Annotated in this window: 47 protein-coding genes and 1 pseudogene (2 of these 48 running past the window's edge); 28 read left to right on the top strand and 20 right to left on the bottom strand. The window is 57.1% G+C overall.

Annotated elements, in window-relative coordinates; translation table 11 throughout:
* Both H7849_RS25715 and H7849_RS25710 read left to right on the top strand, forming a co-directional pair.
* Window positions 1–188: the 3' portion of a hypothetical protein gene (locus tag H7849_RS25715; RefSeq protein ID WP_186743290.1), read on the top strand. 70 nt of this gene lie to the left of the window's left edge; only the last 188 of its 258 coding nucleotides appear in the window; its start codon lies off the left edge, out of view; its stop codon occupies window positions 186–188.
* A 652-nt stretch (window positions 189–840) separates the two neighbouring features.
* Window positions 841–1,392 carry a DUF1697 domain-containing protein gene (locus H7849_RS25710; protein WP_186743289.1) on the top strand — a complete coding sequence of 184 codons (552 nt, stop codon included), beginning with the start codon at window positions 841–843 and terminating at the stop codon, window positions 1,390–1,392.
* A 228-nt stretch (window positions 1,393–1,620) separates the two neighbouring features.
* Here H7849_RS25710 and H7849_RS25705 read toward each other — a convergent pair whose 3' ends face one another.
* The 5 genes from H7849_RS25705 to H7849_RS25685 form a co-directional block, all read right to left on the bottom strand.
* The gene (locus H7849_RS25705) at window positions 1,621–2,061 is read right to left on the bottom strand and encodes an SRPBCC family protein (RefSeq protein ID WP_186743288.1); all 441 of its coding nucleotides are present in this window, start codon (window positions 2,059–2,061) and stop codon (window positions 1,621–1,623) included.
* Window positions 2,058–2,387, bottom strand: coding sequence for an ArsR/SmtB family transcription factor (locus H7849_RS25700; protein ID WP_186743287.1), 330 nt, complete (start codon window positions 2,385–2,387; stop codon window positions 2,058–2,060). The genes H7849_RS25705 and H7849_RS25700 overlap by 4 nt, the downstream gene beginning before the upstream one ends.
* Window positions 2,388–2,655: 268 nt before the next feature.
* Window positions 2,656–3,933, bottom strand: a complete 1,278-nt coding sequence (locus H7849_RS25695; protein ID WP_186743286.1) for a Gfo/Idh/MocA family protein — start codon at window positions 3,931–3,933, stop codon at window positions 2,656–2,658.
* A gap of 180 nt (window positions 3,934–4,113) precedes the next feature.
* Window positions 4,114–5,037 (bottom strand): sugar phosphate isomerase/epimerase family protein, encoded by a 924-nt coding sequence (locus H7849_RS25690; protein WP_186743285.1) that lies wholly within the window; start codon window positions 5,035–5,037, stop codon window positions 4,114–4,116.
* 333 nt (window positions 5,038–5,370) lie between these two features.
* Window positions 5,371–6,672 (bottom strand): sugar MFS transporter, encoded by a 1,302-nt coding sequence (locus H7849_RS25685; protein WP_186743284.1) that lies wholly within the window; start codon window positions 6,670–6,672, stop codon window positions 5,371–5,373.
* 199 nt (window positions 6,673–6,871) lie between these two features.
* Between H7849_RS25685 and H7849_RS25680 the strand changes: the two genes are divergently transcribed.
* The 4 genes from H7849_RS25680 to H7849_RS25665 all read left to right on the top strand — a co-directional run bounded on the left by H7849_RS25680 (window position 6,872) and on the right by H7849_RS25665 (window position 13,618).
* A complete protein-coding gene (locus H7849_RS25680) occupies window positions 6,872–8,113 on the top strand; it encodes a hypothetical protein (protein WP_186743283.1) in 1,242 nt (413 codons plus the stop codon).
* A 41-nt stretch (window positions 8,114–8,154) separates the two neighbouring features.
* Window positions 8,155–11,067 carry a TonB-dependent receptor gene (locus H7849_RS25675; RefSeq protein ID WP_186743282.1) on the top strand — a complete coding sequence of 971 codons (2,913 nt, stop codon included), beginning with the start codon at window positions 8,155–8,157 and terminating at the stop codon, window positions 11,065–11,067.
* 227 nt (window positions 11,068–11,294) lie between these two features.
* A complete protein-coding gene (locus H7849_RS25670) occupies window positions 11,295–12,992 on the top strand; it encodes a nitrite/sulfite reductase (protein ID WP_186743281.1) in 1,698 nt (565 codons plus the stop codon).
* Complete coding sequence (locus tag H7849_RS25665) at window positions 12,989–13,618, top strand: precorrin-2 dehydrogenase/sirohydrochlorin ferrochelatase family protein (protein WP_186743280.1); 630 nt, start codon at window positions 12,989–12,991, stop codon at window positions 13,616–13,618. Before H7849_RS25670 ends, H7849_RS25665 begins: the two co-directional genes overlap by 4 nt.
* Here the strand turns inward: H7849_RS25665 and H7849_RS25660 are convergent.
* The 5 genes from H7849_RS25660 to H7849_RS25640 form a co-directional block, all read right to left on the bottom strand.
* On the bottom strand, window positions 13,612–13,980 hold the full coding sequence (locus H7849_RS25660; RefSeq protein WP_251106493.1) for a DUF1634 domain-containing protein: 369 nt from the start codon (window positions 13,978–13,980) through the stop codon (window positions 13,612–13,614). The two genes, H7849_RS25665 and H7849_RS25660, sit on opposite strands and share 7 nt — an antisense overlap.
* On the bottom strand, window positions 13,980–14,813 hold the full coding sequence (locus H7849_RS25655) for a sulfite exporter TauE/SafE family protein (RefSeq protein WP_186743279.1): 834 nt from the start codon (window positions 14,811–14,813) through the stop codon (window positions 13,980–13,982). Before H7849_RS25655 ends, H7849_RS25660 begins: the two co-directional genes overlap by 1 nt.
* Before the next feature lie 36 nt (window positions 14,814–14,849).
* Entirely contained in the window at window positions 14,850–16,580 is a 1,731-nt protein-coding gene (gene treZ, locus H7849_RS25650; protein ID WP_186743278.1) for a malto-oligosyltrehalose trehalohydrolase, read from the bottom strand.
* Window positions 16,581–16,600: 20 nt separating this feature from the next.
* Window positions 16,601–17,368 (bottom strand): SDR family NAD(P)-dependent oxidoreductase, encoded by a 768-nt coding sequence (locus H7849_RS25645; RefSeq protein ID WP_186743277.1) that lies wholly within the window; start codon window positions 17,366–17,368, stop codon window positions 16,601–16,603.
* 112 nt (window positions 17,369–17,480) lie between these two features.
* Window positions 17,481–18,047, bottom strand: coding sequence for a BON domain-containing protein (locus H7849_RS25640; RefSeq protein ID WP_186743276.1), 567 nt, complete (start codon window positions 18,045–18,047; stop codon window positions 17,481–17,483).
* Window positions 18,048–18,115: 68 nt separating this feature from the next.
* On the opposite strand from H7849_RS25640, the pseudogene H7849_RS25635 reads away from it, so the two are divergent.
* The 5 genes and pseudogenes from H7849_RS25635 to H7849_RS25615 all read left to right on the top strand — a co-directional run bounded on the left by H7849_RS25635 (window position 18,116) and on the right by H7849_RS25615 (window position 22,567).
* Window positions 18,116–19,065 (top strand): annotated as a pseudogene (locus H7849_RS25635) (DUF72 domain-containing protein).
* A gap of 54 nt (window positions 19,066–19,119) precedes the next feature.
* The gene (locus H7849_RS25630; protein ID WP_251106491.1) at window positions 19,120–19,698 is read left to right on the top strand and encodes a helix-turn-helix domain-containing protein; all 579 of its coding nucleotides are present in this window, start codon (window positions 19,120–19,122) and stop codon (window positions 19,696–19,698) included.
* Window positions 19,695–20,288 (top strand): NfeD family protein, encoded by a 594-nt coding sequence (locus H7849_RS25625; protein WP_186743275.1) that lies wholly within the window; start codon window positions 19,695–19,697, stop codon window positions 20,286–20,288. The genes H7849_RS25630 and H7849_RS25625 overlap by 4 nt, the downstream gene beginning before the upstream one ends.
* A 66-nt stretch (window positions 20,289–20,354) precedes the next feature.
* The gene (locus H7849_RS25620) at window positions 20,355–21,779 is read left to right on the top strand and encodes a flotillin family protein (protein ID WP_186743274.1); all 1,425 of its coding nucleotides are present in this window, start codon (window positions 20,355–20,357) and stop codon (window positions 21,777–21,779) included.
* 107 nt (window positions 21,780–21,886) lie between these two features.
* Window positions 21,887–22,567 (top strand): PspA/IM30 family protein, encoded by a 681-nt coding sequence (locus H7849_RS25615; RefSeq protein WP_186743273.1) that lies wholly within the window; start codon window positions 21,887–21,889, stop codon window positions 22,565–22,567.
* 4 nt (window positions 22,568–22,571) lie between these two features.
* On the opposite strand, the gene H7849_RS25610 is transcribed toward H7849_RS25615, so the two are convergent.
* Window positions 22,572–23,393 (bottom strand): formate/nitrite transporter family protein, encoded by an 822-nt coding sequence (locus H7849_RS25610; protein WP_186743272.1) that lies wholly within the window; start codon window positions 23,391–23,393, stop codon window positions 22,572–22,574.
* Window positions 23,394–23,490: 97 nt separating this feature from the next.
* Here H7849_RS25610 and H7849_RS25605 point away from each other — a divergent pair, with 97 nt between their 5' ends.
* From H7849_RS25605 to H7849_RS25585, 5 genes are all read left to right on the top strand, one after another.
* Window positions 23,491–24,954 carry an RNB domain-containing ribonuclease gene (locus H7849_RS25605; protein WP_186743271.1) on the top strand — a complete coding sequence of 488 codons (1,464 nt, stop codon included), beginning with the start codon at window positions 23,491–23,493 and terminating at the stop codon, window positions 24,952–24,954.
* 1 nt (window position 24,955) lies between these two features.
* Window positions 24,956–27,523: an AMP-binding protein gene (locus tag H7849_RS25600; RefSeq protein ID WP_186743270.1), complete on the top strand. Its 2,568-nt coding sequence runs from the start codon at window positions 24,956–24,958 to the stop codon at window positions 27,521–27,523.
* Between the two features lie 52 nt (window positions 27,524–27,575).
* Window positions 27,576–29,186, top strand: coding sequence for a Na+/H+ antiporter (locus tag H7849_RS25595; RefSeq protein ID WP_186743269.1), 1,611 nt, complete (start codon window positions 27,576–27,578; stop codon window positions 29,184–29,186).
* A 64-nt stretch (window positions 29,187–29,250) separates the two neighbouring features.
* Window positions 29,251–29,409 (top strand): hypothetical protein, encoded by a 159-nt coding sequence (locus tag H7849_RS25590; protein ID WP_186743268.1) that lies wholly within the window; start codon window positions 29,251–29,253, stop codon window positions 29,407–29,409.
* A 54-nt stretch (window positions 29,410–29,463) separates the two neighbouring features.
* A complete protein-coding gene (locus H7849_RS25585) occupies window positions 29,464–30,627 on the top strand; it encodes an acyltransferase family protein (RefSeq protein ID WP_186743267.1) in 1,164 nt (387 codons plus the stop codon).
* Here the strand turns inward: H7849_RS25585 and H7849_RS25580 are convergent.
* The gene (locus tag H7849_RS25580; RefSeq protein ID WP_186743266.1) at window positions 30,624–31,793 is read right to left on the bottom strand and encodes an acetate/propionate family kinase; all 1,170 of its coding nucleotides are present in this window, start codon (window positions 31,791–31,793) and stop codon (window positions 30,624–30,626) included. The two genes, H7849_RS25585 and H7849_RS25580, sit on opposite strands and share 4 nt — an antisense overlap.
* On the bottom strand, window positions 31,790–34,192 hold the full coding sequence (locus H7849_RS25575) for a phosphoketolase family protein (RefSeq protein ID WP_186743265.1): 2,403 nt from the start codon (window positions 34,190–34,192) through the stop codon (window positions 31,790–31,792). Before H7849_RS25575 ends, H7849_RS25580 begins: the two co-directional genes overlap by 4 nt.
* Window positions 34,193–34,665: 473 nt before the next feature.
* On the opposite strand from H7849_RS25575, the gene H7849_RS25570 reads away from it, so the two are divergent.
* Window positions 34,666–38,574 (top strand): TonB-dependent receptor, encoded by a 3,909-nt coding sequence (locus H7849_RS25570; RefSeq protein WP_186743264.1) that lies wholly within the window; start codon window positions 34,666–34,668, stop codon window positions 38,572–38,574.
* A 67-nt stretch (window positions 38,575–38,641) separates the two neighbouring features.
* Here the strand turns inward: H7849_RS25570 and H7849_RS25565 are convergent, their stop codons facing one another.
* The 4 genes from H7849_RS25565 to H7849_RS25550 form a co-directional block, all read right to left on the bottom strand.
* Window positions 38,642–39,046, bottom strand: coding sequence for a MerR family transcriptional regulator (locus H7849_RS25565; protein ID WP_186743263.1), 405 nt, complete (start codon window positions 39,044–39,046; stop codon window positions 38,642–38,644).
* 10 nt (window positions 39,047–39,056) lie between these two features.
* Complete coding sequence (locus H7849_RS25560) at window positions 39,057–39,515, bottom strand: hypothetical protein (RefSeq protein WP_186743262.1); 459 nt, start codon at window positions 39,513–39,515, stop codon at window positions 39,057–39,059.
* Window positions 39,512–40,726, bottom strand: a complete 1,215-nt coding sequence (locus H7849_RS25555) for a DnaJ C-terminal domain-containing protein (protein ID WP_186743261.1) — start codon at window positions 40,724–40,726, stop codon at window positions 39,512–39,514. Before H7849_RS25555 ends, H7849_RS25560 begins: the two co-directional genes overlap by 4 nt.
* Before the next feature lie 108 nt (window positions 40,727–40,834).
* The gene (locus H7849_RS25550) at window positions 40,835–42,259 is read right to left on the bottom strand and encodes a serine hydrolase domain-containing protein (protein WP_186743260.1); all 1,425 of its coding nucleotides are present in this window, start codon (window positions 42,257–42,259) and stop codon (window positions 40,835–40,837) included.
* 135 nt (window positions 42,260–42,394) lie between these two features.
* On the opposite strand from H7849_RS25550, the gene H7849_RS25545 reads away from it, so the two are divergent.
* The 5 genes from H7849_RS25545 to H7849_RS27010 all read left to right on the top strand — a co-directional run bounded on the left by H7849_RS25545 (window position 42,395) and on the right by H7849_RS27010 (window position 46,775).
* On the top strand, window positions 42,395–43,369 hold the full coding sequence (locus H7849_RS25545; RefSeq protein WP_186743259.1) for an NADPH:quinone reductase: 975 nt from the start codon (window positions 42,395–42,397) through the stop codon (window positions 43,367–43,369).
* 77 nt (window positions 43,370–43,446) lie between these two features.
* On the top strand, window positions 43,447–44,670 hold the full coding sequence (locus H7849_RS25540; protein WP_186743258.1) for a glycosylasparaginase: 1,224 nt from the start codon (window positions 43,447–43,449) through the stop codon (window positions 44,668–44,670).
* Between the two features lie 138 nt (window positions 44,671–44,808).
* The gene (locus H7849_RS25535) at window positions 44,809–45,432 is read left to right on the top strand and encodes a carbonic anhydrase (RefSeq protein ID WP_186743257.1); all 624 of its coding nucleotides are present in this window, start codon (window positions 44,809–44,811) and stop codon (window positions 45,430–45,432) included.
* A 370-nt stretch (window positions 45,433–45,802) separates the two neighbouring features.
* Window positions 45,803–46,462, top strand: a complete 660-nt coding sequence (locus tag H7849_RS27015; RefSeq protein WP_251106490.1) for an alpha/beta fold hydrolase — start codon at window positions 45,803–45,805, stop codon at window positions 46,460–46,462.
* Between the two features lie 37 nt (window positions 46,463–46,499).
* A complete protein-coding gene (locus tag H7849_RS27010; protein WP_251106489.1) occupies window positions 46,500–46,775 on the top strand; it encodes a hypothetical protein in 276 nt (91 codons plus the stop codon).
* 28 nt (window positions 46,776–46,803) lie between these two features.
* Here H7849_RS27010 and H7849_RS25525 read toward each other — a convergent pair whose 3' ends face one another.
* Window positions 46,804–48,285 carry a methyltransferase regulatory domain-containing protein gene (locus H7849_RS25525; protein WP_186743256.1) on the bottom strand — a complete coding sequence of 494 codons (1,482 nt, stop codon included), beginning with the start codon at window positions 48,283–48,285 and terminating at the stop codon, window positions 46,804–46,806.
* 193 nt (window positions 48,286–48,478) lie between these two features.
* Window positions 48,479–50,065: a DHA2 family efflux MFS transporter permease subunit gene (locus H7849_RS25520; protein ID WP_186743255.1), complete on the bottom strand. Its 1,587-nt coding sequence runs from the start codon at window positions 50,063–50,065 to the stop codon at window positions 48,479–48,481.
* A 207-nt stretch (window positions 50,066–50,272) separates the two neighbouring features.
* On the opposite strand from H7849_RS25520, the gene dnaK reads away from it, so the two are divergent.
* From dnaK to H7849_RS25490, 6 genes are all read left to right on the top strand, one after another.
* Window positions 50,273–52,198, top strand: a complete 1,926-nt coding sequence (gene dnaK / locus H7849_RS25515) for a molecular chaperone DnaK (RefSeq protein ID WP_186743254.1) — start codon at window positions 50,273–50,275, stop codon at window positions 52,196–52,198.
* 104 nt (window positions 52,199–52,302) lie between these two features.
* Window positions 52,303–52,473, top strand: coding sequence for a hypothetical protein (locus H7849_RS25510; protein WP_186743253.1), 171 nt, complete (start codon window positions 52,303–52,305; stop codon window positions 52,471–52,473).
* 283 nt (window positions 52,474–52,756) lie between these two features.
* A complete protein-coding gene (locus H7849_RS25505; RefSeq protein ID WP_186743252.1) occupies window positions 52,757–53,551 on the top strand; it encodes an Fpg/Nei family DNA glycosylase in 795 nt (264 codons plus the stop codon).
* A gap of 49 nt (window positions 53,552–53,600) precedes the next feature.
* Complete coding sequence (locus H7849_RS25500) at window positions 53,601–54,302, top strand: carbohydrate-binding protein (RefSeq protein ID WP_251106488.1); 702 nt, start codon at window positions 53,601–53,603, stop codon at window positions 54,300–54,302.
* On the top strand, window positions 54,299–55,474 hold the full coding sequence (locus tag H7849_RS25495) for a glycoside hydrolase family 5 protein (protein ID WP_186743251.1): 1,176 nt from the start codon (window positions 54,299–54,301) through the stop codon (window positions 55,472–55,474). The genes H7849_RS25500 and H7849_RS25495 overlap by 4 nt, the downstream gene beginning before the upstream one ends.
* A gap of 89 nt (window positions 55,475–55,563) precedes the next feature.
* On the top strand, window positions 55,564–57,504 hold the full coding sequence (locus H7849_RS25490) for a sodium:solute symporter family protein (RefSeq protein WP_186743250.1): 1,941 nt from the start codon (window positions 55,564–55,566) through the stop codon (window positions 57,502–57,504).
* Window positions 57,505–57,536: 32 nt separating this feature from the next.
* Here the strand turns inward: H7849_RS25490 and H7849_RS25485 are convergent, their stop codons facing one another.
* Window positions 57,537–57,671: the 3' end of a VWA domain-containing protein gene (locus H7849_RS25485; RefSeq protein ID WP_186743249.1), read on the bottom strand. Its footprint extends 990 nt past the window's final position; 135 of the gene's 1,125 nt are visible here — the last part of the coding sequence; its start codon lies off the right edge, out of view; its stop codon occupies window positions 57,537–57,539.

Genomic DNA, 57,671 nt, shown 5'->3' with positions numbered 1-57,671 from the left:
GCCAGGACCACGTCGGACAATGCGAGTTGGATGGCGTCGGCGTCTTCGAGCGGGGTAAGGTCGTGGGCGGTTTCTTTGGGTTCGGTGTAGGGGTCGTAGGGTTGATCCTTCGGAGTCGGGCGCTTGCGGGTATTGGAGTGGAAGTAGCAGAAGTTCTGGTCTTTGTTTTGATCTTTGAGCGCGGGTGACTGGCATTTCTTTCCGCTGGTGAAGATGTGGCGACATTCGTTGTACATGGGCGACTCCCCCGGTATGTTTTTTCGTAAATTCGTCTTTTTGTTAGTGGTTACGGAACTTTATAGGGTGCGCTTTGCGCGTTCTGGTTCGACCCACCCTACCTTCGCGAACAACGCGCGAAGGCAGGATGGGGCACCCGTTTTCCTGGCCCTGTCCCAGTTTGGGGGGTCCCCCTATGTTTTTGCTAAATTCGTCTGACAATTTGGGTTAGGGGTCAAGCGATGGGAAAGCCCCCTCGGCTCTGGGTCCTGATTCACCGGGCTAAAGCCCGGTGCTTCTACCCTGCGCTTTTGCGCCCTTAAATCGGCTCTTCCCAAAAAACACGAAAGCCCGCCGGGTCTCGGCGGGCTTTTTTCTCTCTATTTCCAGTTTAGCAGTTTCGGCGAAATAGTACGCCAAGCCCGCCTTGCTTTCTTCGCTTTGGAATGTGTGACTTAGAGGAATTATTTGGTTTGAGGGGCTTGACACAGCGCCGAAGGCGTTGGTGCGGCGGTAGCTGATGAAGACGGTTTTCTCGATGGGGCGGCCGCGCTCATGCCCCATTCTCGACGAAATTGAAGAGGCGTAGGAAGTTTTCTGTGCGCGGATTACACTCGATGCGTTATGACGGTCGTGATTTCGATGCTGCGGGGCGTGAACCTGGGCGGGCAGAAGATTATCAAGATGGAGGCGCTACGGGCGCTCTATGAGTCGCTGAAGTTTGAGGACGTGGCGACTTTTATTCAGAGCGGGAATGTTGTGTTTCGAACGAAGGAGCGGGATCTGCGGAAAATTGCCAAGCGGATTGGCGATGGGATTGAGAAAGGCTTCGGCTTCCGGCCGGAGGTCGTTTTGCGGACGGCTGAGGAAATGCGCGGGGTGGTGGTGCGGAATCCGTTTGCGGGACGGCAAGAGATTGAACCTAGCAAACTGCTGGTTTGGTTTTTGGGCAGCGCTCCTGATGACGTGGCGCGGAAGAAAGTTTTTACTGTGAAGATCGAGCAAGAGGAGCTGCGGCTGGAGGCGCGCGAGCTGTATATCTACTTTCCGGATGGACAGGGGAAATCGAAGCTGTCGTTGCCAGCGGTCGACCGGGCGCTGAAGGTTCTGGGGACGGGACGGAACTGGAATACGGTGCGAAAGCTAATGGAGATGGCGGAGAAGTTGGAGGGGTAACAGTTGAGTTTCGTTTCTTCCTTCCGGTTCGTGTAGCCTGCGACAAGCTCAGGAGATGCGCGTTTGAAAGAGTTGTGCTCTCCCACCCTTTCGCAAACTGTGCGAAAGGATGGGGCACCCGTTTTCGTGCTGACCGATACAAAAGCAGGTCCTTCGACTCCCCCTTCACTTCGTTCAAGGTTCGCTCAGGATGACAACTTTGTTTCCGACAGAACGTCTTGCTTGTTCTCACGCCGTAACTGTTTCGGTGATTTTCGCCAGGTTGTCGAGGCAGCCGTTCCAGCCGTATTCATGTCTGCTTCTTGTTTCGGTTTCTTTGAAGCCTTCGTGGGTGATGATGACTTCGGTGCCGCTATTTGCCGGCTTGAATTCGACGGTGACGAGGGTTTCGTAGCCGGGGCCGCCGGTGCATGGGGTCCAGGTGTAGGAGAGCAGTTGATTGGGGATGATCTGTTTGTAGACGCCTTCTACGTGGATCGGGTCCGATCCGGTCAGGACATCGATGCGGTAGGCTCCGCCGACTCGCAAGTCGGAGGTCGCGGCAGTTACTTTCGCGGGTAAGGGCGCGTACCACTTCTGCATGAGCGCGGGCTGGGTCCAGGCCTCGAAGAGATCTGCGGGCGAGGCTTTGATGACGCGTTTGACTTGCAGGCTGAGAGGGTCGCTCATTTCTTTTCTCCTTCAAAGTAGGTTTGGAGAGCATCGAGTCTCCGGTTCCAGAACTGTTCGTAGTAAGACAGCCACTCTTCGGCGGTCTTGAGGGCCTGGGCGTTGAGGCGCACGACCTGAAAGCTGCCTCGCTTTTCGCGATGGATGAGGTTTGCGGATTCGAGCACCTTGAGGTGTTTGGAAACTGCGGCGAGCGAGACGCGATAAGGCCTGGCGATTTCTCCCACGGTTCTTTCGCGGGTTGACACGGCGCGGAGGATGGAGCGGCGCGTCGGGTCGGAGAGGGCGTGGAAGATGGAGTCCAGCTTTGCCGCAGAGTTAACCATTTGGTTGAATGCTATGCTCGATTTATCTATCTGTCAACCGTTTGGTTAAATGGTTTTTTGGTTTGGCTGAAGGTTGATTGTGTGGTGTCTGGCTCCTCGCTGGATTCTTTCGCGCGCTCAGAATGACGCTGGGTTGGGGGCTTGCTTTCCCACCCTTTCGCAAATGCGCGAAAGGATGGGGCACCCGGGTTACGTGCTGATCGAGGCGAGAAGCAGATCCTTCGGCTTCGCCCTCAGGATGACAGCGCGTTGTGGGAGCTGGCGCGCGTTAGGTGAACTGGGTCATGTTGATGTCTAGTTTGTATTCTTCGTGGTTGGCGAGGAGTTCGTCCCAGGTGACTTCGCGCTTGGTATAGCCGGCCATCCGGCCGAGCATGCAGCTGCGGGCGCTTTCTACGCCGGCGGCGATCTGGTTGTGGAATTTGCCGGAGGTAATGCTTTCGATGAAGCCCTTGTCTTTTTCGGAGTCGGCCTGGGCGAGGTTGTCGCTGAAGGCTCCGTTGGCGGCGAAGGAGCCGGTAGGTTGTTGGTCTACTTCTTTGCCGCCGGCGCTACTGTCGGTCCATGTCCATGAGTTGTCGCCGATGATGCGCAGGGGGCCGGAGTAGGGCAGTTCGGCGATGCCTTTCGCCCCGAAGATGCGCTCGGAGACGTCGAACCATTTGCCCGGGCAGAATTGCGTGGATGAGAAGCTCACATGGACTTCTTCCGGGTAGGTGAGGATGACCTGGTAGTTGTCCCATGTATCGCCCGCGTGCTGGATGACGCTGCGGCCTCCGGTGGCTTGCGCTTTGACGGGGTGGCCTTGCAGCGCCCAGTTGCAGATGTCGATGACGTGGATGTTTTGTTCGAGGAGGATGTCTCCGGAGAGATTGCGATACCAGAGCCAGTTGCGGAGGCGCTGCTCGTCGGCGGAGGCGCTGGGGTAGTCGTGCTCGACTGCGGGCGGCGCGTTGTAGTGCGCGGCGACGCTGGCGATTTTGCCGAGGTCGCCGTTGTGGATGCGGCGGACGATTTCGACGAAGGGCGGCGCGCTGCGGATCTGGAAGCCTACGTCGACGCTGACTTTGCCGTCGGCGAGCTTGGCGATTTCGAGGGCGCGCATGGTCTGCGGGATGTCGACGCCAACGGGTTTTTCGCAGTAGGCGTGTTTGCCGCCTTTGACCATGGCTTCGAGGTGCTCGACGTGGAAGTACGGAGGCGTTGAGATCTGGACAGCGTCAACATCTTTCGAGGCGGCGAGTTCTTCGTAGGCTTTGTAGCCGCGGAACTGGTGTTCGGGGCCGGCGTAGCCGAGAGACTTGTTGAGATCGTCGAAGTAGGCTTTGCCTTTTTCGAGTTGGTCGGGGAAGATGTCGGCGATGGCTACGATGCGGGCGCTGGTGTTCTTCGCGAAGGAGGTGGCGACGGAGGTGCCGCGGTTGCCGCATCCGAGCAGCGCGTAGCGGACGGCGGAGTTGGCTTGGTAGCCGAAGGCCGTTTTGGGCTTTAAGAACATGAGGCCTGAGGCTGCGGCGGTTCCGGTTAGGAATTTTCTTCTGTCCATCTTCGTCGTGCTCCTGTTTGGAAAGCCCGGGGCTGAAGCCCCTTGATTTTCGATTTCTTATTTCACCGCCCTCAAGGGGCGGCCCTTCTACCCTGAGTGCCACTGTTAACTGTTGTGGTATCCCACCCTTTCGCAAACTGCGCGAAAGGATGGGGCACCCGAGATTTCTCGCTGAGCTCATCAGCTGTTCTGGATTTTGGCGATGATCTTTTCGAGGTAGATTTTTTCGTTCTTTACGTCTTCGATTTGCTGCGGACCTTCGGTTTCGCGCTCGATGGTGACCGCTCCGGTGTAGCCGAGATTGTGGAGCTTGGTGAGGACGGCTTCGAAGTTGACGAGACCCTGGCCGATGAGAACTTCTTCGCCTAGCTTCATGGGGTCGGTGGGCCACTTGCCGTCTTTTGCGTGGATGGCGTGGACGTGCGGGCCGATGATGTCGACGGCGTCGACCGGATTCGCTTTACCGTAGAGGATGAGGTTGGCTGTGTCGAGGCCGACGCCCAGGTTCGGCTGGTTCACGTCCTGGATGGCGCGCGCCATGGTAGTGGGCGTTTCCTGTCCAGTTTCCATGAGGAAGCGCTGGCCGTTTCTAGCGCAGTGCTTTGCTAGTTCCTGAATGGCGAGAACGGCTTCGTCGTAAAGCGGGTCGCGCGGGTTTTCGGGGATGAAGCCGCAGTGCGTCTGGATTTGGCCGATGCCGAGGAGCTTGGCGAAGTCTGATGTTTGCTTGAGGGCGTCGATGCGGGCGGAGCGGCTTTGGCGGGGGACGAGGCCGATTGTTGACGGGCCGTCTTCAAAGTCCCAGACGAGGCGGCCGGGGCCTACGACTTCGGCTGTCGTCGCGACGACATCGTACTTCTTGAGCAGGCCGCCTAGCTCGTCGGCTAATGCCGGTGTGTATTTATCGATGTAGGCGTCGAGTGAGAAGAAGCAGTTGGTGAAACCCATGTTCTTGACGCGGGAGATGGTGGCTTCCGGGCCGTCGGCCGGCTTGATGAGCAGGCCGAGGGCCATGGGCTTGAGTTCGCTCTGGGTTTCGGCGAATCCGAGGCTACTTGTTGCCACGGTGGCTGCTGCGGCACTTAGAAATTCTCTTCGGTTCATTGCGTGTCGTTCTCCGGTGGCAACGATTCCATTGCGCAAGGGTATCAAGGGTGGTGGTCTTGTGGGTAGTCACTTCGCGGATGGCTGAGTGTTCTTCGCTGTTGTGGCGTGTTCGCACCGTGGGGATTCTTCCTTCGACTCCGCTCAGGACAGGCTGCGCGGATTGCGCGCTCAGAATGATGGCTGGTTGGAGGTGTTGCTTTCCCACCCTATGCTTCGCATAGGATGGGGCACCCTTTTCCGTGCTACAGCAAAGAAGAAGCAGGTCCTTCGGCTCCGCGTGCTCTCCCACCCTTTCGCAAACTGCGCGAAAGGATGGGGCACCCGGCTAGCTTAATACGTTGACTCAGAGGAGAGTACTTTTGAGCCCTTCAGTCCGTAGTAGGCGATGAAGAGGTAGCAAAGGATGGGCAGGACGAAGGCGTGGTGAATGCCGATGTGGTCGGCGAGGATGCCTTGAATTTCGGGAATGATGGCTCCGCCGACGATGGCGGTGACTAGAAGACCGGAGGCCTCGCCGGTGAGCGGGCCCATTTCGGCGATGCCCAGGGTGAAGATGCTGGGGAACATGATGGAGTTGAAGAGGCCGACGAGCAGGATGCTCCAGATGGCGACGTGGCCGAAGGTGAGCATGGAGGTAATGACCAGTAGGGCGGCGACAACGGCGCAAAGCGCCAGCAGCTTTCCCGTCTGCACCTTTTGCAGAATGGCTGAGCCGATGAAGCGGCCGATCATCGCGCCTCCCCAATAGAAAGGCACGAGGGCTGAGGCTGCGAGCGGGGTGAGGCCGCCGATTTCCTTTTGACCGAAGTAGTTGATGAGGAAGCTGCCGATCGCGACTTCTGCACCGACGTAGACGAAGATTCCTACAGCGCCGAGAACGACGTGGCGATGACGCCACATGCTGTCTTTCTTGTCGCCCATTGGACGGTAGTCTTTGGTCGCGTCGAGACGTGGGAACTTGAAGAGAGCGATGGCCAAACCGAGGATGACGAGCGCGAGAGCGATGGCCACATAGGGGAACTTGACGGTTGCTGCTTCCTGCAGACGGTAAAGGTGGAGTTCCTGCGGAGAGAGCGTGCTTACGTCCTCTGTGTGCTTTGCTGCCTTGCCGAGAATCAGCAGACCGCCGAGAAGCGGACCGATGACAGTGCCCAGCGAATTGAACGCCTGCGTCAGATTCAGGCGGCTGGATGCGGTCTCAGCCGGCCCGAGAACGGACACATACGGGTTCGCTGCCACTTGCAGCGCTGTTATGCCCGCAGCGAGCACGATCAGTGCTGCGAGGAAAAGCGCGAACGAAGGGACGCTGGCGGCGGGGATGAAGAGCAGCGCTCCGACGCACATGGTGAAGAGGCCAGCGACCATGGTCCGCTGATAGCCGATCCATTCGACGACTTTGCCTGAGGGGATCCCGAAAGCGGCGTAGGCGCAAAAGAAGACGAACTGCACGAGCATGGCTTCTGCGTAGTTGAGAGAAAAGATGGACTTGAGATGCGGGATGAGGATGTCATTGAGCGAAGTAAGAAAGCCCCACATGAAGAAGAGCGTGGTGACCATCGCCATGGCACTTCTGTTGGTTCCACCGGGAGCGTGGGTTGTGACCGAAGAGCTGCTTACGTTTGTGATCGCCATGCCGTTTCCAAACCCCTCAAAATGACGCAATCTGTGCTGGCCCTGTCTGCCTGAGATGCAGGCTGCACTAAGGCCAACGCTGATCATAAACTCACCGGGCAACGGCTGGCGCGTGGCAAACACTGGAAACAATGCCGGGACACAGATTTTGGGCCATGTAACCGGTTGCTCACGCTAGAATCAGGCTTGAAACTTTCAAATGTGGGCTCACGTCTGTCGTTTAGGCCCCGAAGAAGATCTCTTCCTGAAAGATATTGACATCTATCTACTTATGCCCTTTGTGAAGACATCGCTCGCGCTCAGCTTACTGGCATCGGCCGGGTTAACCGCCGTTAGTTTTCCGGCACTTGCGGAAGCGAGCCAGACAGCCCCGGCATCGACGGCGCGGCTGCTGGGAACGGTGACGGCTGTGAGCGGCGATGCGATCACAATCAAGTCCGATGCAGGTGTCGTCTCCACAATTACGGTCAGCGATGCAACGCGCATTGTGCGCACGGAGCCGGGGCAGAAGGATTTGAGCAGCGCGACGCCGATCAAGGCTCAGGATCTGACGATTGGCGACCGGGTGCTGGTGCGGGCGACTCCCGGGTCCGCGGAGAATACGTATTCCGCGCAGGCTGTGATCGCGATGAAGAAGAGTGACATCGCGCAGAAGCAGCAGCAGGACCGCGAGGACTGGCAGAAGCGCGGCTTGGGCGGGATTGTGAAGTCTGTTGATGCAGCAGCCGGAACGGTTGTGGTCACGGCCGGGTCGCGGACTTATACGATTCACACGACGCCGAAGACGATTGTGCGACGGTATGCGCCGGATTCGGTGAAATTCGATGATGCCAAAGTTTCTTCGCTCGACCAGATCAAACCGGGCGACCAATTGCGGGCACGCGGTGATCGTAATACTGACGGGACTGAAGTCAATGCGGATGAGATTGTCGCTGGCTCGTTCCGGAATATTGCTGCGATGGTAGCGAGCGTGAATACTGCCGGACAAACGTTGACGGTCACCGATCTCATTACCAAGAAGCCGGTTGTGGTTCGCTTCACGCCGGATTCGCAATTGCACAAACTCGCGCCCGAGATGGCACAAGGAATTGCAGCACGGTTTAAGGGTGCATCGGGCGGCAGCGAACAGCCGGTTTCCGCCAGCGCGCAGCCTGTTGCGGGCAATGGCGGCGGAATGGGCAGCGGCAGAGCAGGCGGCCAGCGTGGAGATCTTTCGCAGATGCTGCAACGCGCGCCGAGTGTGCAGCTTACCGATCTGCATCCTGGCGACGCGGTGATGATTGTCGCAACCGAAGGCGCAAGCGACACGGCTACGGCGATCACGCTGCTTGCCGGTGTTGAACCCATGCTCCAGGCTTCGACCAAAGCAAGCCAGAGCCTATTTTCTTCTTCCTGGAGTCTCGGCGGCGGCGGGGATTCCGCGGCGGCCGCGCAACAGTAAGCACAACTTTACGTCTAATCGTTGAAACTCTTGGAGAATTTGTGAAGCAAAGAGTTCTAATACGCTATTTTTCTATCTTGCTGGTTCTGCTGTTGAGTCTTGCTTCCGCGAGCCGGTTATTGGCGCAGGCGGCGAAAGGTTCTGTGCGCGGACAGGTGACTGACCCATCGGGCGCAGTGATTCCAAATGCGAATGTAAGCCTGACGACGCCGGATGGTCACACCGTTGCCACGGTGACGTCGAATGCGGGCGGCACGTATCAGGTCAACAATCTGACACCGGGCACGTATATCGTCATCGCGAATGCGCAGGGCTTTGCTTCGTCGAATTCGAAAGCTATCTCGGTTGGCGCAGGACAGACGAAGCAGTTCGACGTGCCGCTGGCGATCGCAGTTGAGCAGCAGCAGGTGCAGGTGCAGGCCGAGAGCACGACGGTCGATACAAGCCCGGACAGCAACGCCAATGCGGTTGTGCTGAAAGGCAAGGATTTGGATGCGCTGTCAGACGATCCCGATGAACTGCAGAATGAGTTGCAGGCGCTGGCCGGGCCTTCGGCGGGACCAAATGGCGGTCAGATTTATATCGATGGATTTACCGGCGGGCAGCTTCCACCAAAGTCGTCGATCCGCGAAATTCGCGTGAACCAGAATCCGTTTTCTGCGCAGTATGACCGGCTCGGCTATGGGCGCATTGAAATTCTGACCAAGCCTGGTACGGACAAACTGCATGGAAGCATCAATGTGCGCGGGACGACTTCGGCCTTTAACGCGGCGAACCCAATTCTGAATTCGAACCTGCAGCCGGGACAGCCGAAGATTCCGTTTCCGGATTACTACACTTATTTTCTGAACGGGAATATCGGCGCATCGCTCACAAAGAACACCTCGTTTTTCCTGAATGCCTTTGGGCGCAATATTCAGAACGTGAGCGTGGTGGATGCAGTGAATCCAGCGACGACGACTGATCCGAATAATCCTCAGTATTTGAATACCACCGTTAGTAATCCGAGCACCCGCATTGATATTGCACCGCGCTTTGACATCCAGTTGGGCCAGGCGGACACCTTGACGGTTCGCTACGACTTTACGCGCAACACACAGTCAAACGCGGGTATCGGGACGACCAGCCTGCCGACGGTTGGATACAACACGCACAATATCGAAAATGAAATTCAGATCAGCAACAGCTGGGTGATGAGTCCTAGGGTCGTGAACGATATGCGCTTTGAGTACACGCGCACGCGGGCACAGCAGACCCCGCTTTCGACTGATCCGACGATTTCTGTGCAGGGAGCCTTTACTTCGGGCGGTAGTAATAACGGGACGCTGCGCGATAACCAGGACTATTTCGAATTGCAGGATTACTTCACGGCGGCTGAAGGAGCGCACTCGCTGAACTTTGGCGCGAGATTGCGGGCTACGCGCGACGCCAACTATACCAACGCGGGAACGAACGGACTGTACACCTACCAGTCGCTTACGGACTACTTGAACAACCAGCCACAGAGGTTTCAATACACGGTGGTGAACAACAACGCGTACACGGCGCGCGCCACGCTGTTTGATTCCGGCCTGTTTTATCAGGATGACTGGAAGATCAATCCGCGCTTTACGCTGAGCTACGGGCTACGTTGGGAGGCGCAGAACTATATCCACGACATCAATAGCTGGGCTCCACGGCTCTCGTTTGCATACGCGCTCGACGGCGGTGGTAAGAAGCCAGCCAAGACGGTGCTGCGCGCGGGTTACGGATGGTTCTATCAGCGCTGGGGTGTCGCGAATAGCTTTGGTGGCGGCGGCAGCACGCCTTTTGTGATCTATACGATTCATCACAATGTGCCGGTCAATGGCGGGGTCTCGAACCAGCAGATTGTGATTCAGTCGTTTGATTCGAACCAGCCTAATACGAATCCTGCGCCGACGTACTACCAGATCGACTCGCATTTCCGCGCTGCTGTGGATATGCAAGGCGCCATCGGCCTCGATCGGCAGATTACGAAAAATGCGACTGCCAACGTGACCTATCTTTACAGCCAAGGGGTACACCAATATTGGACAAACAACATTAGCGCTCCGTTCTGGGACGCGTCCAGCGGGACGTATGCGGACGCTGTGAATCTGGCACCGCCGAGCGAGAACCTGTACACGTATCAATCGGGCGGTTTTTACCGGCAGAGCCAGTTGATTGCCAGCGGCAGGGCGCGCTTCCGGCGGCTCAGCTTTTTCGGGTTCTATGTGTACAACAATGCGCGCAGCAACACGGGCGGGGTAAACTCATTTCTTTCGAACGCGCACGATCCGAAGCTCGATTATGGGCGCTCGGCCTTTGACATACACAACCGGTTCATCATTCTAGGAAATTTCCAGGCTCCGTGGGCGCTGTCGTTCTCACCGTTCCTCGGGTATAACTCTGGAACGCCGTATAACCTGACGATCGGCAATGATCTGACGGCGAACAACCAGTTCAATGCGCGTCCCACATTTGCGGCGAGTTGCAGCGAGGCGGGAGTTGTGGAGACGCGGTTCGGCTGCCTGAATACAAATCCGCTTGGGACGAATGAGCGGATTGTTCCTTATGGATATGGCACAGGACCGTCGAATATCAATCTGAATATGCGTGTTGCCAAGGTGATTGGCCTTGGGCCGAAGATTGAGGGGCCCGGGCCAGGTGGCGGCGGCCCGGGTGGCGGCGGCGGTGGACGTGGACGTGGCTTTTCGGGCTTGAGCGGCAATACGGGTGGTCCGGGAAGGCTGGACGCTTCGGTGTCGCGCAAGTACAACCTGACGCTGACGGCTTTCGGAGCTAACATCCTGAACCATCAGAATCTTGGCACACCGAACGGCACGCTGTTGTCGCCCTTCTTTGATAAATCACAATCGCTGGCGGGAGGCTTCTTTGGGCCGCCGACGGCAGGCAACCGCAGCATCTTTCTGGAAGCTGCCTTCAACTTCTAAATATGGCGGCAGAGGCAGTCTCTTCTTGACTCGGCTCTGCCAAACCGCTACCCTTTATCTATGTCTCACTCGACTATTCCGGTGCTCTGTTGCGGATGTTGTATCTGCGTGCGCCGGACTTTGAGTGAATGACCTCAGCTAACAGCTAAGTTTCAGGTTTCACATAAAGCCCGCGTATCAGCTCAGACTGACGCGGGTTTTTTATTTCTCCAGAACAGGGAAACGCGATGACCGACACTGCTGCACCAAAAGAAACCAAAGCACAGAAGATAGAACGCCTGAAGCGCGAGAAGAATCCGTGGGAGGCGTTCAACGAAGTGCGCGAGTTTGCCCGCCAGGGACGGGCGAGCGTGGTGCCGGAGTGGGCTTCAGCCTACTTCAAGTGGTGGGGCGTGTACACGCAGGGCGATGGCGTGGGCGCCGTGGGCGGCAAAGGCGGCGAAGGTCTGGCCACCGAGTACTTCATGATGCGCGTCGGCATTCCGAACGGGATTCTGCGTTCCGATCAACTGCGCGTAATTGCCGACATTACGAAAAAGCATGCGCGGAACCTGGCCGATATCACTGTCCGGCAGAATATTCAACTGCATTGGCTGACGATTGAATCGCTGCCGGAAATTGTGGACCAGCTGACTGTGGTCGGGCTTTCACCAAAGGGCGCTTGCGGTGACGTGGTGCGTAATGTTACCGGCTGCCCGCTGGCGGGAATTGCGCACGATGAGATTCTGGATGCTTCCCCACTCGCGGTAGAAGTTGCGCATCAACTCACGGCAAATCCTGAGTTTTATAATCTGCCGCGCAAGTTCAAGATGTCCGTTTCCGGCTGCTCGGTGTGGTGCAACTATCCTGAAATTAATGACGTTGCGCTGACAGGAGTTCGTCGCGGCAACGAGGTTGGGTATTCGCTGCGCGTGGGTGGTGGCCTTTCCAATGAACCGCATCTGGCGATAAGGCTCGACGCGTTTATCAAGCCGGAACAAGCGCTGGATGTGGCACGAAGAGTGACGGAGATTTTCCGCGATCAGCAAGGATTGCGCGAGAGCCGGGATCGGGCGCGGCTGAAGTATCTCTTCATGCGTGAGGGATGGACGGCGGAGAGTTTTCTGCGCGAGTTGGAATCACGTCTTGGGTACAGGCTTGATCGGGGCGTTGACGAGCATGCACCGGAAGACATTCTGCGCGATCACGTGGGCATTCATCGGCAAAGGCAGCGTGGATTCAGCTATGTGGGCGCATCGGTGCTGCGCGGACGGCTCACGGGCGATCAGTTGGCGGCAGCCGCGGAGCTTGCGGAACGCTACGGTACAGGCGAGTTGCGCACAACGGTCATGCAGAATCTGATCTTCGTTAACGTGCCGACTGAAGAAGCGGGAGAGCTGGCGCGTGAGATTCACAAGATTGGCTTGCGGGTTGAAGGCTCGACCTTCTGGCGCGGCGCAATTGCCTGCACCGGCACGGAGTTCTGCAAGCTTGCGATTACGGAGACCAAAGGTTTTGCGCGCTGGCTCGTGGACGAACTCGAAGAACGCGTCCCGCAATTCAATGAACAGCTGAAACTGCATGTAACGGGCTGTCCGAACGGGTGCGGACAGCACTGGATCGCCGATATCGGGCTTGAAGGCAAGAAGATCAAGCACAACGGCAAACTGGTAGATGCCTACTATTTCTGCGTGGGCGGCGCGGTTGGCAGGCATGCGGCGGTAGCGCGTCCTGTTGGTTATCGCGTACCTGCTACGGAGGTTCCGGCTGCATTGGAGCGATTGTTGCGGACTTATCTAGCAGAACGGGAGCCGGGTGATAATCTGCGGACCTACTTCGGACGACACACGGAAGAGGAACTGCGCAATCGCTTATCTGGCGACTATATCGAGGCAGTCGAGAGAGATTTGCCGCTGGCGCCAGTTCCACATGGAGTTGCAGAATGAGTCTCTTTCCTATTTTTCTGAAGCTGCAGGATCGCCGCTGCCTGGTGGTTGGCGCGGGTGAAATTGCTGAATCGAAGATCCATAGTCTGCTGGCGGCGGGGGCTGACGTCACCGTCGTTTCTCCCGAAGCCAAGCCCGATCTGATCGCTTCGGCCAACGTTGGCCTGTTCACCTGGCATCGGCGCGAATACGCAGCGGCGGACTTAGACGGAATGTTTCTCGTCGTGGCAGCGACTGATTCACTGGAAGTGAATGCGGCTGTCTACAGGGATGCTGTGGATCGCAATATTCTCTGCAACGCGGTGGATGATCCGCCGAACTGCGATTTCTATTTCCCGTCAGTTGTGAGACGCGGGCGGTTGCAGATTGCGATTTCTACCGAAGGCGAGAGCCCGGCCCTGGCGCAGCGATTGCGCAAGGAAATTGACGAGCAGCTGCCGGAGGATCTGGGGCCCTGGCTGGACGATCTTGGTGAACTGCGCCGGGAAGTGCTTGCTGTCTTGCCGCCGGGTGAATCACGAAAGCTGCTGCTGCATGAGCTGGCCCACCGGCCGGTATGCAGCGCGGACCATTGCCCATCAAGAAGATTGGCGTTGCAGGCGAAAGACGCGCTCGCACATCAGTGATCGAAGACGAGGCTATACATCAGCACCGCAAAAACGAGGAGACTGACGACAACGTAGAGCCGGTCTTTCTCGAGCAAAAAGCCGAAAGCTGCAAATAAGACGCGGGCGACGGGCGTTGCGATCAGCACGAGAAGACCAAGCTGAATGATGGCGTAGCTGTTTCCGCTGAATGCCTGCTTCACGACTCCCACCGGGCTGCGCAATGCGATCGCCTCTCCCTGAAATGTAGCGTAGTCATGACGAGGACCGCGCGTCTGATTTAGATACAGGACTCCTCCGATGAAGACAATGGCGGCGGCAAGGAATACTCCTGCGCGAAGGATCTGGCCGATGGCGATTTCCATTTTCTGATCGTTCATCATCAGAGCCTGCCTGTCATGCTGTTGTAGATCATTTCGATGCCTAACACGACGATGACACTGGCGAAGAGCAGCCGCAGCGTCTTTACCTTTGCTTTTACAAGAAGGCGTGAACCCACAAGCGATCCGATCAGGACGCCCAGCATCACCGGCATGGCGAGTCCGGGCGATATGTAACCGCGACTGAGATAAATTCCAGCGCTCGCCGCGGCTGTGACTCCGATCATGAAATTGCTGGTGGTTGTCGACACTTTGAAGGGCAGGCGCATGGCGCGATCCATGGCCAGAACCTTGACTGCTCCGGAGCCGATGCCGAGGAGGCCGGACAAGGCTCCGGCGACAAACATCAAGCTGAAGCCTCCGGGGACATTCTGTGCTACGTAGTTTTCTGGTCCATGCGAGGTGGGATAGCTGCCTTGCAGATTTAGCTTCAGGGCAAGGGCATTCGGTTCGCGATGCGTTTCGTCGGGGTGAGTACGCAATGATTCGTATGCAGAGTAGAAGAGCACTGCTCCGAAGATAATTCCGATCGCGTGAGTGGAAACGATCCCTGTGAGGTAGGCTCCAACCAACGCGCCGAGCGTGGTTGCGATCTCAAGGAACATGCCGATGCGGACGTTGGAAAAGCCTTCGCGGACATAGGCCGCGGCCGCTCCGGACGACGTGGCGATGACGGACACCAGGGAAGCGCCGATGGCATAGCGAATATCGACGTGAAAGAGAACCGTGAGCACCGGAACGACGACGACGCCACCGCCGAGGCCCGTCAGCGCACCGAGGAGGCCAGCCAGAATGGAACTGCAGAAGATCCAACCTGAAAATTCGAGCGTGTTCATGGGCAGAACCAGCCTACAACATCCCTTGCGCTGTGTTTATGAGAGCGCGATGATGGCGACGGAATCCGGTGTCAGGATCAGCGATCCGTTTTGCAGGGTTACCTGGTTGTTGGAAGTCATCAACACGCTCGATGTAGACGGAACCTGGCGCTGCAGTGGATGCGGGCCCAGATTGATGACGACTTCGATTGTGTCGCGGCGGAGTGCGAGCCACTTTTCGTCTTCGCTATATTGGACCTGCGTTTCTTCAAGTGAACCGTTGGTCAGTTCGGGATGTGACTTGCGGAGGGCGATGAGCTTGCGGTACCAGTCGAGCATTTCGGCGTGCACAGGCTGCGACTGTTCTTCCCAATTTAATTTTGAGCGGAGGAATGTTTGTTCGTCCTGCGAGTCGGGGATATCGTCGGGGTTCCAGCCGAAGGCGGCGAATTCTTTCTTGCGACCTTCGGAAACGAGGCGGCCTAATTCTGCTTCGTGAGCGGCGAAGTATTGGAAAGGCGACGATGCGGCCCATTCTTCGCCTTGAAACAGCATGGGGACAAAGGGCGCGGTGAAGACGAGCGCTGCAGCGATCTTTGCGCGCTGCGGATTCACGAGATGACTGATGCGCTCGCCTTTTGCACGGTTGCCGACTTGATCGTGGTTCTGCGCGTATCCGAGGAAGCGCCATGCGGGAAGGCCTTCGACGGGCCGGCCGTGGATGCGGTCGCGATGCGGCGCGTAGATTCCGTCATACACAAAGACCGATTTGAGTGACTTGGCGAGGTCGGCGATGGAGCCGAAGTCGGAGTAGTAGCCGCTGCGGTCGCCGGTGAGGACGGTGACCAACGCGTGGTGGAAGTCGTCGCTCCATTGCGCGTCCATTCCGTAGCCTCCGGCGTCGACGGATCGCACGAGTCGCGGATCGTTAAGATCGCTCTCGGCGATGACTACGTAGTGTTTGCCGGTTTCTGCTTCGAGGGCGCGGACTTCGGTCGATAGCTGCTCCATGAAGTGGATGGCGGAGCGGTCCATGTAGGCGTGGACGGCGTCGAGGCGCAGGCCGTCGAAGTGGTAGTCGCGGAGCCACATGATGGCGTTGTCGCAGAAGAAGCGGCGCACTTCATAGCTGCCTGCGTCTTCGAGATTCACGGCGTCTCCCCAGGGCGTGTTGTGCAGATGCGTGAAGTAGGGGCCGAATTTGGCCAGGTAATTTCCTGATGGGCCGAGGTGGTTGTAGACCACATCGAGGAGCACAGCGAGGCCGTGTTCGTGACAGGCGTTGACGAAGCGCTTCAGGCCCTCGGGTCCACCATAGGCTTCGTGGGGCGCGAAGAGGTCGACACTGTCGTATCCCCAGCCATGCTTGCCGGGGAATGCGTTGACGGGCATCAGTTCAACGTGCGTGATGCCGAGGTCTTTGAGATACGGGAGATGTCGCTGCGCGACATCGAATGTGCCCTTAGGCGTAAAGGTGCCGATGTGCAATTCGTAGATGATGGCGCTGGATAACGGCACCGGCTGCCATGAATCGTCGCTCCAGGCGAAAGATGCATGATCGACGATGCGGGATGGACCGTGCACTCCCCGTGGCTGCCAGGCTGATCGCGGATCGGGGATAGCAGGTTCGTTGCCGCCGATGACGAAGGCATAGTCGGTTCCTGCGCTTGCGCCACCGACGTCAGCTTGCCACCATCCGCCAGCGGCCTTCTCCATGTTGTGAACCGTGTTCCCGATCTTGACGCCGACAGTTTTCGCTTTTGGCGCCCACACTCTGAATGGGTGCATCGTTGGTTTCTTCCCCGTATTTATTCGTTGTAGTAGGCCGAGAGGCCGCCATCTATATAGTAGGTGGCTCCGGTGACGTAGCTTGCTTCGTCGGAAGCGAGGAACAGTGCAAGAGCGGCTACGTCCTCCGTAGTGCCGATGCGATTGAGGGGAAGTTGCGTGAGCAGAGTATCGCGTCTTGGTTTGTTTTCGAGAAGCGGCCTGCTCATCGGCGTGTCGATTGCTCCAGGAGCAATGTTATTGACGGTGATTCCGAGCGCGGCCAGTTCAACGGCCAGATTGCGCATCAACATGCGCAGGCCGCCTTTGCTGGCACAGTACGAAGTGTGGCCGGGGAGGACGATGTCTTCATGGATGGAACTGATATTGACGACGCGACCAGGCTTTTTCTCGGCAGACAGCTTGCGAGCGAACGCCTGGGTGACGAAGAAGGGCGCTTTGAGGTTTACGTCGATGACGCGGTAGAAATCTTCTTCTTTCGCTTCCAGAAATGCTGGCTCGAATCCGATGCCAGCATTGTTGATGAGGATGTTGACTGAGCCGAATCCTGCCCATGCCTGGTTGATCAGCCGCTCGATTTCGTTCGGCTTCGACACATCGGCCTTCACGATAAGGCCTTGAGAGCCAGCAGCCTCGACCATATGCAATGTGCTCTGCGCGCCCTCAAGGGGAGCAATGTAGTTGATTACGATGTTCGCGCCTTCTGCGGCAAAGCGTTTCGCGATGCCCTGCCCTATGCCTGAGCCTGCTCCTGTAACGATCGCAGTGTGCCCCTGTAAGCGGCGCATGTCGCGTCCTGTGATGAAGGTTTTCTTGCCTGCTTCTGATGCTACAGGAGGGAAAGGAGCGATCAAAAAACAAAGCGGGAGCCATGAAGGCTCCCGCGCCGTGGCTTACAGCTTACGACTGTGTAGTCGAGTGTTTGCCCGGCTTAACCTCAATTTCATTGACTACCTGCTGGACATTGGGGACTTCCTTTGCCAGCTTGCCTGCTTCAGTCTTCTGAGCAGCCGTCTTTACGCTGCCTTTCAGAAGGAGGGTTCCGTTCTTTGCGGAATAGTCGATGCTCTGGTCGTCAAGATGTTTGTTGGCTTTTAACGACGCCTTGAAGTTGTCTTCGATTGCGCTATCCAGATTGGAGTCGACTGCCTTCGCCTGGCTCTCTGCACCGCTGGGCCGTACACCAATCTCGTTGGCGACTGTGTAGTCCGGAGCGGCTTGTTTTACGAGAGCCTCAGCCTGCGACTTCTGATCCGCGGACGCAACGTCGCCGGTGAGCGTCATTACGCCTTTGTCCTGATCTTGTGAAACGCTAACGCTGCTGAGACTGTTGGAACCGAGCGCATTCGTCACGGCCGACTTCTCATCCGGATGCGTGGGTTTGTTGTTGCAACCGGAAACTACCAAGGCACCCGCCAGAATCGCAACCGAGCCGGTTAGGAATTTGTACCTCTTGCTCCTGTTCATATTTCTGCTCCTCAGAAGAGAACGTGCTTCGTACGTCTTCTTCAGATGCGGTGTGGGCATGTTTTAGTATGTCCGCAGTTACAAAAAGAAATAGTGATCTGCGGGGCAACCATAGCATGACGATTGGCATAGCAGGGGAAATGCACGGCACGGTTCGCATCGGCATTTCAGGATGGACCTACGAACGGTGGCGCGGTGTCTTCTATCCGGAACGGCTTCCGCAGAAAGAGGAGCTTCGATTCGCTGCCGGGAAATTTCCGTCGATTGAAATCAACGGGACCTTCTATTCGCTGCAACGGCCCGCTTCCTTTGCGCGATGGGCAGCAGAAACGCCTGACGATTTCGTGTTTTCGTCAAAGCGACTCGCTTTATCACGCATGACCGGAAGCTGCGAGATGTTGAGGTTCCGCTAGCGAATTTTTTCGCTTCGGGTTTGTTGAATCTCGGCGAGAAACTCGGGCCGATTCTCTGGCAGCTGCCGCCGAGTTTCAAGTTTGATCGCGATGTGATGAAAGCGTTCTGCGCGCTGTTGCCGCGAGACACGATGCAGGCAGCCATGATGGCGAAGAGTCACGATCCGTGGATGAAAGATCGAGCTGTGACTGAAGCCATTGCTAAAGAAAAGCTTCGTCATGCGATCGAGATTCGCCACAAGAGTTTTGCCACGCCTGAATTTATTGAGTTGTTGCGTAAGTATGAAGTCGCGATCGTATGTGCGGATGCCGTGGAGTGGCCACGCATTTTCGATGTGACCTCTGATTTTGTGTATTGCCGATTGCATGGCTCGGAGGAACTCTACGCCAGCGGCTATAGTGACGATGCTTTGGATGAATGGGCTGCGCGCATCGCGACCTGGGCGCGCGGCGGTGAATCTTCCGATGATGCGGAGATCAGTTCCATTCCACCAAGCGCAGCCAGCAAGCGCGATGTGTATGCCTATTTCGATAACGACGTCAAAGCGCGCGCGCCGATCGATGCCCTGGGATTGATCGAGCGAGTCAAAAAACTCTTGCAATAACCTCCGTTTTTTCAGCCAGTTACCGGGTGTTCACAGAAGGCCTGCCGATTTCTCTTGCTTAATATCGCAATCAGCGATATTGTTATTGCGGATTGCGATATGAAGCTCGGCGAGAAAATCCGTTACCTGCGCGAGGTGGAAGGCAATCTTCGTGGTCTGAATCGGGCCATGACGCAGCAGGAACTGATGAAGGCGATTCGTGCAGAACTTGGGACTTCGATGAGCCAGTCGTACCTGTCGCAGATCGAGAGCGGCGCGCGTCCGCACCTGACGAACACAACGCGGCAACTGCTGGCAAAGTTCTTCAAGGTGCATCCGGGCTACCTGGTGGACGATCCGGATGGCTACCACCCCGAGTTGCTGAGCGACGCGCGCACGCTCGAAGACAAGCTGGATTTGTGGCTGGTGAGCGGCGCCGAGCGATTCCGTCGCGATCCTGCGCTGCGCCAGTCGTTGCTGGCGCTGGCGCGGCATAAGAACACACGGCAGTGCCTCCTGCTGCTGGAAGCCGTTATGGAAACCCCGGGCCTGGTGGAACGGCTGCTGGAGGTGCTGCGACCGGAGCGCGTGGTGACGCCCCGCGCCAAGGAACGGGCGGCGAAAAAGCTGCCCGGAAAGGAGAGTCAGAAATGACGTGGGAAGGTTTCTACCTGTTTTGCTTTGCCCTGGGCCTTTGTCTCAGCGCGATTGCATTCGTAGGCGGCTTCTCGCATTTTCACATCGGCCACATGCATCTGAACCATCTCGGCAAGGCAGGGCATGTGCATGCAGGAACCGGTCATGGCGTGAATCAAAACGCTGTCAGTCCGATCAACGGATTCACGCTGGTGATCTTCCTCTGCTGGTTTGGCGGAGCCGGCTATCTGCTGGAGCGGTACGGCGGGTTTGTTGTCCCGATGGTACTGCTGCTGTCTACGGTTGCTGGAATTGCGGGTGCGTCGGTGCTGTTCTGGTTCATGGCGCATGTGTTGGCGCCGCATGAGCACGCGCTAACGGCAGAGGAGACGGCGACGATCGGCATGGTGGGCCGCGTGAGCGGGGCGATCCGCGATCACGGCACCGGCGAGATTCTGTTCTCGCAGAATGGAGCGCGGCGGTTTGCCGCTGCGCGCAGCGAAAACGGATTACCAATCCCCCGCGATACGGAAGTAGTGGTGATGCGCTATGAGCAGGGCATCGCCTGGGTGCGCCGCTGGGATGAAGTTGCAGGCGATTTCAGGTAAGGCCCAGAGGCGTGGTTTGAATGCTTAACTAACACGGTTTTCCCAGTGGAAAGGACTGGGATCACTATGACAAACACAGTCATCATCATTGTTGGGTTGAGTTTATTGGCGATCATCGTTTTGACGGGCCTGCTGGCGAAGATGTTTCGCAAGGCCGGTCCGAACGAGGCGCTCATTGTCTACGGATTTCGCGGACCGCGCGTGATCAAGGGTCACGGAACGGTTATCTTTCCGATGGTCGAGAACTGCCGCGAGCTTTCATTGGAACTGATGTCGTTCGATGTGGCTCCGCAACAGGATCTCTATACCAAGCAAGGCGTGGCGGTCACGGTCGAAGCTGTTGCGCAGATTAAGGTGCGATCCGATCAGGAATCGATTCTTACCGCCGCGGAGCAGTTTTTGACCAAGACGCCACCGCAGCGCGAGGGCTTGATTCGCCTGGTGATGGAAGGCCACCTGCGCGGAATCATCGGCCAGCTTACGGTCGAGCAGATCGTAAAAGAGCCGGAGATGGTGGGAGACCGCATGCGCTCGACCTGCGCCGACGACATAAGCAAGATGGGCCTCGAAGTTGTGTCGTTCACGATCAAGGAAGTTCGCGACAAGAACGAATACATCACCAACATGGGACGTCCTGACATTGTCCGTATTCGCCGCGACGCTGATGTGGCCGCGGCGGAAGCAGAACGCGACACGGCGATTCGGAGAGCGAATGCCCTGCGTGAAGCGGCGATTGCCAAAGCTGCTGCCGACCAGGAGCGCGTGATTGCAGAAACTGCATCGCTCGCCAAGCAGGCAGAGGCTCAACGCAATCTCGACATCCAGAAAGCGCAGTTTTCTGAGCAAAGCCGCAAGCAGCAGGCGCAGGCGGACAAGGCCTATGAGTTGCAGACCAATGTCATGCAGCAGCAAGTCATCGCCGAGCAGGTGAAGGTTGAGCAGGTGGAGAAAGAGCAGCAGATCAAGGTGCAGGAAGCTGAGATTTTGCGCCATGAGAAGGAGCTGATCGCGACCGTGTTGAAGCAGGCGGAGATTGAACGCCAGCGAGTTGAGAATCTTGCCTCTGCTGAGAAATCTCGCCTGACGATCGAGGCTGAGGGCAGGGCTTCTGCGATTCGCGCACAAGGCGAAGCTGAGGCTGCGGTCATCTTCCAGAAGGGTGAGGCTGAGGCCAAGGCAATGAACGTGAAGGCCGAGGCTTACCAGGACTGGAACCAGGCTGCGGTGGTCGACCGGCTGATCAGCAATATGGCTGACGTGGTGCGGGCGATGTCTGAGCCTCTGGCGAAGGTAGACAAGATCACGATCGTATCTACCGGAAATGAGCCTGCGGCGGGGGTGAACAAACTTACGGGCGACATTACGAAGATTGCCGCCCAGGTGCCGGCGCTGTTTGAGGCCCTTTCGGGCATGGACATGCATGAACTGATGAGCAACGTGAAGAGCATGCGTACGCGCCCGAACGGGTCGGCGACAGTCGATGGCAAGTAACGCTTTGAATCCGGGCGGAGCTCACAGGCTTCTCACCCCATCGACGAAGACCTATCGATGGGGACCCCGAACTCCGCCCACTTACTTTTTCAAATAAGGAGGAAGATATGGCACTCCTGGAACGCGTTTCAGCTTTGCTGCGCGCGAATGTAAATGACCTGATCGATAAAGCGGAAGATCCGGAGAAGATGTTGAAGCAACTCGTGCTCGATATGGAGAACCAGCTGCTTCAGGTGAAGACTCAGGTGGCAATTGCTATTGCCGACCAACATCTGCTGGAAAAGAAGAAGAAAGAGCATGACGAATCTGCCGAGGAGTGGCACAAGAAAGCCGAACTGGCGGTGAGCAAGAGCAAGGACGACCTTGCCCGCGCGGCTCTTGAACGCGCCTTGAGTCATGAACAGATGGCTCACGGCTTCGCTCAACAGATTGAAGATCAATCGACCGAAGCCGATTCTCTGCGCACTGCGTTGCGAAAGCTGGAGCAGAAGCTGACGGAGACGCGCAGCCGATGCGAAATGCTGATTGCGCAGCATCGGCGTGCTCGTGTCGTCAACAGGGCAAATCAGGTGCGGCAGAAGATAGTCGAAGGGCAAAATGGCCGTGGCAATGCCACCGGGATCGACCGCATGCGACTTCGTGTAGCGGGTGCGGAATCAGAGAATGCGGCCAACAATGAACTGCTTGGCGGCGACACGCTCGAAGACCGCCTGGCTGCGCTGGAACGTGAGGAGCAGATTGAAGGTCTGCTGCGTGAACTGAAAGAACGCCAGGGAAAGACGGCGTAATTCCTTACTCCAGGTTGACCTGGCCGTACTCAAGCAGAGTCACGAGCAGCACGCCTCCTGTGATGTTGCCGAGCACGGCTGGGCCAAGCCAGAGGAAGTAGCGCGACGCGTTTAGCTGCCCATGCAGCACTGCTGCAAGAATCTCGCCGCTGGCGGCGATGCAGTGTGCGAAATGTCCGAGACCCACGACAAAAGTAAGGGTCCAGATGAGCATGACCGAACCTGTAATGGAGTGGCTGCCGCTAACAAGCCACGCAACCATGGCGATGATCCATCCACCGACAACGCCGCTCCAGAAAATGTGGCTTGCCGGATAACGCGCGGCTTCGACGCCAAGTTGCGCCAGAGCGTCAGCGTATTCACTTCGCAATGCGCCCGTTCGCACAGCCAACATGGCAAATAGCAGCGCGCCAATTACGTTCGCGGAAAATACAACGCTCCACAACCGCATGGTGCTCCAGAAGTGGCGGCGCTCGGTGAGCATGAGCGCGACCGGATACAATGTGTTTTCCGTGAAGAGCTGACCACGTCCTAAGATGACGGCCATAAATCCCATCGGATAGAAGCAGGTGGCTATGAATTGAGCGACGGAGCCGGCGCCAAGCTGCGCCCTTACGAGAGCGACGCTGAGACCCGTTAGCCCCATTGTGAGCCCTCCGACGATTCCTGAAACTGCCAGGGCGAGATTGGTCCGCGAGAGTTCGCGTTTCGCGTTCTTGGCGACCTGCTGATAGATTTCGGACGCGGTGGGGCGATCCAGATCACGTTGCACGGAGGCGGAGGCGTCATCGGATGCCACGTGCAGTTTGATCTTGGGCAACGGCATGACTTAGTTGGAAGCCGAACCTGGACAAGACGATGCCAGCAGTCCCACCCTAGTTTTGCGAAAACGCATCTGATGTCTGTACCTTGGACTGGAGTTCATGAACGATAACCATCAGGTCAACTTGCAGGCTTTGGCGCGCCAGTCCATGCTGGAGCACGGTTTTCATCCAGATTTTTCCGCTGCGGTTCGAAAGGAGCTTCAGTCACTGGAGTCACACGCGCCAGATCACCATCCGCAAGCTGCGCGGGATCTCCGTCAGTTGCTGTGGTCATCGATTGATAACGATACTTCGCGAGATCTCGATCAGATTGAGTTCGCGCAAGAGGCGGAAGATGGGCCTGTTCGCATCCAGATTGCGATTGCGGATGTGGATGCATTTGTACCGGCAGGTTCGGCCATCGATAAGCATGCCTCTGACCAGACAACGACTGTCTACACCGGCGTGCATAACTTTTCCATGCTGCCGGATGAGCTTTCGACCGGTCTCACTTCCCTTCTTGAAGACCAGGAGCGATTGGGGGTTGTGTACGAATTTTCCGTGGATGGCGAAGGCTGCGTTGGCGAACACAATATCTATCGGGCTTCCGTAAGAAATCATGCGCAGCTTGCTTATCCATCGGTTGGAGCCTGGCTGAATTCCGGCAGCAACGCCCCGCCGAAAGTGGCGAGTTCAAGTGAACTGCAGAAACAGCTCTTGCTGCAGAATCGCGTTGCCCAGGTGCTACGGAAGGAACGCTATCGCCGCGGAGCGCTCAATCTTCAAACGATAGAAACCCATCCGTTGATGACGGACGGAAAGCCTGTCGATATTGAGACACAACAGAAGACGCCGGCCAACGATCTGATTGAAGACTTCATGATTGCGGCCAATGAAGTGGTCGCCCGGAGCCTTGAGCGGGCAGGGTTCTCTTCGATTCGACGCGTGGTGAAGACGCCGAAGCGCTGGGACCGCATTGTGGAGGTGGCTGCGCAATTCGGTACGAAGCTCCCGGGCGAGCCTGACTCCAAGGCTCTGCAGGATTTCCTTTGCGACCGCCGTGCCGTTGATCCAGATCACTTTCCGGATTTGTCGCTGACGGTGGTGAAGCTGCTCGGCTCGGGTGAATATGTGCTGGAGCGGGTTGGCGAAACTGCGCCGGGACACTTCGGACTCGCTGTTCAGGATTACACGCATTCAACGGCACCGAACCGTCGCTATGCGGATCTGGTAACGCAACGCCTGATCAAGGCGATGCTCGCGAAGCGGCGCTCACCCTATTCCGATGACGAGCTTGCTGCGATCGCGCAGCAATGTACAAAACAGGAAGATGCCGCGCGCAAAGTGGAGCGTGAGATGGGAAAGCGCATTGCTGCGGTTGTGATGCGAAGCCGCATCGGGCAATCATTTACAGCAATCGTTACAGGTGTCAACGAGCACGGCTCTTTCGTGAGAACTACCCATCCGCACGTAGAAGGCATGCTGGTTCGGGGGCAGAAGGGCGTGGATGTCGGTGACAAGCTGAATGTAACACTTGTACATACCGATCCCGAACGGGGATACATCGACTTCGCTCGGAGCTAGCATGCGCCCGCACCTCGCCACACTCGTCGATGATTTTCGCCGACTAGGAAATGCTACTGCGATTGTTACGTATCGTGGCAATCGCCGGTTGCGTGCAAGCTATGCAGACATTGCTTCGCTTGCCGAACGATTTGCGACGGAGTTGCAGCGGCGTGATGTCCATATGGGAGAGCGCGTGTTGCTTTGGGGGCAGAACAGCGCGGAGTGGATAGGCGTGTTCTTCGGTTGTGTTCTGCGAGGCGTTTTAGTTGTACCGCTGGATGCAGGCGGCGGGATTGACTTCGCCAGGCGAGTCGTCGCTGAGACTTCTCCAAAACTCATTGTCGGGGATCAACCGTTGGTCGGCTCTTTGTCGGAGATCGTCCCCAAGATTGTGCTCGATGAAATTAAGAGTGCGCTGCCACCGGAACCAGATGGGAAGGCGAGCGAAGGCTCGCTGAGTCTGGATACGCCGCTGCAGGTCATCTTCACATCCGGTACAACCATGGAACCGAAAGGCGTCGTTCATACCCACCGAAACGTGCTGGCCAGCGTTGCTCCGATTGAACGGGAGATGCAGAAGTACCTGCGCTATGAACGGCTCTTTCATCCATTGAGATTTCTGCATACGCTCCCCCTCAGCCATGTCTTCGGGCAGTTTATGGGGCTGTGGCTTCCGGTGCTGCTTGGGGCTGAAGTTCATTTCGAATCGCGTTTGCAGGCGCAACGGTTGATCGACCTCACGCGGAGCGAACGAATCTCGGTTCTCGTGGCAGTACCGCGCGTATTGGATCTATTGCGATCGCACTTGTTGGCGGATGATCCAGAGCTAAAAACACAGATACAGAAGGCGCAGGGTGAATCGGTCTGGAGCAGATGGTGGCGCTTCCGCAAGGTCCACAGACTTCTGGGGTTGAAGTTCTGGGCCTTTGTGTGTGGTGGCGCTTCGCTGCCTGCTGATCTTGAAAGTTTCTGGAGCACGATTGGATTTGCGCTGATTCAAGGGTATGGCATGACGGAAACGACTGCTCTCGTAACGCTGAATCATCCGTTCAAGATCGGCAAGGGAACAATCGGCAAGCCGCTACCGGGGCGCGAGGTCCGGATCAGCGATGACGGCGAGATTCTTGTCCGCGGCGATATGATTTCTACCTCGACATGGCAGCGTGGAAAGATGCAGCAAGCCCCTGACGACTGGCTGGCAACAGGCGATCTCGCTCGCAGCGACGCACAGGGACAGCTTCAGTTTCTCGGTCGAAGGAGTCAGGTCATCGTTACTTCTTCGGGCTTGAATATTCATCCGGAAGATGTTGAGGCTGTTCTTGACAAGCAGGATGGGGTGCGTGCCTCGGTTGTCGTGCCGCTGGAAACTCCGAGCGGCAATGAAGCGATGACGGTGTTGCTTTTTCGGGGATCGGAGGAGGAAGCGGCAAAGGCAGTCCGGCACGCAAGCGCGGGACTTTCGGAATACCAGCGGATTCGCTACTGGCGGATTTGGCCTGAGTTGGATTTTCCACGGACTTCAACCGGCAAGATTCAGCGGGGCAAAGTAGCGGAATGGGCAGCAGCGCATGCCTTTGCGTCAACTGTAACTTCTACCGATACAAATCACGATGCGCTCGCTGACTTGATTTCGAATATAGCGCGCTTGCCTACCGCAACGGCTGGCGACGAGGCCCGTCTTGATGAAGACCTGCATCTCGATAGCCTGGGCCGGGTGCAACTGCAGGGTGAGCTGGAACGTCGCATGGGAGTCGCACTTGACGATGCAACCATGGCGCGCATAGAGACGCTTGGCGATTTGCGACGGAGCCTGGGATTGAGAGGTGCTGCGGCCGAGATGGAGCCAGGTGTCACATCACCTGCTGTCGCCAGTGAGAGTAATACGACGTGTGAGCGAGCGGTTTATCCACGTTGGCCGTGGTCATTGCCCATGAGGGCCGCGCGTATTGTTTTCCTGGAATGCGCCTTGCGGCCTCTGGTCTGGTTTCTTGCCAGCCCTAAGGTTGAGCGGCTTCCGAATATGACATGGCCGGATGCGCCATTTCTTATCATCGCCAATCACATCACTGCGTATGATGCGGCGCTGGTGTTGTATGCTCTGCCGGGCAAAGTGCGCCGGCGCGTCGCGGTTGCTATGGCGGCTGAGATACTGGATGATTTTCGCCATGCTCGCGGGCAGGGATCATGGTTCTTGAATGGACTCTTTCCAGTCGCTTATTGGCTAATCACTGGGCTGTTTAATGTGTTCCCGCTTCCAAGCAGCATCGGATTTCGCGATAGCTTTGCTCACATGGGCAAGGCTCTCGATCGCGGATATAACATTATGATTTTTCCGGAGGGACATCGTTCCGGCGGGCTTCTGGCTCATTTTCGACCGGGCATCGGGTTGCTGGTACAAGAATCCGATGCTGAAGTTGTGCCCGTGGCGCTGCTTGGTCTTGGCGAATTGAAGCAGAGCAGAAAGCGATGGTTCCGCTCAGGCAAGTTATCAATTCGTGTGGGGCGATCGATGCAAATCGATAAGGGTTTACAAGCAGATGAAATTACGTCCCAGCTGGAGAATACTTTGCGCGCGATGCTCAAGTAGATCGCTGCAAGCGTGCAGCTATCTGAAGACGGATTTGATAGTTTGAGTCTCAATGACGGTTAACATCCATCACCTCGAACTGTTGATGCTGCTGTTGCTGCTCTTTGTGGTCGGCCTGGCTGTACTGGCGCGACGAATCGGGCAGCCATATCCGATAGTGTTTGTGCTGGGCGGATTTGTGCTTAGCTTCCTGCCCCCGGTGCCGGATATCGCTCTGCGGCCTGATTTTGTTTTCCTGGTGGTCCTGCCGCCTCTGGTCTTTGCGGCTGCGCACAACTCCTCCTGGCGCGATTTCAGGGAGAACAGCTTCATCATCCTGTCGCTTGCATTCGGGCTGGTGGCATTTACGGTGATCGGCGTTGGAGTTGTTACTCACTTGCTGTTCCGGCAACTTACGTTGCAGGCAGGCCTGGTGCTGGGCGCTGTTGTTTCCACGACAGACGCGCTTGCTGCGAGCAGCATTGCCCAGAAGCTTGGCCTGCCGCAGCGCATCGTGCACATTCTAGAAGCCGAGAGCCTTATCAACGATGCCAGTGGCCTGCTTGCTCTTAGCTTTACGGTGAACATCATTCTGAATGGTCACGGACCTTCATTTCGTGCGGCTGTAGGCGAGTTGCTCTATCTCTCAATTGGCGGATTGTTGATCGGGCTCGCGATTGCGTGGGTTCACTCGCGGCTGATTCTGCGTATCGAGGCAACACAAATTGAGCTGACGATGACGCTGATGACGCCTTACATCGTCTACCTGTTGGCGGAACGGTTGCACACTTCGGGCGTAATGGCGACCGTTGCCTGTGGCTTGTACCTTGGCCACCGGAGAGCCCAACTGCTTTCCCTTGGCGCTCGTCTCGAATCACGTGCGGTATGGAATACGGTGGACTTCGTTCTCAATGGCGTCGTCTTCCTACTGCTTGGGCTGCAGATCTCCATTGTGCTGGCGGGCATTGAAGGCTTGAGAATAGGTCAATTGATTGCGGGCGGACTGATTGTGAGCCTGATTGTGATTGCACTGCGTTTTCTCTGGGTTCTTCCCGGAGCATGGGTGGGGCAAAAGCTCCGACAGATCCACTCAGGTATCAAGATGAGTCCAGTGGACAGGCGCTATGCTTTCGTTGTCGGATGGGGTGGCATGCGTGGAGCCATCGCGCTGGCAGCTGCCGTATCTCTACCAGAAACGCTGCGGAATGGCGCTCCATTTCCGGCACGCAATATCATCATCTTCTTCACTTTCTGCGTGATTCTGGTAACGCTTGTCATCCAGGGGCTTTCGTTCCCGTTCGTTATCCGCAAACTGGGGCTCGCGCAGGGAGAAAAAGAAGATCCGGAAGAGCAATTTGCCCAGAAGAAGATGATTCACAATGCGCTTGAATATCTGCAGCGTGAAAAGGAGCAAAAGCCACGCGAGAAGGAAGTCTACGAAGCTGTGGAAAGGAACTACAAGCGCAGACTCGCGCTCCTAACAGATGCGCAGGACACGGCGAAACAAGAGGTGATTACCCAGGCACACCGCTATCTCGAGATATCACGCGCTGCGCGCGATATAGAACGGCGCACGGCTGGTGAATTGCTGGCGAGAAGCCAGATCAACGATGTGGTCTACCAGCAACTCATTATGGACATTGATCTGTTGGATAAACGATTTGCGACAACGCCACCTGCTTGAGGCTAAGGGGCTTTCGGCAACCATGTTGCTCCTGATCCCTTCCAACATAGAGAAGGGCAGGTTTATGGCAATTCTTGGAGTGGTGGGCGGTGTGATTCTTCTCTGCGTGATTGCGGCTTTATGGGCGACGGGCTCGATGAATACCAGGCAGTTCAATTTTCGCGGAAGAAACAAGGCGGTTGACCGCCGTCAGCCGCGGCCCCGCGCGTCCGGGTTGAACTAAGGTCCCCACTTTCGCAATTTCTTCTAACGAGTTACAGTAGCCGTCATATCCACTATGACGGCCACTACTGTTACAAGTCCTTCCGTTGCCGGTGTGCAGACGCGGCTCATTTCCCTCGATGTGCTTCGCGGTATCACCATCGCGTTCATGATTCTGGTTAACAACAATGGCGATGAGCGGTACGCCTACTGGCCTCTTAAACATGCGCTTTGGAACGGATGGACACCGACCGACCTGGTCTTTCCCACCTTCCTGTTCGTGGCCGGTGTTTCTCTGGTTTTCTCCTTTGAATCGCGCCTTGCGAAAGGCGCATCGAAGGCTTCGCTGCTTTCGCATGCTGTGCGACGCTCCGTCATTTTGTTTGCTTTAGGTCTCGTCGTAAACGGCTTTCCTTTTTTCCATTTGTCCACATTGCGGATCTATGGCGTCCTTCAGCGCTTTGCTGTCTGCCTGCTGGTGGCCAGCGCTATTTATCTGTACAGCCGCGGAAAGAGCAAGGTTGCGACCCTGGTAACCGTTCTTGTCGCTGCGCTCGTGAGTTACTGGATCATCATGCGCTGGATGCCGGTGCCGGGATATGGATTGCCGACACGCGATATTCCGTTGCTCGACAAGGATGCCAATTGGGTTGCGTATCTGGACCGCCATATCTTTCCCGGCCGACTCTATGAAGGGACACGTGATCCGGAAGGACTGCTGAGCAACCTGCCTGCGCTCGGGACGGCGCTGCTGGGCATGCTGACGGCGATCTGGCTGCGCACAAAGAAGAGCGCTTCCACGAAGTTCGTTGGCCTGTTCGCCGCCGCGATTGCCGGACTGATCCTGGGAAAGATCTGGGGTCACTGGTTCCCGATCAATAAGAAGCTCTGGACGAGTTCCTACGTTCTGTTTGCTGCCGGATGGTCGCTGCTTGGCTTGTCGATTTGCTACTGGCTCATTGAAATCAAGCAGTGGAGGCGTGGCTGGACGTTTCCGTGGGTTGTTTTCGGATCGAATGCGATTGCGGTCTATGTGTTCTCTGAACTACTGCCGGCGCTTCTCTCTGATGTTCATGTTGGCAGCAATCACCATACGCTGGGTCAGGTGATCTATTCGCACATCTTTGCGCATGTTCCAGACCCGTCATTTGGGTCGTTGCTCTATTCTCTATGCTACGTTTCCGTGTGCTTTATTCCGGCGCTGATTCTCTACAGAAAAAAGATCTTCATCAAGATCTAGCTATGCGCCTGGAGCAATACGCGGCAATAGCGGGCAATCTGTTTTTCTTCTTCGGTTGACATGACGCGAACGCGCACTTTGCTGGAGTCAGCTGAAATCACAGCTGAAGATGCGTTGTTGCGTGCTGCGTCGAGCGCGATTCCCAGGAATCCGAGGCGGTCACAAACGCTGGCGCGCACAGTGGAACTGTGTTCACCGATTCCTCCGGCGAAGACGAGAAGATCCAGGCCACCAAGGACGGCGGCGAAGGATGCGATGGTCTTCGCGATCGATCGGCAGAAAATTTCAATGGCGAGAGCAGCCTTGCTATCTCCGCTATCTGAGGCTTTTTGCAGCTCTCGCATGTCATTCGTTCCACCGAGCGCCTTCAGGCCTGAATTGTGATTCAGCAGAGTCTCTAGCGCGTCCGTATCCAGCTTCTGATTGCGAATGAGGAAGAGCGGAACGCCGGGATCGAGATCGCCCGCCCGCGTGCTCATCGGAATGCCACCGGTTGGCGTGAGGCCCATGCTGGTGTCAACCGACTTGCCATCAGCAATCGCAGCAAGGCTGGCTCCGTTGCCGAGATGAGCGATCACGACTTTGGACGGGAGATCCTTGCCGAGATCGTGGACGATCGATGCGTACGATAAACCGTGAAATCCGAAACGTCTTACACCCGCCGCAAAATATTTCTCAGGAATTGGGTATCGGTAAACGGCTTCCGGCATGGTCTGATGGAAGGCCGTGTCAAAACACGCAAACTGCGGCAATTGCGGAAAGACTCTTTCAACATGGCGGATGATCTCAACAGCAGCGGGGATGTGCACGGGCGCGAAATGCACCGCTCGCTGAAGCGTTGCCAGTACCTCAGCCGTGATTCGCTGGTGCGTCACCAGATGTGGACCGCCGTGCACGACACGATGACCGACGGCGATCGGCGGCTCGAGTTTAAGCGCAGCGGATTGCTCAGAAATCGAGTTCAATGCCTCTTTTTGCGAATCGAGGCACCGAGTCTCTTTGAAGATTTGGTTTCCTTGCTCGTCGAAAATCTCCAGCGTGCTACGGTCGCTGCCGATGGCATCGGCATTGCCACGCACGACGAGGTGCTCATCTCCGCCCTGATCGACGAACAAGCCAAATTTGAGCGAAGATGAGCCGCTGTTGATAACCAGGATCGGCTTCATACGTTGTCGCCACCTGTGTCCTGGCTCGTTGCGCCTTTGCCGCCACCGGACCAGCTCCAGTTGCGGACTTCGGGTAAGTCTTCACCGTATTGCGAGACGTAGAGTTTATGCGCCTGGCGCTTCTCGGTGAATTTCTGCATGGCTTCGTCGGTTAACTGTCGAAGGCGCGGAACGCGGCGCACGGCATCGAGCGCGAGAGTAAAGCGGTCCATGTCATTGAGGACGCACATGTCGAATGGAGTGGTGGTCGTGCCTTCCTCCTTGTAGCCGCGGACGTGGATACTGCCGTGATTCGTCCTGCGATAGGTCAGGCGGTGAATCAGCGTGGCATAGCCATGGAACGCAAAGATGACAGGCTTGTCTTTGGTGAACATGCGGTCGAAGTCTTCATCGGGCAGGCCGTGCGGATGCTCGGCGACAGGCTGCAGAGTCATGAGATCGACGACATTCACGACGCGAATTTTGAGATCAGGGATGTGCTGACGCAGCAGCGATACTGCGGCAAGCGTCTCCAACGTCGGCACATCACCGGCGCACGCCATCACGACATCGGGATCGCCGTCATCGTTGCTTGCCCAGTCCCATACGCCCAGACCAGCCGTGCAGTGGCGGATCGCCTGCTCCATCGTGAGCCACACCGGAGCGGGCTGCTTGCCGGCAATGATGAGGTTTACGTAATGCTGACTGCGCAGGCAGTGGCTGCCGACAGAGAGCAGCGTGTTGGCATCGGGCGGCAGATAGATGCGCACAACATCCGCTTTTTTGTTCGCGACGTGATCGATGAAGCCGGGGTCCTGGTGGCTGAATCCATTGTGGTCCTGACGCCATACATGTGAGCTCAGCAGGTAATTCAGCGAAGCAATGGGCTTGCGCCATGGTATATCGCATGTTACTTTCAGCCACTTTGCATGCTGGTTGAACATGGAATCGATGATGTGAATAAAGGCTTCGTAGCAGGAGAAAAAGCCGTGGCGGCCAGTGAGCAGATAGCCTTCGAGCCATCCCTGGCACATGTGCTCGCTGAGGATCTCCATCACGCGGCCATCGGCCTGAAGGTTTTCATCTACCGGCAGCGTTTCGGCAATCCAGCGCTTTTCCGCAACTTCGTAGACAGCATCAAGCCGGTTCGACGCTGTTTCGTCCGGACCGAAGACGCGGAAATTTTTGTTCTTCAGATTGGCCTTCATCACATCGCGCAGAAAATAGCCCAGGACGCGCGTGGCTTCTGCTTCCGTTCCACCCGGCTGCTTGATCTTTACTTCGTAATCGGCGAAGTCGGGCAGTTCGAGCGGTTGCATCAGGAGTCCCCCGTTGGCATGCGGATTCATACCCATGCGCAATCTGCCCTTCGGGGCGATTTCGGCGAACTCGTCGCGGAATTGACCCTGTTCGTCGAAAAGCTCCTGCGGCTTGTAGCTGGAGAGCCACTCTTCCAGGAGCTTCAGGTGTCCGGGATTGCCGTGCACTGTCGAAAATGGGACCTGATGCGCTCGCCACGTGCCTTCCACTGGCTTTCCGTCTACTTCTTTCGGTCCCGTCCAACCTTTGGGCGTACGCATCACGATCATCGGCCACGCCGGGCGTGTTGGGTCGTTGGCATCACGGGCCTTTTTCTGGATGGCGCGAATCTCGGCGTATACCTTGTCCAGCAAGGCAGCCATTTGCTGGTGCATGGTTGTGGGATCGCTGCCCTCGATGAAGTAGGGATTGTAGCCATAACCGCGCATCAGCGCTTCGAGCTCGCTCTGGGGAATGCGCGACAGAACAGTTGGGTTCGCGATCTTGTAGCCGTTCAGGTGCAGGATGGGCAGCACGGCCCCGTCAGTGATGGGATTGAGGAACTTGTTTGAATGCCAACTGGTGGCGCACGGGCCGGTTTCCGCTTCTCCATCGCCGACGATGCAGGTGACGATCAGGTCGGGATTGTCGAGGGCTGCGCCGTAAGCGTGCAGCAGCGAGTAGCCTAACTCACCGCCCTCGTGGATTGAGCCCGGAGTCTCGGGAGCGACGTGGCTGGGTATGCCGTAAGGCCACGAGAATTGGCGGAAGAGGCGCTTGATGCCGTCCTCGCCTTGCTCGATGTGCGGGTAGATTTCGGTGTACGAGCCTTCGAGGTAAGTATTCGCCACGATTCCGGGGCCGCCGTGGCCGGGCCCAATGATGTAGATCATGTTGATGTTGTGTGCCTTGATGATGCGATTGAGATGTACGTAGATGAAGTTCAATCCGGGAGTGGTTCCCCAATGGCCCAGGAGCCGCGGCTTGATGTCATCCATCGACAACGGACGTTCAAGCAGGGGATTGTCTTTGAGATAGATCTGGCCTACAGAGAGGTAATTGGCCGCACGCCAGTAGGCGTTCATCTTGCCCAGCAATTCGGACGAAAGGGGTTCGCTCATGATGCACTCTCCTCAGGGGTTAGGTAGGTGGTGGCAAGGTCAAAGATGGCTGACTGTTAAAAGAGCGCTCGAAAATGTACCAGCCAACATACGACGGGCGAGGTTAAAGAAACAACCATCGTACCTTCAATTTGCGATCCAGTGACCTGCCAGAAATACCAGTTCCGCCGACGCGTTCTTGCTGTTAAGTGATTGCAGAGAAACGAGTCCGGTGCGGAAAACAGGCATCCACATAACTTTTTTTTATTCCCAACATTCAGGTAAGCCAGAGAGCCAGTGTTTTCTCTTTGGGTGGTGCCGCGTCTGCGTTATGCTCTCGAAAACACAACCTTTCCAGTTCCGATTTTTTTCATGGCTTGCTCTACTTCTGGGGTCGAGTTGTTTTCACATTACAGATCAAACTGGCGATCAGCTGCCAACGGCTGCTCGCTAAAGTGTTTTTCCGAGGCATTAACTTTTGTGAGGCCAAGTGTATGCTTAGAAAAAGTTTCCAATGGATCGCAGTTTGTCTTGTCTTCAGTATTGTGATGCGTCCAACGCCTCCGGTATGGGCGCAGCAGACTCTCGGCGCCATCAGCGGCACGGTCAGCGATACCTCAGGCGCGTTGCTGGCCGAGGTAACGGTTACCGCAGTTGAAGACCAGACCAAACTTACTCGCGTAATAAAGACGAACAATGATGGAGGCTATCAGTTCGTTAACCTGCCGATCGGCACCTATACCATCACATTTACTCACAATGGTTTTGAGACACAGAATGTGCCGAATATCCTGGTGCAGGCCGATCGTACGGTTTCAGTCAATGCAGGGCTGAAGGTTGGGTCCATCACCACGTCAGTTACAGTGACAGAGACTCCGCTTCTCAATGCAGTGGATACGACAAATGGTTACGTGCTTGATAAAAGCCAGATTGATGCGATTCCCCTGCCCACAGGGAGCTTCACTGGGCTCGCCATTCTTTCGCCCGGAGTGAACGCCGAGATTTCTGGCGGGACCGGAGCAAACAGCGGCCTGGGCAACGCGCCGATCTGGGCCAACGGCCAGCGCGACACATCGAACAGCTTTCTGCTGAATGGGGTTGACGCCAGCAATCTATTCAATGGCAAGAGCACAAGCCAGGTTGCTTCTTTCCGCGTCGTGAACAACACGGGGGTCGGCAACGCCATGGCTGGCGGCGTGCAACAGAGCAGCGCCTCCGTCTACCTGGCAATCGGGCAGGCGCTCCCCACACCAGCACCGGAGACGATTCAGGAAGTACGCGTAAATACATCCATGTATGACGCCCAACAGGGCTCGACGAGTGGCGCGCATATCGACATGAGCACGCTTTCCGGAACCAACGCCTACCATGGCACGGCATATCTCCATCGGGGAACCGACTGGCTGAACGCGGCGCCATTTTTCTTCAAGCAGGATGGCGATATTCCGGCAAATGAGAAGGTTCCGCAACTGCATCGTTATATTGCTGGCGGCGGCGTCGGTGGCCCGATTATCAAAGACAAGCTCTTTGCCTATCTTGCCTATCAGCACGTGCACGTGAGCGATCAGGAGATAGGCATATCACGCTTCACCGTACCGTATGGGCTGACCGATGATCGCAGTCCGGCTACTCTCGCGAATGTAGCAAATTGCAACTGGGTTGCGCCAACGAGTGCCTATCCCGATCCCTGTAATGGCCCAGGATCCGCAAACCCGGCCGATCCCAACTATGTAAACCCGACGATGATCAGCCCTGTGGCCCAGTTCCTGATGCAGTACAAAATGCCAAATGGTGGCTTTCTAGTGCCGTCAGCGACGCCCGGGGTGCAACCGACCTACAATACCCCGGACAACACTTCGATTCCGGGTACGGCATATTTCACATCCGACCAGGCGGTAGCAAACTTGGACTGGAATGCAACATCCAAGGACACGCTGGCGCTCAAGTACTACTACCAGCATGATCCGACGCTCGCGCCCTACGCATATTCCAATACTCCCGGTTTCGAGCAGCATCTCGACACTGGCAGCCAGGTCTTCTCACTCAACAACACGATTTTCCTGAAGCCGAATCTGAGCGTCACCGGAGTGATCGGCTTCCTGCGTGAAAAGGCCTACGGCTATAACGACCAGCCTTTTACAGCGCAGACCGCAGGCATAAACACCTTCGGATCAACCTACTTTCCCGGAATATCCATCGTCGATAACTTTGGCAACAACTCTCCCAACAATCCGGGCTACATCTACAACGCTTCGATGAATATTGGGCCGGGCTCATTTACCCAGGCTCCTTTTACCGGGCTTTTTCAGAACCGTATTATGCCTTCCGGTAATGCCATCTGGATTCTCGGAAGGCACACGGTCACCTTTGGCGCCAGCTACGCGTATACACAGCTCAATATCCGCAACGATCGCATTGGCAAAGGCATGATCGCATCGGCCAATTTTGCCGGCTTCCTTCAGGGAAACATCAGCTTTCAGAATAACGACTTTACGACTACATCGCTCATGCTGGGCGATGCCAATCGCTACTATCGCGCCAACCAGACCGGAACCTATGTGCAGGACAAGTTTCAGATCCTGCCCAATCTCAGCCTCACTGCTGGCGTGCGCTATGACTGGAACGGCGGCCTCACAGAAAAGTATGGACGTCTCTTCAACTTCGATCCGGACCTCTACTCCTACAACGAAACAACCGACCAGATCATATCCAATGGATTCATCATGGCCGGGAATAACAAGCAATTCCCAACGAAAGGTGTAAGCGATACAACCCTCACTGGTCGCCAATGGGGAATTGGGCCGCGCATCGGACTTGCCTATTCGCCAAAGCAAAATGATGGCAAGGTTGTCATTCGGGCAGGGGCGGGCATGTATTACGATCGCGGCGAGTTGTTTACTTATTTGTCTCCCGGATATGCGGCTGGAGAGGTTTCGGCTGGTCCCTTCGGCGTGACACAGTCGCCTCCATTCGTGAACACGATTCAGTGTCCTGGCGCTCCTTCATTTATCTCGCCCTGCTCAGGCACAATTTCCCTCTCGAATCCCTGGGGCACTACGCCCGGTACCCCGCCCAGCGGCAATCCGGCGGACATCACAAAATATCTGCCGAATCAGGCGGCGATCGTCAATGGAGCTCCGCTCTTTGCCATTGGCACCTATAACCGCGCGAACAAGCTTCCCTACACCATCAACTACACGCTGGATTGGCAGTGGCAGCCGCGCAATGATATCGCGATCGATCTTGGCTACATCGGGAATCTCGGACGCCATCAGGTCATCCCGGTTCCATTCAATCAGGCGGGAACCGCGAGCCCCAGCAATCCGATTCACGGGCAGACATACACCTACGGGTATTCAGTGCAAACGACCGCGTGCGACTACTATGCCTGTTCACCGGCGACACTTCCGAATGGACAGCCGTTCCTCTGGACCTATGAGGGCGGCAATATCGATCTTCGTGTACCGTACATCGGTTATTCTTCCGAATCGGAGACCTACAAAGCTGCCGGCATCTCCGCCTACAATGCGCTGCAGGCACACTTGGAAAAGCGCTTGAGCGGCGGCCTGCAAGTTGCCGCCTCATATACCTATTCACACGCCACCGACGAGCAGAGCGCGCTCGGGCTCTTCTATAACGGCAACAATCCCTTGAATCTGCGGGACGGATACGGATCGTCGGACTTTGACCGCACCCATGTCGTCAACTTCAACTATTCCTATCAATTGCCGAAATTCGTTGCTGAAAATAACTGGAAGGGAAAAGTGATCAACGGATGGGCGCTGCAGGGCATCACCATCATTCAAAGCGGTCAGCCGTATAGCGTCATCGACTACTCAGGCGCGATCGGCAGCATCTTCTATGGAACATCCAATGGCATCACCAATCCTGTCGTTCCGCTGGCTCCGGGCTGCGATGCACATCGTGCTTACACAGGACACTCAGGAGCATTCGGCACTCCGGCACTCAACGGCGCCTGCTTCACTCTGCCGCTTTTGAGTCCGGGAGACCTGGGTGGCGCGATTCCAGCGGGCGATGACTTTGAAACCAACTTCACGACAGGCCAGCGGAATATCTTCCGCCAGTCCTGGCAGCGCCGCGCGGATATATCGCTTGTCAAAGCGATGAACATCGGCGAACGAATCACGGCACGATATACCTTCGATGTCTTCAACGTAACGAACACGACCAGCTTTGATATTCCCGGTGACAACGTGTCACAAAACGAAGGCTACAATGATTTTCCGGTGCAAGGGACTCCGGCGGCTCCGTCGCCTGCGTCCTGCGCGGCTGGAAATCCGCCGAATGGGACGTTCTTTAACTGCCCAACCGGCCTCGGATATACGACACGCGCCATCGGAAGCCCGCGGCAGATTCAGATGTCTCTGCAACTAACCTTCTAGCTCACCCTGAAACGCGAGAGGCAGCCTTCGGGCTGCCTCTTATATTTGTGGCCCAGGTTTGTAACTGCTACTGACGCTTATTCTTCGTCGGGGTCACGACCACTACCGGACGACGCAGTGGCACCATCGCCGATCCCTGCTGCTGGAAGCCGTGCTGCATACGGCTGACCATCTCAGTGCGGACGTAATCGACAAAGCCCTGCATCTGGCGGTTCATCTCTTCCATGCGCTCGCGCATTTGCAGGATGATGGCGATGCCGGCGATGTTCACGCCAAGATCGCGCGCCAGGTTAAGGATGAACTCTAGCCGTTCGAGGTCTTCGTCGGTGTACAGGCGCGTGTTCCCTTCGGTGCGCGACGGCTTCAACAGTCCTTCTCGCTCATAGAGGCGAAGTGTCTGCGGATGAATGCCATACATCTCGGCTACCGCCGAGATCATGTATGCGCCTTTCGATTTACGTTTCGTGGGCATCGCGTTTCTTTCAATGCGCGAACAACCGCGCTACTCCATTCTGTACCTGGACCGCGCCAAACCTGATGTATCTCGGCAGGATTCCGAGGAACTGGCCTCCACCTATTCTGTAGGGCACAAAGGCCTTTATACAGTACCCACTTTGATGCTCGATTTCGACCAGCAATGCATCCGTGAAACCCTCTGCTGAGGTCTTCGTCATGGTGACGTTGGCTGCTGTGGCCGCTGCGATGATCTCCTTCTTACCGCTGCGCTCGGCCAGTTGCTCCTGTATTAGTTCGAGCAGCATGGCGGCGTCGGGTGGCATGTTCTTTCGCGGGACGGTTTCGTTTACCAGCTCATGCTTTTCGTTCAGGGAGAAACCAAACGGGCCGAATTCGCCATATTTGCGCAGCATGCGCCGCGCATAGTTGACCGCGGCATTTAACAGCTCGTTGGCATCGTCGCGAGTTTGCGCATCTTCACTCACTGCCCATTTCCTATCTTGGCCCAGATCGTTTCACGCGGGTCGGCTGGATTGAGCTTGGCAAACTCGCGCAGAATCTCCTTCGAACGCTCGTCCTGAATGTGCGGCACAACGATCTCGACGGTCACAATCTCATCCCCGCGCTTGCCTTCCTGAGTCGCCGAAGGCACGCCGCGTTCGCGCATGCGGAGCTTCTGGCCGGACTGGGTTGCGGGCGGAATCTTCAGTTGCGCGCGCCCATCGATGGTCGGCACTTCAATCTTCGCGCCCAGAGCCGCTTCCGCGACTGTTACGGGAACTGTGATGTGGATGTCATCCATCTGGCGCGTGAGAACGGGATGCGTGCCGGTGCGGATGATCAGATACAGGTCACCTGGATTGCCGCCGTTGGTTCCCGCATTTCCCTTGCCTGCCAGACGAATTCGCTGCCCATCGCGCGTTCCCGGCTTGATGCGGAAATCAATGTGTTCCGTCCGCGCCACTGTTCCTTCGCCATTGCAAGTCGGACACGCACTCGTCACCTTTCCGGCGCCGCCGCAGCGCGGGCACTGGATGTTGAACTTCATCCGGCCGCCCATCTGTGTCACCTGACCAGTACCGTGACACTCAGGACAGGTCTGTGAGCCCCCTGTCGTCGATTTGCCCTTGCAGGTCGGGCATACTTCACGACGATGGATCTCAAGGCGCGTGGTGCCGCCGCGAATCGCTGTCCAGAAATCGACCGTGACCTGGTATTCGAGATCTGTACCGGCCTCGGGGCCCTGCGCCTGGTGGCGGCCGCCCTGTGAGAAAATTCCCGAGAAGATATCGCGGAAGCCGCCCCAGCCGCTGGATTGCGCGCTGCCCGTGTTTCCAGTGTGCCCACCGGAGGAGGCAAAGTCGGAGAAGTCGAATCCGCCGAAGTCGAATGGAACTTCCTGGCCACGGCTCCCGCCGCCTTGCCCTGCTCGCGCTGCTGCTTCGGCGGCAGCGGGATCAATCTGATCGGAGTAGAAGCCGAACTGGTCGTAGATCTTGCGCTTCTTCTCGTCGCTCAGGATGTCGTTCGCCTCGGAGATTTCCTTGAACTTCTCCTCGGCCTTTTTGTCGCCGGGATTGACGTCCGGATGGTACTTCCGCGCCGCCTTGCGAAATGCCTTGCGGATCTCGTCCGCAGTTGCCGTTTTTTTAACGCCCAGTGTGGCGTAATAGTCTTTGTGTTGTGTTGGAGGCATTGCCTGCTCGCCACCCTCGCTTTTTGCTACTTATATCGTACAAGGCCGGATAAGGCTCCAGCCAAGCCGAGAGATATAGATGCATCTCGCGTGAAAGCGATGCATGGCCTATTGCGCCGGGATGACCAGATACTGCTCCAGCTTGCCGTCGGGCTCGGTATAGGTAGTCACCCGCAAATGCTGCGGACTATCCTTGAACGTCACAGCAAACACCCGGAAAGTCATGCCACCGCGCAGGTCGTCTGCCGTCTGATGGAATGTCGCCGGCTCTCCCAGCGGCTTGAGGCTTGAAGAGAAGTCGCTGAGCCCCTGCTGATCAAAGTAGGCATTGCAGTTGTCGGTGAAGAGCGTGCGGTCGATCTGCCCCTGCTGCAGTCCCTTGAAGATCGTCAGTGCCTGTAACTCAGCTTGCGCAGCGGATTGCGTATCGGCGCCAAGAATGATCGGCGTCAGCTGGCGGGCAATTGCGGCTGCAGCCGGAGAAGCGTCCTGATTGGTGAGGACGACGATCGCGGCCTTGTCGTCGGGAAATACAATATTTTCCGAGACAAAGCCGGAGACTTCGCCCGAATGCTCGAGCGCAGCGTGTCCGGAGCGCGGCGTGGTGAATACGCCGAGACCATAACCGCTGTCGCTGCCATCTTTCAGCTTGATCGAAGTGAACATCTGCCTGTAGGACTCGGGCGCGAGCAGCGAGCGGTTCATGATGCTGATGTCCCACAACGCCAGATCATGCGCGGGCATGGCGAGTTCGCCCGCAGCGAACATCCAGCCCGCGCCTTCTTTCGGCGCAGGGCGCAGCGGGCCCAGTGCGTAGCGAATGTATCCGGCAGCGTCGGTGTCTCCTAGTTTCGCTACGTCGGTGTTATAGACCGATTTCATGTCGAGCGGCGTGAATACGTGCTCCTGCAGGAAGCGCATCAGGGGCTCGCCGCTCAACTTCTCGACGATGACGCCAGCGATGACGAAGTTCGTGTTCGAATACTGCCACTTGGCGCCGGGGTCGAAGTCGAGCGGCTTCTTCGCCCAGGTGTCCATGATGTACTGCGCTGTCGCGGGTTGGCGCATCGGCTGCATCAGGTAATCCTCGGGCCAGTAGTCCTGATAGCCGGAGGTGTGCGAGAGCAGCATGCGGATAGTCACCTCGTCGCCGCGGGTGAGGCCGGGAACATACTTCGAGACGGGATCGTCGATGGAGAGCTTGCCCTGTTGCTGCAGCAGGAGGATGGATGCTGCGGTGAACTGCTTCGAGATCGAGCCCACTGAATAGCGCATCTGCGGCGCGGCGGGTGTCAGTGGATCGAGGCGGGCTTTGCCGTAGGCGTTTGTGTAGACGATCTGGCCCTTCTGCACGATGGCGATCGAGGCCGAAGGAACGCCTGTGTCTGCGAGGACTTTGTTGGCGACGGCATCGATCTTTCCGCGAAGATCGGCGGGTATCGTGTCGACTGGCTGGGTGTAGTTGGTTTGAGCGAAGGCGGCCGGTGTGAGTCCGGCAATACACAGCAACAAAAGAGCAAGGAAGCGTTGCATCCGAAATTCTCTCCAAATGGAAAAGAATCAGCCTAGCAGGATTTAGCGCAATCCGAAAACAATTCGGCGCCGGCCGATTTTGCAGAACTTCGATTTCTTGAGGGACAATGGTCTGCTGTCTCGACAGGAGTTGCCATGAAAGCAGCGTGGTATGAAAAACAAGGCCCGGCGCGTGATGTCCTGATCGTCGGCGAGATGGAGGATCCGAAACCTCAAGCTGGTGAGGTCCGGATTCGTGTGTCTGTTTCGGGCGTGAATCCCGGCGATGTGAAGAAGCGTGAAGATGCCTTTGGATATGGCATGCCCTATCCGCGCGTCATCCCGCACAGCGACGGTGCCGGAGTCGTAGACGCCGTGGGCGACGGCGTCCCTAAGGAGTGGATTGGACGGCGCGTCTGGTGCTACGGGGCTCAGTCCTATCGTCCGTTCGGCACCGCTGCTGAATTCGCTACTGTTCCTCTCGATCAGGCGGTGCCGCTTCCTGAAGTCGTCACAATGGAGCAGGGCGCATGCCTGGGCATTCCCGGCATCACCGCGCATCGCGCGGTGCATGTGGCGGGTCCGGTCAAGGACCGCGCTGTCCTCGTGCAGGGAGGAGCCGGTGCCGTGGGAGCCTGCGCCGTTCGACTCGCCTACCAGGCGGGAGCGAGGGTGATTGCTACCTGCCGCGCTGACAGTGATAAGGAGATCGCCTTCAAAGCGGGTGCGGAAGAGGTTCTGTTGACTGACGGCAAGCTCGTAGAGCGCGTTCGAAAACTGGCCCCCAACGGTATCGACCACGTCGTCGAAGTCGCTTTTGCTGCGAATATCAAGAACGACCTGGAAATCCTGGCTCAGAACGGATCGATCGCGAGCTACGCGACCAACGCTCCTATGGCGGAAGTGCCGGCCTGGCAGCCTATCTTCATCAACGCGAGAATGTTTTTTGTTGGCAGCGATGATGTGCCGAAAGAGGCCAAGAATGAAGCGGCGAAGGCCATGAATCAGGCTTATGAAGCGGGATGGCAGGGATTCCAAATTGCGGAAAGGTTCTCATTGAACGACATTGCGAAGGCACACGAATTTGTGGAGCATCCGTCAAAGGCAGGGCGTGTCGTGGTCACGATCTGATCTCTTTCAGTCTTCATGCGGTTCCGGGGGTCTGAGCTGTTCTTTCGCTTTGTTATGCTTGGCCTCAAGGACAACGAATGACGACACGGCGCGATTTTCTTTCCCGCAGTGCGATGACGGCGGCCGGGCTTGGCGCTGCGGCGATGAGCCAGCCTTCGCAGGCGCAACTCGCCGAAAGCGTGAAGCAGATGCAGCCGCCGAAGAAGCCCGTCATCATTACGCGCGATACCGGCGACCGGACCATTGACGAAGCCTACAAGATGCTGCTCGACGGCGCAGACACTCTGGATGCATGCGACCATGTCTGTCTTGCGCGCGAAGACGATCCCAACGACCACAGCGTTGGCTACGGCGGCCTTCCCAACGAAGACGGGGTAGTCGAACTCGACGCCTGCTGCATGCACGGACCTACGCGGATGGCTGGTTCCGTCGGCGCATTGCCGAATATCCGCCATGCCTGCCTTGTTTCGCGCCTGGTGATGGAGCGCACAGGGCACATCATGCTCGTCGGACAGGGCGCGGAGCGTTTCGCCGTGATGGAGGGCCTGAAGCGCGAAGACATGCTCTCCGATGAGGCGCGCAAGATGTGGCTTCTCTGGAAGGAAGACCGCAACAGCCACAACTTCTGGGGGCCTCCTTTGTCAAGTCCTCAGTGGAAAGAGCCAAGTCCGCCTCCGACCCTGAACCACAGCGCCATTCCGCGTCATCCCGGACCTGAGTGGGCCGAGGTGATTCGCGCACGCTCGCAGCAGCTTATGGGAATGGCCAGCGATCTTGGCATCCCACCGCACGAGCGCGCCTTTGCCGTAGAACAGGTGCTGTGGCCGACGACGGGCACCATCCACATTTCGGTGCTTAACACCAAGGGCGAGATGTCGGGCGCAACCACGACTTCCGGACAGGCGTGGAAGATTCCGGGCCGACTTGGCGACTCGCCGATCATCGGAGCGGGCTGTTACACCGATCAGGATGTGGGCTCGGCGGGCGCTACTGGATCCGGCGAGGAGAACATCAAGGTTGCCGGCGCGCATACCATCGTCGATTGCATGCGCCAGGGTATGACGCCGAAGGAAGCCGGGCTTGAAGCGCTGCGGCGGATTGTTCGTAACTACAACGGTGACATGAACAAGGTTCGCTATCTCGACATGATCTACTACATCCTTCGCAAGGATGGCGCTTATGCCGGAGTCTCGCTCTGGAGCACGACGGCAAGCGGCAAACCAAAGGTCTTCTGCGTGCACGATGGTGAGAAGCGCGTGGAGAATTGCGCCTGGCTGCTTCAAGGGACCACTACGAATTAGCTTGTTCTGCTGACGTGTCCTGTTTTCACAGATTTGTGGCGACTGACGCGAGAAACAGATCCTTCCCCTTCACTGCGTTCCGGGTCAGGATGACAAATTGGCGGCGCTCGAACATTTGTCTGTTACAAAGAAGCAGGCATGAAGCATCTTGTTCACGGCTATCTGCGGTTTCGCAAGGATGTCTTTCCGCAGCGGAAGGACAATTTTCATCTGCTGGCGGAGCGTCAGGCTCCTGATGTGTTGTTCATTACCTGTGCCGACTCGCGGGTTGTTCCTGATCTGATTCTGCAGACGGAGCCGGGAGATTTATTTATCTGCCGGAATGCCGGGAACGTTGTGCCTCCCTTTGGCGAGGCGGCTGGGGGTGTTTCGGCGACGGTGGAATACGCTGTCGAAGTTCTCAAGGTGAAGCATGTGATCCTGTGCGGCCATTCGGATTGCGGGGCGGTGAAGGCTGTTCTCGACAAGAAGGACATGAGCCGGCTTCCGATGACTTCCAAGTGGCTCAAGTATGTGGAGGCGACGTGGCAATACCGCGAGCCGGGCGACCCGATCGGTGACAAGAAAGCGCAGCATACAGCGCTGATCCATGCCAACATCGTCGCCCAGTTACACAACCTCAAGACGCATCCGGAAATTGCCGCCGGACTGGCTAAGGAAACCTTGCAGGTTCACGGCTGGTATTACGACATCATGAGCGGAGCGATCGAGGTCTATGACCAGCATGCGCGAAGGTTCGGGCCGCTCGAAGACTCGATCTGACCCTCCCCCCTGTTTTCGCAAATTCCTTCTTTTCAATTCTTTACGACGATTACACGCACGGAGATCGTTTATTTTCAGCAACTTAGACGGGGTAGTTTTCTTAAATTCCCTGGAATCATCCATTTATCAAGCGTTGGCCGGGATTTTCGGTGAAGGGTATGCCGTTGCGGGTACTCTGGACCCTCTCGATTCTTCGTCGCCTTTGGCTCGTCAGAATTACCGCCTAATTCAAGTTTAGCAATTCTGCTCATAATTCCACGCCACTATTCGTTGCAACGACTAAAATTTATTGCTTTTTCGTAACGAAAAATTCGCCGGGTGTCGATTTCACGCGTTTCTGTTCGACGTATGGACAGAGAGGGATTTCGAGATGGCACGCAGAAGGGGTCTCCTGGCAAGGATCATCGTTAATCTGGTTTTCTCGTCGGCGACAGTAGGCGTCGCCTATGCGCAGCCGACTGCGGTTCCATCGGGAAACGCTCCGGGTAGCGGCCTGACAATGTATTACGAGATTCACGGCGCGATTCAGGATGTGGAGCGGCCACTGATCCTGATCGAAGGAGGGGCGGACCTAAGCGGGATGTTCGGCGCGATCATGCCGGAGCTTGCTAAGAACAGGCACGCGATTGCTGCGGACCTCGAGACGCAGGGACGCAGAGCCGACATTGACCGTCTGTTCAGTTTTGAAGCGCTGGAAGATGTGGCCGCTTTTGTGTTGCGTCTCAGTATCGAGAATGTGGACGTGATGGGCTATTCCTTTGGCGGCGAACTTGCGCTCCGCGTGGCGATTCCGCATCCCGGCATCGTTAGAAAGCTGGTAGCTGGCGCTGCAATATTTCATCGCGATTCTTGTATAAAGGAGTTGAGAGCCTGCTTTCCCCGTGTCAAAGATTCAAGAGAAACGACCGATCTCAGGTCAGCCGTCGGAGCCGATTCCGGAGCAGAGCGGCAACACGCGGAGAGCGATCGCATTATCGAGCTTTTTCTTCGCGGTTCTGCAGAGCGTTTGCACCTTTTTCGCCGCGGTTGACGGCCTCCGGCTCATCATCGGCGTGGGATCGGTTGTGGTGAGTGCCGGCCTTGCCACTTTTCTGGACCGGCTTCACGCGAACTGGATCCGGGTACCGATGATCGTGCTGGCTCTGGCCGGCTCACTGTTGAATCTGGCGATTCTGGCGCAGCTTCGGCGCCTGCGTAACCGTCCTGCCTCACAATGGCGCATGCGGCCATTGAGCCCACATAAAATCCGCATGGAACGCTGGCAGATGGTGCTGTCCATTGCCACGCTGATGCTGATCGTGGTCGAAGAATATTTCCATCTTCGAACCTCTGGCCACTTGTAAGAACCGGCCAGCACTTAACCTTCGATACCTAACCTTCGAGTAGACCGGCGCGATAAACAAAGCGCAGGTTTGGCTCCATTCTCTGCTCCAGTTCTTCGACAGGTGTCTCCGGAAATCTCGCTTTCAGGGCTTCGAGGAGGGCGGCGCGATTGCGCGTGCCGTCAAGCAGTTGCAGGCAGTGGCGACCGATGGGATCCGAGAGATCGACCTGCGTGTGCCATAGGGTTGCGGTGGAGTCGCGCGTGCCGGTGTCGAGGCGGCTGGTGGCGGTGGCGCGGGGACGGTCGGAGATGCCGCTGGCCAGGGGCGGATTCCATGCATGCAGCTCGATCATTTGCGTAATTGCCAGTTGCAGGAGCAGCATGGCTGCCTGGTCGGGTTGGGTGAGGCCATGCTCTTCGAGCGTCGGCATCAGGTTGTCATAGCTCAAGGTATGAGGCCATGCTGCGACCAGCTTTTCCATGATGGCGATGGTTGCCGGGTGCGTGCAGTGGAACTTCTTGCCGCCGGTGAGCGTGTAAAAGCGCGAGGACGCTTCCTCGCCCGGCTCGCTGACAGCTGATGATGCGAAGCGCAGGCGGTGGAAGGAATCGGGCGGAAACCTGCGCTTGAGCGGATGGTGGGCGCGGCAGAGCAGCGTTTCTCGATACATGCGCATGCGGGCGAAGTCGAGCATCTGCTCCTGCGCCAGCATGTCAGCGGAGACGGATTGGATGACGCTCTGAAAGCCTGCTCTGAAACAAGGATCGGTGGGTACGACCAGTTCGGCTTCAGTGAGGTATTGCAGTCCGTGCTTCGCCGCGTGCTCGATGAACTGGGAGAAGTAGACCGGGTGATAGACGGGGCTGAAGTCGTCGTGATAGACGGCGTTCCAGTTCTTGACGCGCAGGCGCTTGAGATGCTCCTCAAACAGCGTCTTGTAGACATCGCCTTCCTTGCGTGTTTCCGCGAGCGCCGCGATGAATTCGATTCCCGTCTTGATCTGCTCTTCCGGATCGATGATGCCCTGCGTGCGAAAGACCATCATTTCGCGGAACATCTGGCGCAGATGGCTGCCGGGGAGCGCGTTGTAGCTGACGAAGGCGACTCCGTTGGGCTTGAGCAGCTCGCCGCAGAGCGCAAGCAGGCGGTCGCGGACCGGTTCGGGCACCCAGGCGTAGAGACCGTGGGCGATGATGTAGTCGAATTCGCCCAGCTCCGGACCCACTTTGAGCAGATCGGCCTGGAAGATGCGAATGTTCTTGAGACCGAGTTCGCGGACACGCGCCTGTCCGCGCGCGATGCACTCCGGCGCGAGGTCGAAGCCGACGAATTCGGCTCCGGGAATGGCGTAGGCCATGGGGATGATGTTCGCGCCCTCATTGCAGGCGACTTCGAGAACGCGGCAGCCGGCTACGGGGGCGGGCTCAAGCCCATAAAGCAGCGACATGACGGCGAGCTGGTCGGGATGGGTGTGGGCGTAGGGGAATCCGGGATACTCGACGGCGTCGTAGACGTTCTGTGGGGACAAGGGCTCTCCTGAATTTCTTGCTCCGAGATAGTTTAGTGTGCATATCACGAAGTTCGTACAGGCGAGTTAGGTTTGGTTGGGTTGAGGTCTTGCTTTCCCACCCTTTGCTGCGCAAAGGATGGGGCACCCCTTTTTCGTGCGACCGCGAAGGAATTGCAGATCCTCGCTTGCACTCACGAAGACAAACGATGACTCAATGGGCGCCTGCCGGAGCTTTCTTGCCGGGCTTGATCCTGCGGAAGAGCCAAACGAGAACGATGCAGCCAAAGCAGGTCAGAGCGATGTAGCGGAAGACGTCGACAAAGGCCCAGAGCAGCGACTGATGACCCAGCTGCTGGTAAAGCTGCGCCTGGCTGGCGGCTGCGGCATTGCCCGGATTTGTCTGATGGCCTAGATACGTGGTCATGCTACTCATTCTCTGCTGGAGCCAGTAGCTGGAACGGGGAATGGAATTCGCGAGGTCGTGCTGGTGGAGGTCTGCGCGACGGGTAATCATGGTCTGCGCGACGGATATCCCGATCGAACCTCCGATGTTGCGCACCAGATTGAAGATGCCGCTTGCGTTCCCGATCTGCTCGTTACTGAGCGTGCCGTAGGCCTGAGTAGTAATCGGCACGAAGACGAAGCTCAGGGCAAATCCTGTAATGATAATGGGCCAAAGCAGAGTCGTCGGGCTGATGTCGGTGGTGACATTCCCGAAGATCAGCGAGGTAATGCCGAAGATCATAAAGCCAAACGTGAGCAGGTAGCGCGCGTCGATCCTGCTGCCCAGGATGCCGACGACAGGCATGGCGGCGATAGCTCCAAAACCGCGCGGCCCCACGACCCAGCCAGCGGTAAAGGCGGTATATCCGAGAACCTCCTGGTAGAAGAGCGGGAGGACGGTGATGGTGGAATAAACACTCAGGCCGAAGACGAGCATCAGCGAACAGCCGACAGCGAAGTTCCAATCCTTCAGGGCGCGGAGATTGACCAGAGGATTCTTTTTCCGCAACGAGTGGATGATGAACCAGACGAAGCCGACCACCACAGCGGCGACCGCCCAGCGGATCCAGATGGCGCCAAACCAGTCGTCCTCCTGGCCCTTGTCGAGGACAACCTGGAGGCATCCTATCCAGACGGCCAAGAGGCCGAAGCCGATATTATCGAACGGGCCGGCCTTGGCATGCTTGATGTACGGCGGGTCGTGGACGAAGCGGCTGATCATGAAAACGGCCAGGACACCGATTGGAATATTGATGTAAAAAGCGTAGCGCCAGCTATAGGTGTCCGTAAGCCACCCACCCAGGGTGGGGCCGAGGATTGGCGCGACTACCACGCCGAAAGCGAAGACGGCCATGGCAGCGGCCCTCTTTTTGGGCGGAAAGCTCTCCAGCAGAATAGCTTGCGAGAGCGGCTGCAGGGCTCCCCCGCCTGCTCCCTGAACAATGCGGGCGATGAGGATGAAGCCGAGGGAGGGCGCGGCTCCGCAGAAAAATGAGGCGATGGTGAAAATGATGACGCAGATGATGAGAAAGCGCTTGCGCCCGAAGCGGAGGGCAAACCAGTTGCTGGCCGGGAGAATGACCGCGTTGGCGACCAGATAGCTGGTCAGGACCCATGTCGCTTCGTCGGTCGAGGCAGACAGAGATCCGGCGATGTACGGGAGGGCGACCGAGGCGATGGCGGTGTCCAGCACCTCCATGAAGGTGGCCAGCATGACGGAAACGGCGATCAGCCAAGGGTTTACTCCCCCAGTCGCGTCCCGCGGGTCGAAATCTTGGGTTGGAGCGTCGTCCATAGGGGAAAGAGCTGTCCTCCTTAAGATACAGTTCCGGTCGGATCGGATGTATTTAACGTGGAATCAGCAGCTTAGAAAGTCATAAGAGTATTGCATCCCGGATATAAATGCTGGCATCAGATAAGTTGACAATAAATGACTCAAGTGCGAAGCTAGAATAGCTATTTCAACGCTGAAGCCAGCACGAGGGCAGTGGGGCAAACGACTATGGCAAAAATTATTGGAATTGACTTGGGCACGACGAACTCCGTCGTAGCCGTAATGGAAGGCGGCGAGCCGAAGGTGATCGCCAACGAAGAGGGTGGCAGGACTACGCCATCCGTTGTGGGCTTTACCAAGAGCGGTGAGCGCCTTGTTGGCCAGGTGGCGAAGCGCCAGGCTATCACCAACCCGCAGAACACGATTTACTCGATCAAGCGCTTCATGGGGCGTCGTTACAACGAAGTAAACGACGAGATGAAGATGGTTCCCTACAAGGTAGTGCAGCAGGGTGACCATGTTGCCGTGGAGGCGCAGGGCAAGCTATACACTCCGCCGGAGGTCTCGGCGATGATTCTGCAGAAGCTGAAGAAGGCGGCCGAGGATTACCTCGGCACTTCAGTGACGGAAGCCGTCATCACAGTTCCTGCGTACTTCAATGACGCGCAGCGGCAGGCGACGAAAGATGCCGGCAAGATCGCTGGTCTTGACGTAAAACGCATCGTGAACGAGCCGACGGCCGCGGCATTGGCTTACGGTCTCGACAAGAAGAAGGACGAGACGATTGCCGTGTACGATTTTGGCGGCGGCACCTTCGATATTTCGATATTGGAAGTAGGCGAGGGCGTGATCGAAGTGAAGTCGACCAATGGTGATACGCACCTGGGTGGCGACAACATCGACCAGAAGATTGTGGACTGGTTGATTGACGAGTTCAAGAAGGACGAAGGCCTAGACCTCCGTGCGAAGGGCAACGAAATGGCCCTGCAGCGTCTGAAGGATGCAGCAGAGCGCGCGAAGATTGAGCTTTCGACCGCGTTGGAAACTGAGATCAACCTCCCGTTCATCACGGCAGACGCGAGCGGACCGAAGCACCTGGTGAAGAAGCTGACGCGCGCGAAGCTGGAGCAGTTGGTTGAGGACTTGATTCAGCGCTCGCTGGAACCTTGCAAGAAGGCGATGGCGGATGCCGGCGTGGATGCAAGCAAGATCGACGAGGTAGTTCTCGTTGGTGGACAGACGCGCATGCCGCGCATTCAGCAACTGGTGAAGGAGCTTTTCGGCAAGGAACCGCACAAGGGCGTGAATCCTGATGAAGTCGTCGCGATCGGCGCTGCGGTGCAGGCTGGCGTGCTCTCGGGTGAAGTGAAGGACCTGCTGTTGCTCGACGTAACGCCGCTGACGCTCTCGATCGAAACGCTGGGTGCTGTGGCGACGCCAATGATTCCGCGTAACACGACGATTCCGACGAAGAAGACGGAGACGTTCTCGACGGCGGCTGACTCGCAGACGGAAGTTGAAGTGCACGTGCTGCAGGGCGAGCGACCGATGGCGCAGCAGAACCGCACGCTGGGCAAGTTCAAGCTGAGCGGCATTCCTCCGGCTCCGCGTGGCATTCCGCAGATCGAAGTGACGTTCGATATCGATGCCAACGGCATTTTAAATGTCACTGCAAAGGATAATGCGACGGGCAAGGACCAGAAGATCACGATCACGTCGTCTTCGGGTCTAAGCAAAGAGGAAGTGGAGCGGATGGCCAAGGATGCGGAAGCGCATTCGGCCGAAGACAAGACGAAGCGTGACGAGATCGAGGCTCGGAACGGACTCGACAACCTGGTCTACAACATCGAGAAGATGTTGAAGGAGAGCGGCGATAAGGTTTCCGGCAGCGACAAGACCGATGTGGAAAACGCACTTGCCGATGCAAAAAAGACGCTCGAAGGTTCGCCTTCTGCATCTGAGTTAAATGCAGCCCGCGAGAAACTGACCGCGGCATCGCACAAGCTGGCCGAGGCCATGTACAAGGCCAACGCAGCCGGCCCTGCGGCGGGCGCTCCAACAGATGGAGCGCAGGCGGCGTCTGACACTGCGGAGCAGAAGAAGGACGAAGGCGTCATCGATGCTGAATACGTAGATGTTGACGAGAAAAAATAACTGAGCGCGATAAGAAAGAAATAGTAACAACTGAGGGCGCGCTCAAACGAAACGTTAGCGCGCCCCTTGTGTTTATAGAAGTGTAGATTGGAGTATTTGCAAAAATGACTGACACCCTTTGGAAATGCGAACAGTTGCGAGCCGGACAGGTATACAACACCCTCATGTTCAATACGCGCGAAGAGGCCGAGAAATTCAAGGCACACGTGAACAGGATGGAGCCGGATATGTTTTGCCGCATTGAAGCGGTTCCGGTGAAGTTGGTTTGGAATTGACCTCGGCGCACCAGCCTCGCTCATCGTTTCGCTGTGGGCTTAGAGGCTGGTGAATGCCAACTCCACTGTGATGGCATCGTACGAATCGCCTGCATTCTTCGCTTCCCGTCAAAATAACATTTCGTCGGCTTGTTACTGAGGCCTGACCCGCCTTTAAGCGGGGCTTCGGCTCACAGTACAATTACAACCACTTGGTTCCCTTTCAGGAGCATGAACTTCGGGCAGAGCCGGGAGCGCAGTTTGCGCTCATCGGGTATTTCACTCTTTGTGGTAGCTCAATCGTATGCCGGAAGGAAATGAAATTCATCGCTTCGCGGAAAACCATGCCAGGGTTTTCGCGAGGAAGCGCGTGCGCGTGGATTCGCCGAACGGCGGCTTTCCAGATGCTGAGATTCTTGATGGTCGCAAGCTGGCGCGAATCGATGCTGTCGGCAAACATCTTGGGTATCACTTTGGCCGCGATCTGATTCTGCATATTCACCTGGGCATGTTCGGGGATTTCCACCAGGGCGAGATTCCGCTGCCACCGGCGCGAGGCGCGCTGCGGCTGCGCATCTATACGAAAACAGACTGGATTGAGCTGCGCGGCGGGACCGATACTTCGATCTTCGGGCACGCAGATTGGCAGGCGCTGCTCAAGCGACTCGGGCCTGATCCTCTGATTGCCGGCTCCGATCCGGAGCCAGCGTTTGAGAAGATCGCAAAGCGTGACACTCCGATTGGCGCGCTGCTGATGGATCAATCAGTAATCGCGGGCATTGGCAATATCTATCGCGCGGAGATTTTGTATCGAGCGCGCATCCATCCGCTGCGACCGGGCAGAGAAGTTGATCACGCCGCCCTTAAGGGCATCTGGAGGGACGCGAAAAAATTGATGGGCGCGGGCGTACGAGACACGCGCTATGTGACGACGCTTGCGAAGGACCGTCCGCACAAGACGGGGCCTGTGCGCGAAGACGAGGAGCGCTATGTCTATCGCAGGCATGGCAAGCCTTGCTTTGTCTGCGGCACGAAGATTCAGCGCGCCGACCTTGCCGGACGCACGATCTATTGGTGCCCCAAGTGCCAGAAGAATTAAGCCCTATCCATAGCGTTTCCGCGTAGACTGATTTCACTCTGGGGAAACTGTGCTGCGATTCTGTCTCGTTCTTCCATCATTCATTTTGTTCCTTGCACCCGGGCTGCAAGAGCAGGCATCCGCACCAACGGACTTTCACAGCACTTACAAGGGCACTCCCTATGCGGATAGCCATTACAAAGGCGGACCGCAGGCTATTCCCGGACGCGTGCAGTGCGCTTACTACGATAGCGGCGGACCCGGCGTCGCCTACTACGACACGACGGAAAAGAATCTGGGCAGTGGCGGGTTGAATCCTGCGGACGGTACGTATCTGAACCAGTTCCGGATGGACGAGGGCGTCGATACCTCGTACACCAAGTTTCACGATCAGATCGACAATAGTCCCTACAACCTGGTGAAGCCGCCGGAGAACCAGCTCTATGTGGGATGGACGGAGCCCGGCGAGTGGTTCAACATCACGGTGAAGACCCGCAAGGCAGGGACGTATAAGGCTGATCTGCTCTACACCTCAAATCGCGGCGGCGTGATTTCGATCGATGTTGACGGGGTTCCGGCATCGGGGCCTCTGAATATCACTTCAACTGCCAATGCCTCCGATCCGATTGCCTGGCGACAGTGGCACCACTGGAATGTGCAGCAGGACCTGGTAAGACTCGATCTGCCTGCGGGAGAAAGCGTGCTGACCATTCACATTCTCACGCAGGGAAACATGAATCTCGCTTATTTTGATTTCAAAGAAGTGCGATGAGTTCTTTTTCCGGCGCTTTGAAAGAGCTCCTGACCCTTACGCAGATGCTCGTTTTGCTTCTGGTTTCCGGCGCTCAATGGAGCCATGCCCAGGCTTCGCCGCAATTGCCGCTCCACACCAGCGGCTACAAAATTGTCGATGCGAAGAAATCGCCGGTGCAGTTAAAGTCGGTGAACTGGTATGGCTTTGATGAGAAGGAATATGTTCCGGGCGGCCTTGACCATGCGCCACTGGCCACGATTGTCGGCCTGATCAAGAGAATGGGCTTCAACTCCGTGCGACTGCCGTGGGCAAATGAGACGCTGGAGAAGAATCCGGTGGTTGCTGACTATGCGATCAAGGCGAATCCGCAGCTCCGCGGCAAGCATGCGATGGAGGTGATGGACATCGTCATCGACGCGCTGGCCAAGGCACAGATCATGGTGATTCTCGACAATCACGTGAGCCGCGCCGACTGGTGCTGCAAGGATGATGACGGCAATGGGCTGTGGTACAGCAAGGAATATCCCGAAAGTGCGTGGCTGGCCGATTGGAAGACGATCGCGCGGCGCTATCGCAACCAGCCGTGGGTGGTTGGTGTTGACCTGCGCAACGAACTTCGCAGCGGCGCGGTGTGGGGCGGCGACAATAAGAAACTGGACTGGCATGCGGCTGCCACTCGCGGCGGCAACGCTGTGCTCAGCGTGAGTCCGAAACTGCTGGTGATGATTGAGGGACCGCAGTACTCGACTGATTTTCGCGGCGCGGCGCATCTTCCGGTGTTCCTCGATGTTCCAAATCGTGCGGTGTATTCGCCGCATGCGTATTCGTTTGGAGCGCAGACCCAGAACTATGCCGAGCTGCAAAAGGCATTCGATGAACGTGCAGGATTCTTACTGCAGACAACGCCGGCGATTCCGCTGTGGATCGGTGAATTTGGAACCTGCCAGACGTTAACGGGCTGTGGAAGCGATCCTAACGGCGAGTGGATTCGCGGATTTGTACGTTATGTGAAGGAGCATCCTGAACTGGGCTGGAGTTACTGGCCGCTGAACGGAACGCAGTCTAGCGGCTACAGCCGCACCTACGATGCGCCAGAGACCTTCGGGCTGCTCACGACGGACTACCAGCACATTGCCGCGCCTAAGCTGCTGGAACTTTTCCGGACGATCGGCCTGCAGCCACAAGAGTAAATTTGGGTAGCGGGAAAGTGTTCCCCGTGAGCTGTAAACCTGTATATACTGCTTTCATCGATTGATTTCCTGGAAACTGAGAGAAGCGCATGTCACTGACCCTGGCGGACTGGCTGGTCATAGCCGGCTATCTGCTGTTCAACTTGCTGATTGGCCTTTATTACCGCAGCCGTTCGAGCGGCTCGACGGAAGATTTTTTCGTTTCCGGGCGCGATGTTTCCTGGTGGCTCGCTGGTACATCCATGGTGGCGACGACTTTTGCCGCAGACACACCGCTGCTGGTCTGCGGGCTGGTGGCGACGCAGGGGATTTCCGGCAACTGGATTTGGTGGAGCTTGTGCCTCAGCGGCATGACGACGGTCTTCTTCTTTGCGCGCTATTGGCGGCGGGCTGAGATTCTGACGGACGTGGAGCTGGTGGAGATTCGTTACGGCGGCAAGCCGGCGGCGTTTCTGCGCGGATTCAAGGCCATCTATCTTGGCCTGCTGATGAACTGCTTCATCCTCGGCTGGGTAACGCGGGCGATGGTGGATATTATCTCCGTCGTGCTGGGCCCGGTGATTGCTCAGGGGCGCGTGCTGCAGTTGAGCATCGGCGGTCACACGTTGCTGCAATACACGCTCGGCGATCCGCGCCATACGGCGCTTGCCATCTGCATCTTCATTCTGGTTCCCTTCACCGGACTGTATACGTTCATTGGCGGACTCTGGGGCGTGCTGGTTACGGACCTCTTCCAGTTCGCGCTAAAGATGACGATGATTGTCGTGCTGGCGTGGCTGGCGGTTTCGCAGCTCGGCGGCATGCATGCGCTGAAACTGCAGCTTGATGTAGTGGGTGAGGCGACGCGCGCTGCGGGGCAGCCGACTTCCAATGTGATGTCGTTCCTGCCGGATTTCCATGCAGGGCTGACGACTTCGAATATCTGGACGCTGCCGCTGTTGACGTTCCTGATGTATATCGGCGTGCAGTGGTGGGCGGCGTGGTATCCGGGCGCGGAGCCGGGCGGTGGCGGCTACGTGGCGCAGCGCATGTTCAGCGCAAAGAATGAGCAGCACTCACTGGGCGCGACGCTGTGGTTCAACATTGCGCATTATGCTCTGCGGCCGTGGCCGTGGATCGTTACTGGCCTGGTGGCCCTGGCCGTGTATTCGCCGCATGGCGGGCTGCACCCGAGCGCGGCTTTTGCAGCCAATCCGCAGCAGGGCTATGTCATGGTGCTGCGCGACTATCTGCCTCCTGCACTGCGCGGGCTGATGGTGGCGGCGTTCCTGGCGGCGTATATGTCAACGATTGGGACGCAGCTGAACTGGGGCACCTCGTACCTCGTCAATGATTTTTATCGTCGCTTCTGGGTGCGCGATGGCAGCGAGCGACATTATGTGTTCGTCAGCAAAATCATTACGGTGATTCTGGTGCTGGCAAGCGGCTACGTTGCCAGCCAGTTGACTTCGATCAGCGCTGGATGGGAGCTGGTGTTGAACCTGGGCGCGGGGACGGGCGCGGTGTACATCCTGCGCTGGTTCTGGTGGCGAGTGAATGCCTGGAGCGAAATTTCTGCGATGATCGTGGCGGCGGTTGTGGCGCTCGGATTGTCGCGTGTTTCGTTTACGGGCAATGATGCGGTGGTTTTTGCCAAGTCGACCTTGATTACAGCTGGGATTACGACAATTGTGTGGATCATTGCGACGTTCGTCACGCCCGCCGAAAGAGAATCGACGCTGCTGAATTTCTACCGGAGGGTTCATCCGGCGTGTTACGGCTGGAGCCGCATCGCGAAGCTCGCTCCGGAGCTTCCGGAAGTGCGCGACTTCGCTGCAAACGCCTTCGATACGGTGATGGGATGCGTGCTGGTTTACGGCACGCTCTTTGGGCTGGGCAAATTTATCTTCGGCAACTGGCTAGCCGGTACGGTGCTTATTGTGCTCGCGGCAGTGGCAGGCTACCTGATCAAGTGGGACCTGTCGCGCCGTGGATGGGAGACGCTTTCGGGCGTGAAGATGAAGGAGACTCCGGTGGCGGAGGGACGGTAGGTCGGCCACAAAATGTAGAGGAATCGCGCCGGTTATTTTGCCGGCGCTTTTCTTTGTGCGGTATTTTCTGCGGGGTTACTCTTGTCGGTCTTCGGATAGTAGCCGCTGCGGGTGCGGACGACGAGCTTACCGTGTCCGGGAGCCGCGGCCTGGACCTTCACGACGCG

The organism is Alloacidobacterium dinghuense (assembly GCF_014274465.1).
In the GTDB taxonomy this organism is placed as follows: domain Bacteria; phylum Acidobacteriota; class Terriglobia; order Terriglobales; family Acidobacteriaceae; genus Alloacidobacterium; species Alloacidobacterium dinghuense.
Note: the sequence above shows the minus strand (reverse complement) of the source record. Positions and strands in the feature narration are given on the sequence as shown.

Coding starts and splice junctions, on each gene's coding strand:
- H7849_RS25565 (WP_186743263.1), bottom strand. CDS start 39,046: ATGCCCACGAAACGTAAATCGAAAGGCGCATACATGATCTCGGCGGTA.
- H7849_RS25700 (WP_186743287.1), bottom strand. CDS start 2,387: ATGGTTAACTCTGCGGCAAAGCTGGACTCCATCTTCCACGCCCTCTCC.
- H7849_RS25590 (WP_186743268.1), top strand. CDS start 29,251: ATGGCAATTCTTGGAGTGGTGGGCGGTGTGATTCTTCTCTGCGTGATT.
- H7849_RS25620 (WP_186743274.1), top strand. CDS start 20,355: ATGACAAACACAGTCATCATCATTGTTGGGTTGAGTTTATTGGCGATC.
- H7849_RS27015 (WP_251106490.1), top strand. CDS start 45,803: ATGGCACGCAGAAGGGGTCTCCTGGCAAGGATCATCGTTAATCTGGTT.
- H7849_RS25665 (WP_186743280.1), top strand. CDS start 12,989: ATGAGTCTCTTTCCTATTTTTCTGAAGCTGCAGGATCGCCGCTGCCTG.
- H7849_RS25510 (WP_186743253.1), top strand. CDS start 52,303: ATGACTGACACCCTTTGGAAATGCGAACAGTTGCGAGCCGGACAGGTA.
- H7849_RS25570 (WP_186743264.1), top strand. CDS start 34,666: ATGCTTAGAAAAAGTTTCCAATGGATCGCAGTTTGTCTTGTCTTCAGT.
- H7849_RS25605 (WP_186743271.1), top strand. CDS start 23,491: ATGAACGATAACCATCAGGTCAACTTGCAGGCTTTGGCGCGCCAGTCC.
- H7849_RS25660 (WP_251106493.1), bottom strand. CDS start 13,980: ATGATGAACGATCAGAAAATGGAAATCGCCATCGGCCAGATCCTTCGC.
- H7849_RS25505 (WP_186743252.1), top strand. CDS start 52,757: ATGCCGGAAGGAAATGAAATTCATCGCTTCGCGGAAAACCATGCCAGG.
- H7849_RS25600 (WP_186743270.1), top strand. CDS start 24,956: ATGCGCCCGCACCTCGCCACACTCGTCGATGATTTTCGCCGACTAGGA.
- H7849_RS25705 (WP_186743288.1), bottom strand. CDS start 2,061: ATGAGCGACCCTCTCAGCCTGCAAGTCAAACGCGTCATCAAAGCCTCG.
- H7849_RS25710 (WP_186743289.1), top strand. CDS start 841: ATGACGGTCGTGATTTCGATGCTGCGGGGCGTGAACCTGGGCGGGCAG.
- H7849_RS25585 (WP_186743267.1), top strand. CDS start 29,464: ATGACGGCCACTACTGTTACAAGTCCTTCCGTTGCCGGTGTGCAGACG.
- H7849_RS25595 (WP_186743269.1), top strand. CDS start 27,576: ATGACGGTTAACATCCATCACCTCGAACTGTTGATGCTGCTGTTGCTG.
- H7849_RS25645 (WP_186743277.1), bottom strand. CDS start 17,368: ATGCGCCGCTTACAGGGGCACACTGCGATCGTTACAGGAGCAGGCTCA.
- H7849_RS25575 (WP_186743265.1), bottom strand. CDS start 34,192: ATGAGCGAACCCCTTTCGTCCGAATTGCTGGGCAAGATGAACGCCTAC.
- dnaK (WP_186743254.1), top strand. CDS start 50,273: ATGGCAAAAATTATTGGAATTGACTTGGGCACGACGAACTCCGTCGTA.
- H7849_RS25545 (WP_186743259.1), top strand. CDS start 42,395: ATGAAAGCAGCGTGGTATGAAAAACAAGGCCCGGCGCGTGATGTCCTG.
- H7849_RS25640 (WP_186743276.1), bottom strand. CDS start 18,047: ATGAACAGGAGCAAGAGGTACAAATTCCTAACCGGCTCGGTTGCGATT.
- H7849_RS25540 (WP_186743258.1), top strand. CDS start 43,447: ATGACGACACGGCGCGATTTTCTTTCCCGCAGTGCGATGACGGCGGCC.
- H7849_RS25495 (WP_186743251.1), top strand. CDS start 54,299: ATGAGTTCTTTTTCCGGCGCTTTGAAAGAGCTCCTGACCCTTACGCAG.
- H7849_RS25535 (WP_186743257.1), top strand. CDS start 44,809: ATGAAGCATCTTGTTCACGGCTATCTGCGGTTTCGCAAGGATGTCTTT.
- H7849_RS25680 (WP_186743283.1), top strand. CDS start 6,872: ATGTGGGCTCACGTCTGTCGTTTAGGCCCCGAAGAAGATCTCTTCCTG.
- treZ (WP_186743278.1), bottom strand. CDS start 16,580: ATGCACCCATTCAGAGTGTGGGCGCCAAAAGCGAAAACTGTCGGCGTC.
- H7849_RS25685 (WP_186743284.1), bottom strand. CDS start 6,672: ATGGCGATCACAAACGTAAGCAGCTCTTCGGTCACAACCCACGCTCCC.
- H7849_RS25490 (WP_186743250.1), top strand. CDS start 55,564: ATGTCACTGACCCTGGCGGACTGGCTGGTCATAGCCGGCTATCTGCTG.
- H7849_RS25695 (WP_186743286.1), bottom strand. CDS start 3,933: ATGGACAGAAGAAAATTCCTAACCGGAACCGCCGCAGCCTCAGGCCTC.
- H7849_RS25580 (WP_186743266.1), bottom strand. CDS start 31,793: ATGAAGCCGATCCTGGTTATCAACAGCGGCTCATCTTCGCTCAAATTT.
- H7849_RS25520 (WP_186743255.1), bottom strand. CDS start 50,065: ATGGACGACGCTCCAACCCAAGATTTCGACCCGCGGGACGCGACTGGG.
- H7849_RS25670 (WP_186743281.1), top strand. CDS start 11,295: ATGACCGACACTGCTGCACCAAAAGAAACCAAAGCACAGAAGATAGAA.
- H7849_RS25550 (WP_186743260.1), bottom strand. CDS start 42,259: ATGCAACGCTTCCTTGCTCTTTTGTTGCTGTGTATTGCCGGACTCACA.
- H7849_RS25615 (WP_186743273.1), top strand. CDS start 21,887: ATGGCACTCCTGGAACGCGTTTCAGCTTTGCTGCGCGCGAATGTAAAT.
- H7849_RS25690 (WP_186743285.1), bottom strand. CDS start 5,037: ATGAACCGAAGAGAATTTCTAAGTGCCGCAGCAGCCACCGTGGCAACA.
- H7849_RS25625 (WP_186743275.1), top strand. CDS start 19,695: ATGACGTGGGAAGGTTTCTACCTGTTTTGCTTTGCCCTGGGCCTTTGT.
- H7849_RS25610 (WP_186743272.1), bottom strand. CDS start 23,393: ATGCCGTTGCCCAAGATCAAACTGCACGTGGCATCCGATGACGCCTCC.
- H7849_RS25655 (WP_186743279.1), bottom strand. CDS start 14,813: ATGAACACGCTCGAATTTTCAGGTTGGATCTTCTGCAGTTCCATTCTG.
- H7849_RS25555 (WP_186743261.1), bottom strand. CDS start 40,726: ATGCCTCCAACACAACACAAAGACTATTACGCCACACTGGGCGTTAAA.